At 63.1% G+C, this 56,959-nt stretch carries 50 protein-coding genes and 3 pseudogenes (1 of these 53 cut by a window edge); 33 read left to right on the top strand and 20 right to left on the bottom strand.

All coding sequences use genetic code 11. From position 1 onward, the window contains the following. Positions 1 to 1,131, top strand: partial view of an FAD-dependent monooxygenase gene (locus tag HDG32_RS20685; RefSeq protein ID WP_184070306.1) — the 3' portion only. Its footprint begins 87 nt before the window's first position; the window shows 1,131 of its 1,218 coding nt (coding positions 88-1,218); its start codon lies beyond the left edge, outside the window; it ends in the stop codon at positions 1,129 to 1,131. A 247-nt stretch (positions 1,132 to 1,378) separates the two neighbouring features. Here the strand turns inward: HDG32_RS20685 and HDG32_RS20680 are convergent, their stop codons facing one another. Continuing rightward, positions 1,379 to 1,714: a hypothetical protein gene (locus tag HDG32_RS20680; protein ID WP_184070304.1), complete on the bottom strand. Its 336-nt coding sequence runs from the start codon at positions 1,712 to 1,714 to the stop codon at positions 1,379 to 1,381. A gap of 261 nt (positions 1,715 to 1,975) precedes the next feature. Here HDG32_RS20680 and HDG32_RS20675 point away from each other — a divergent pair, with 261 nt between their 5' ends. Next, positions 1,976 to 3,214, top strand: a complete 1,239-nt coding sequence (locus HDG32_RS20675; RefSeq protein WP_184070302.1) for a TIGR03118 family protein — start codon at positions 1,976 to 1,978, stop codon at positions 3,212 to 3,214. 283 nt (positions 3,215 to 3,497) lie between these two features. Here the strand turns inward: HDG32_RS20675 and HDG32_RS20670 are convergent, their stop codons facing one another. Further along, positions 3,498 to 4,235, bottom strand: coding sequence for a transporter substrate-binding domain-containing protein (locus HDG32_RS20670; protein WP_184070300.1), 738 nt, complete (start codon positions 4,233 to 4,235; stop codon positions 3,498 to 3,500). Between the two features lie 305 nt (positions 4,236 to 4,540). Between HDG32_RS20670 and HDG32_RS20665 the strand changes: the two genes are divergently transcribed. The 4 genes from HDG32_RS20665 (at position 4,541) to HDG32_RS20650 (ending at position 6,533) form a co-directional block, all read left to right on the top strand. Beyond that, complete coding sequence (locus tag HDG32_RS20665) at positions 4,541 to 5,122, top strand: RNA polymerase sigma factor (protein WP_184070298.1); 582 nt, start codon at positions 4,541 to 4,543, stop codon at positions 5,120 to 5,122. Between the two features lie 12 nt (positions 5,123 to 5,134). Beyond that, positions 5,135 to 5,443 carry a hypothetical protein gene (locus HDG32_RS20660; RefSeq protein WP_184070297.1) on the top strand — a complete coding sequence of 103 codons (309 nt, stop codon included), beginning with the start codon at positions 5,135 to 5,137 and terminating at the stop codon, positions 5,441 to 5,443. A gap of 2 nt (positions 5,444 to 5,445) precedes the next feature. Continuing rightward, entirely contained in the window at positions 5,446 to 5,742 is a 297-nt protein-coding gene (locus HDG32_RS20655; RefSeq protein WP_184070294.1) for a 4Fe-4S dicluster domain-containing protein, read from the top strand. A 74-nt stretch (positions 5,743 to 5,816) separates the two neighbouring features. Beyond that, on the top strand, positions 5,817 to 6,533 hold the full coding sequence (locus HDG32_RS20650) for an O-methyltransferase (RefSeq protein ID WP_184070292.1): 717 nt from the start codon (positions 5,817 to 5,819) through the stop codon (positions 6,531 to 6,533). Positions 6,534 to 6,782: 249 nt separating this feature from the next. Here HDG32_RS20650 and HDG32_RS20645 read toward each other — a convergent pair whose 3' ends face one another. After that, positions 6,783 to 7,394, bottom strand: a complete 612-nt coding sequence (locus tag HDG32_RS20645; protein WP_184070492.1) for a TetR/AcrR family transcriptional regulator — start codon at positions 7,392 to 7,394, stop codon at positions 6,783 to 6,785. Positions 7,395 to 7,743: 349 nt separating this feature from the next. Here HDG32_RS20645 and HDG32_RS20640 point away from each other — a divergent pair, with 349 nt between their 5' ends. Beyond that, positions 7,744 to 8,448: an SDR family oxidoreductase gene (locus HDG32_RS20640; protein ID WP_184070290.1), complete on the top strand. Its 705-nt coding sequence runs from the start codon at positions 7,744 to 7,746 to the stop codon at positions 8,446 to 8,448. A gap of 30 nt (positions 8,449 to 8,478) precedes the next feature. Then, positions 8,479 to 8,613 (top strand): annotated as a pseudogene (locus tag HDG32_RS20635) (alkene reductase); the annotation flags it as partial. Positions 8,614 to 8,870: 257 nt separating this feature from the next. On the opposite strand, the gene HDG32_RS20630 reads toward HDG32_RS20635, so the two are convergent. Together HDG32_RS20630 and HDG32_RS20625 are read right to left on the bottom strand one after the other, a co-directional pair. Next, a complete protein-coding gene (locus HDG32_RS20630; protein WP_184070288.1) occupies positions 8,871 to 9,215 on the bottom strand; it encodes a DoxX family protein in 345 nt (114 codons plus the stop codon). 2 nt (positions 9,216 to 9,217) lie between these two features. Continuing rightward, complete coding sequence (locus HDG32_RS20625; protein WP_184070286.1) at positions 9,218 to 10,141, bottom strand: NAD-dependent epimerase/dehydratase family protein; 924 nt, start codon at positions 10,139 to 10,141, stop codon at positions 9,218 to 9,220. Between the two features lie 130 nt (positions 10,142 to 10,271). On the opposite strand from HDG32_RS20625, the gene HDG32_RS20620 reads away from it, so the two are divergent. Then, positions 10,272 to 10,877: a TetR/AcrR family transcriptional regulator gene (locus tag HDG32_RS20620; RefSeq protein WP_184070285.1), complete on the top strand. Its 606-nt coding sequence runs from the start codon at positions 10,272 to 10,274 to the stop codon at positions 10,875 to 10,877. A 137-nt stretch (positions 10,878 to 11,014) separates the two neighbouring features. Here HDG32_RS20620 and HDG32_RS20615 read toward each other — a convergent pair whose 3' ends face one another. Continuing rightward, positions 11,015 to 11,260: a hypothetical protein gene (locus HDG32_RS20615; RefSeq protein WP_184070283.1), complete on the bottom strand. Its 246-nt coding sequence runs from the start codon at positions 11,258 to 11,260 to the stop codon at positions 11,015 to 11,017. Here HDG32_RS20615 and HDG32_RS20610 point away from each other — a divergent pair. Together HDG32_RS20610 and HDG32_RS20605 are read left to right on the top strand one after the other, a co-directional pair. Beyond that, positions 11,252 to 11,569, top strand: coding sequence for a hypothetical protein (locus tag HDG32_RS20610; RefSeq protein ID WP_184070281.1), 318 nt, complete (start codon positions 11,252 to 11,254; stop codon positions 11,567 to 11,569). The genes HDG32_RS20615 and HDG32_RS20610 overlap by 9 nt on opposite strands. A gap of 69 nt (positions 11,570 to 11,638) precedes the next feature. Continuing rightward, the gene (locus HDG32_RS20605) at positions 11,639 to 11,890 is read left to right on the top strand and encodes a DUF1488 domain-containing protein (protein ID WP_018425166.1); all 252 of its coding nucleotides are present in this window, start codon (positions 11,639 to 11,641) and stop codon (positions 11,888 to 11,890) included. A gap of 285 nt (positions 11,891 to 12,175) precedes the next feature. On the opposite strand, the gene HDG32_RS36530 is transcribed toward HDG32_RS20605, so the two are convergent. From HDG32_RS36530 to HDG32_RS20595, 3 genes are all read right to left on the bottom strand, one after another. Then, positions 12,176 to 13,795 (bottom strand): autotransporter outer membrane beta-barrel domain-containing protein, encoded by a 1,620-nt coding sequence (locus HDG32_RS36530; protein WP_311540129.1) that lies wholly within the window; start codon positions 13,793 to 13,795, stop codon positions 12,176 to 12,178. Then, positions 13,726 to 14,904 carry a hypothetical protein gene (locus tag HDG32_RS37055; RefSeq protein ID WP_311540128.1) on the bottom strand — a complete coding sequence of 393 codons (1,179 nt, stop codon included), beginning with the start codon at positions 14,902 to 14,904 and terminating at the stop codon, positions 13,726 to 13,728. Before HDG32_RS37055 ends, HDG32_RS36530 begins: the two co-directional genes overlap by 70 nt. Positions 14,905 to 15,399: 495 nt before the next feature. After that, the gene (locus HDG32_RS20595; protein ID WP_184070279.1) at positions 15,400 to 16,311 is read right to left on the bottom strand and encodes a CHAD domain-containing protein; all 912 of its coding nucleotides are present in this window, start codon (positions 16,309 to 16,311) and stop codon (positions 15,400 to 15,402) included. Positions 16,312 to 16,553: 242 nt separating this feature from the next. On the opposite strand from HDG32_RS20595, the gene HDG32_RS20590 reads away from it, so the two are divergent. Further along, positions 16,554 to 16,922, top strand: coding sequence for an NUDIX hydrolase (locus HDG32_RS20590; RefSeq protein ID WP_184070277.1), 369 nt, complete (start codon positions 16,554 to 16,556; stop codon positions 16,920 to 16,922). 103 nt (positions 16,923 to 17,025) lie between these two features. Here the strand turns inward: HDG32_RS20590 and HDG32_RS20585 are convergent, their stop codons facing one another. Beyond that, complete coding sequence (locus HDG32_RS20585) at positions 17,026 to 18,267, bottom strand: cystathionine gamma-synthase family protein (RefSeq protein ID WP_184030122.1); 1,242 nt, start codon at positions 18,265 to 18,267, stop codon at positions 17,026 to 17,028. Positions 18,268 to 18,469: 202 nt separating this feature from the next. On the opposite strand from HDG32_RS20585, the gene HDG32_RS20580 reads away from it, so the two are divergent. After that, positions 18,470 to 20,110, top strand: coding sequence for an MFS transporter (locus tag HDG32_RS20580; RefSeq protein ID WP_184070275.1), 1,641 nt, complete (start codon positions 18,470 to 18,472; stop codon positions 20,108 to 20,110). Positions 20,111 to 20,120: 10 nt separating this feature from the next. On the opposite strand, the gene HDG32_RS20575 is transcribed toward HDG32_RS20580, so the two are convergent. Both HDG32_RS20575 and HDG32_RS20570 read right to left on the bottom strand, forming a co-directional pair. Then, the gene (locus HDG32_RS20575) at positions 20,121 to 20,519 is read right to left on the bottom strand and encodes a hypothetical protein (protein ID WP_184070273.1); all 399 of its coding nucleotides are present in this window, start codon (positions 20,517 to 20,519) and stop codon (positions 20,121 to 20,123) included. Between the two features lie 93 nt (positions 20,520 to 20,612). Next, complete coding sequence (locus HDG32_RS20570) at positions 20,613 to 21,608, bottom strand: aldo/keto reductase (RefSeq protein ID WP_184070490.1); 996 nt, start codon at positions 21,606 to 21,608, stop codon at positions 20,613 to 20,615. 233 nt (positions 21,609 to 21,841) lie between these two features. Between HDG32_RS20570 and HDG32_RS20565 the strand changes: the two genes are divergently transcribed. Continuing rightward, complete coding sequence (locus HDG32_RS20565) at positions 21,842 to 22,474, top strand: isochorismatase family cysteine hydrolase (RefSeq protein ID WP_184070271.1); 633 nt, start codon at positions 21,842 to 21,844, stop codon at positions 22,472 to 22,474. 67 nt (positions 22,475 to 22,541) lie between these two features. Here HDG32_RS20565 and HDG32_RS20560 read toward each other — a convergent pair whose 3' ends face one another. Further along, positions 22,542 to 23,915, bottom strand: coding sequence for a cytochrome-c peroxidase (locus HDG32_RS20560; protein WP_184070269.1), 1,374 nt, complete (start codon positions 23,913 to 23,915; stop codon positions 22,542 to 22,544). A 66-nt stretch (positions 23,916 to 23,981) separates the two neighbouring features. Then, entirely contained in the window at positions 23,982 to 26,489 is a 2,508-nt protein-coding gene (locus tag HDG32_RS20555; RefSeq protein ID WP_260336538.1) for an alkaline phosphatase family protein, read from the bottom strand. A gap of 677 nt (positions 26,490 to 27,166) precedes the next feature. Here HDG32_RS20555 and HDG32_RS37050 point away from each other — a divergent pair. The 6 genes and pseudogenes from HDG32_RS37050 to HDG32_RS20520 form a co-directional block, all read left to right on the top strand. Beyond that, positions 27,167 to 27,358: pseudogene (locus HDG32_RS37050) on the top strand (helix-turn-helix domain-containing protein); the annotation flags it as partial. Positions 27,359 to 27,405: 47 nt separating this feature from the next. Continuing rightward, complete coding sequence (locus HDG32_RS20540) at positions 27,406 to 27,813, top strand: DUF2000 domain-containing protein (RefSeq protein WP_184070267.1); 408 nt, start codon at positions 27,406 to 27,408, stop codon at positions 27,811 to 27,813. Between the two features lie 551 nt (positions 27,814 to 28,364). Next, a complete protein-coding gene (locus HDG32_RS20535) occupies positions 28,365 to 29,756 on the top strand; it encodes a class I SAM-dependent methyltransferase (RefSeq protein ID WP_184070266.1) in 1,392 nt (463 codons plus the stop codon). Between the two features lie 22 nt (positions 29,757 to 29,778). Next, on the top strand, positions 29,779 to 31,134 hold the full coding sequence (locus tag HDG32_RS20530) for a sensor histidine kinase (protein ID WP_184070264.1): 1,356 nt from the start codon (positions 29,779 to 29,781) through the stop codon (positions 31,132 to 31,134). Between the two features lie 8 nt (positions 31,135 to 31,142). Then, positions 31,143 to 32,267, top strand: coding sequence for a hybrid sensor histidine kinase/response regulator (locus HDG32_RS20525; RefSeq protein ID WP_184070262.1), 1,125 nt, complete (start codon positions 31,143 to 31,145; stop codon positions 32,265 to 32,267). Then, positions 32,267 to 33,274: a response regulator gene (locus HDG32_RS20520; protein WP_184070260.1), complete on the top strand. Its 1,008-nt coding sequence runs from the start codon at positions 32,267 to 32,269 to the stop codon at positions 33,272 to 33,274. The genes HDG32_RS20525 and HDG32_RS20520 overlap by 1 nt, the downstream gene beginning before the upstream one ends. A 188-nt stretch (positions 33,275 to 33,462) precedes the next feature. Here HDG32_RS20520 and HDG32_RS20515 read toward each other — a convergent pair whose 3' ends face one another. After that, positions 33,463 to 34,353, bottom strand: coding sequence for a 2OG-Fe(II) oxygenase (locus HDG32_RS20515; RefSeq protein ID WP_184070258.1), 891 nt, complete (start codon positions 34,351 to 34,353; stop codon positions 33,463 to 33,465). A gap of 441 nt (positions 34,354 to 34,794) precedes the next feature. Between HDG32_RS20515 and HDG32_RS20510 the strand changes: the two genes are divergently transcribed. From HDG32_RS20510 to HDG32_RS20485, 6 genes are read left to right on the top strand one after another with little or no spacing between them, the layout of a single operon-like run. Continuing rightward, entirely contained in the window at positions 34,795 to 36,186 is a 1,392-nt protein-coding gene (locus HDG32_RS20510) for an efflux RND transporter periplasmic adaptor subunit (RefSeq protein WP_184070256.1), read from the top strand. 15 nt (positions 36,187 to 36,201) lie between these two features. After that, on the top strand, positions 36,202 to 39,357 hold the full coding sequence (locus HDG32_RS20505; RefSeq protein ID WP_184070254.1) for an efflux RND transporter permease subunit: 3,156 nt from the start codon (positions 36,202 to 36,204) through the stop codon (positions 39,355 to 39,357). Beyond that, on the top strand, positions 39,354 to 42,677 hold the full coding sequence (locus HDG32_RS20500; protein ID WP_184070252.1) for an efflux RND transporter permease subunit: 3,324 nt from the start codon (positions 39,354 to 39,356) through the stop codon (positions 42,675 to 42,677). The genes HDG32_RS20505 and HDG32_RS20500 overlap by 4 nt, the downstream gene beginning before the upstream one ends. Continuing rightward, a complete protein-coding gene (locus tag HDG32_RS20495; protein WP_184070250.1) occupies positions 42,674 to 44,302 on the top strand; it encodes an efflux transporter outer membrane subunit in 1,629 nt (542 codons plus the stop codon). The genes HDG32_RS20500 and HDG32_RS20495 overlap by 4 nt, the downstream gene beginning before the upstream one ends. Positions 44,303 to 44,311: 9 nt before the next feature. Next, positions 44,312 to 44,938, top strand: coding sequence for a chromate transporter (locus HDG32_RS20490; RefSeq protein ID WP_090807716.1), 627 nt, complete (start codon positions 44,312 to 44,314; stop codon positions 44,936 to 44,938). A 44-nt stretch (positions 44,939 to 44,982) separates the two neighbouring features. After that, positions 44,983 to 45,519 (top strand): chromate transporter, encoded by a 537-nt coding sequence (locus tag HDG32_RS20485; protein WP_184070248.1) that lies wholly within the window; start codon positions 44,983 to 44,985, stop codon positions 45,517 to 45,519. Positions 45,520 to 45,539: 20 nt separating this feature from the next. Here HDG32_RS20485 and HDG32_RS20480 read toward each other — a convergent pair whose 3' ends face one another. Continuing rightward, a complete protein-coding gene (locus tag HDG32_RS20480) occupies positions 45,540 to 46,955 on the bottom strand; it encodes a PQQ-dependent sugar dehydrogenase (protein ID WP_184070246.1) in 1,416 nt (471 codons plus the stop codon). Between the two features lie 404 nt (positions 46,956 to 47,359). Between HDG32_RS20480 and HDG32_RS20475 the strand changes: the two genes are divergently transcribed. The 7 genes from HDG32_RS20475 (at position 47,360) to HDG32_RS20445 (ending at position 55,708) form a co-directional block, all read left to right on the top strand. Then, a complete protein-coding gene (locus HDG32_RS20475) occupies positions 47,360 to 48,757 on the top strand; it encodes a PLP-dependent aminotransferase family protein (protein ID WP_184070244.1) in 1,398 nt (465 codons plus the stop codon). Between the two features lie 181 nt (positions 48,758 to 48,938). After that, positions 48,939 to 49,985, top strand: coding sequence for a hydroxyectoine utilization dehydratase EutB (eutB, locus tag HDG32_RS20470; RefSeq protein ID WP_184070242.1), 1,047 nt, complete (start codon positions 48,939 to 48,941; stop codon positions 49,983 to 49,985). Continuing rightward, positions 49,982 to 50,986 carry a cyclodeaminase gene (locus HDG32_RS20465; RefSeq protein ID WP_184070240.1) on the top strand — a complete coding sequence of 335 codons (1,005 nt, stop codon included), beginning with the start codon at positions 49,982 to 49,984 and terminating at the stop codon, positions 50,984 to 50,986. The genes eutB and HDG32_RS20465 overlap by 4 nt, the downstream gene beginning before the upstream one ends. A 53-nt stretch (positions 50,987 to 51,039) precedes the next feature. Next, positions 51,040 to 52,077, top strand: a complete 1,038-nt coding sequence (gene doeB, locus HDG32_RS20460) for a N(2)-acetyl-L-2,4-diaminobutanoate deacetylase DoeB (RefSeq protein ID WP_184070238.1) — start codon at positions 51,040 to 51,042, stop codon at positions 52,075 to 52,077. Between the two features lie 7 nt (positions 52,078 to 52,084). Beyond that, positions 52,085 to 52,576 (top strand): Lrp/AsnC family transcriptional regulator, encoded by a 492-nt coding sequence (locus tag HDG32_RS20455; RefSeq protein WP_184070236.1) that lies wholly within the window; start codon positions 52,085 to 52,087, stop codon positions 52,574 to 52,576. 166 nt (positions 52,577 to 52,742) lie between these two features. After that, on the top strand, positions 52,743 to 54,266 hold the full coding sequence (locus HDG32_RS20450) for an NAD-dependent succinate-semialdehyde dehydrogenase (RefSeq protein WP_184070234.1): 1,524 nt from the start codon (positions 52,743 to 52,745) through the stop codon (positions 54,264 to 54,266). Positions 54,267 to 54,310: 44 nt separating this feature from the next. Beyond that, positions 54,311 to 55,708, top strand: coding sequence for an aspartate aminotransferase family protein (locus HDG32_RS20445; RefSeq protein ID WP_184070233.1), 1,398 nt, complete (start codon positions 54,311 to 54,313; stop codon positions 55,706 to 55,708). A gap of 63 nt (positions 55,709 to 55,771) precedes the next feature. Here HDG32_RS20445 and HDG32_RS36520 read toward each other — a convergent pair. The 4 genes and pseudogenes from HDG32_RS36520 to HDG32_RS35995 all read right to left on the bottom strand — a co-directional run. Continuing rightward, positions 55,772 to 55,988: pseudogene (locus tag HDG32_RS36520) on the bottom strand (hypothetical protein); the annotation flags it as partial. Next, positions 55,989 to 56,234 (bottom strand): hypothetical protein, encoded by a 246-nt coding sequence (locus HDG32_RS20440; RefSeq protein WP_184070230.1) that lies wholly within the window; start codon positions 56,232 to 56,234, stop codon positions 55,989 to 55,991. Further along, entirely contained in the window at positions 56,234 to 56,755 is a 522-nt protein-coding gene (locus HDG32_RS36515) for a hypothetical protein (protein ID WP_260336537.1), read from the bottom strand. Before HDG32_RS36515 ends, HDG32_RS20440 begins: the two co-directional genes overlap by 1 nt. Before the next feature lie 11 nt (positions 56,756 to 56,766). Next, positions 56,767 to 56,959 (bottom strand): hypothetical protein (locus HDG32_RS35995; protein WP_221307815.1); only part of this gene is annotated, 193 nt, incomplete at its 5' end.

Genomic DNA, 56,959 nt, shown 5'->3' with positions numbered 1-56,959 from the left:
GATGCGCAACTCTACGAGCAGACCGATGAGTTGCGCGAAGTGGGCGCGGCCGTCGCACTGTCGGCCAACGCGACGCGCTTTTACGAGCGCATGGGGCTACGCTCCGCGTTCGAATACGTGTGCGCCGAAGTACCCGGGCTCATTTATCGTGATGGCCGCAGCGGCAGCGTCATTGGACATCATCGCGGCATGCCCAGCTATCGCGAGCAGTTCGGTGGCTCGTACTGGGGCGTTCATCGCGCCGATCTGCAGGCGGTGCTGTCGAAGGCAGTTGGTCTCGAGTACATCGAGCTCAGCCATCGCCTGGTCGATCTCGTGCAGCATCCCGATCGCGTGAGTCTCGCGTTCGACAACGGTCGGCGCATCGATGCCGATCTCGTGATCGGCGCCGACGGCGCACGCTCGATTACGCGACGCTGGATGCTCGGCTACGACGACGTGCTGTATTCCGGTTGCTCGGGCTTTCGTGGCATCGTGCCGGCCGAGCGCATGGACCTGTTGCCCGATCCGGAGACGATCCAGTTCTGGGTCGGGCCCGGCGGCCATCTGCTGCATTATCCGATCGGCGACAAGGGCGATCAGAACTTCCTGCTGGTCGAGCGTCATCCGTCGCCGTGGCCGTCGCGCGACTGGGTCATGCCGTCGACCGAAGGCGAGCAGCTGCGCCTGTTCAAGGACTGGCATCCGGCCGTCGTGCAGATGATCACGGCCGTGCCGATCAGTCAGCGCTGGGGCCTGTTTCACCGTCCGCCGCTTGGCCGCTGGAGCAAGGGCCGCGTGACGCTGATCGGCGATGCCGCGCATGCGCTCGTGCCGCATCACGGCCAGGGCGCCAACCAGTCGATCGAGGATGCCGTGGTGCTGGCCGCGCAACTCGCCAAGGCGGGCCCGGGTAAGTGGCGGGAAGCGCAGGAAGCCTACGAGCGTCTGCGCCGGGGCCGCACGCGCAAGGTGCAGTACGCGTCGATCAGCACCGCGGACGTGTTGCATCTGCCGGACGGCCCCGCCGCGCAGGAACGCAACGCGCGGCTAGGGGCGCGCGACAGCATGCTGCATCACCTCGACTGGATTCACGATTTCGATGCGCTTGCGCAAGAGCCGAGCGCGCGACAAGGCGGCACGTGGCTTTGAGCCTCTCCATGAGGCTTCAATAGGGAGGCGGTGGGCCGCATGCTCATGCCAGGCGCCTCTCTCCAGCCACTACGCGTCACATGCAACCCATTGACCGAGTGGCGCGTCAACCTGATCACGTTACCTATATTGCCGCTCGTCTACTATCCGGGAAACTGCGCGCCGGTCGCAATTGCACCTATGTCGCTGCGATCGCAGCCCTTTGTGCTTGCGCTGATTCGCGGCTGACGGTTATTTCTACCAGCTGTCAATGGCCGGTAGCGGCTGGCGACACCACGCTCGGGGTCGCCAGCGTGTCGTTGCTCTTGGGAGCGGCGGTGGTGTCAGACGTCGAGCTGCTATTGCTGCTCGGCAGGCCCGAGTTCGGTGCCTTGGCGCCCATGCCGCTGTCCGAGTTGGTGGTGCCCGGCATGCCGTAGCCGCCCGTCGTTGCGCCGTTCATCTGGTTCGACGGACTAGCCGTGCTGCCGGCTGTACCGGTCGAACCGCTGCCACTCTGACCTCCGGCCGCCTGCGCATAAGCGCCGCCCGACAGCGAGAGTGCGGCGACGGCCGCGACTAGTGTGATGGTTGCCTTGCTCATGATCCGCCCTTCCTTAATTGGACTGGAAGATAGACGCAGACGGTTCCCGCCCGCGCTACAGCAATGTCGCAAACAGCGTGCCGCGTGCTTTTGTAGGCAGCGAAGCGATCGGCGGCGCACGAAGTGGCGGTCGTGGGGCGACTCCAGCCGTTGGATCGCACGAGATCTGCCGCGAAATAAGCCCCTCTCCGCTGGAATAAACCCCGCGCCGTTCTCGTTCATTGACCGTTAAGTCCTTTGGGCAGAACAAGGAGTGCGGTCATGAAGTCTCTACTCGCTCTATTCGGCGTCGTTGCATGCGGCGCGGCCGTCGCGACTCTGATGTCATGCGGCGGCGGTGGCGGTGGCGGTGGCGGCGGTGGCGGTGGCGCGAGTTCGAGCAGCGCGAGCCCACCCGTCCAGTCGTCATTCGCAGCGACGGCCCTCGTATCCGATGGCGCGGTGCCCGCAGCACACACCGACGCTAATCTGAAAAACCCTTGGGGCGTCGCATTCAATCCCAAAGGTTTCGTCTGGGTCGCGGACAACGGCACCAACGTCGCGACGCTCTATGACGGCAATGGCGTGCCGCAATCGCTGGTCGTCACGATACCCGACGGCAAGAACGGCTCCGCATCGCCCACGGGCATCGTTTTCAATGGAACACAAAGCTTCGGCGTCACGGAAAACGGCAAGTCTGGAGTCGCTGCGTTCATCTTCACGGGCGAAGGCGGCACCATCACCGCGTGGGCGCCCGCCGTAGGGCCGACCAATGCGTTCGTCATGTACGACGACGGTACGGGCGGCGCCGTCTACAAGGGTCTCGCGCTCGCCGCGATGAACAACGGCAACTTCCTTTACGCGACGGACTTCCATAACAACAAGATCGACGTCTTCGATACCTCGTTCACGAAGGTCGCGATGCCCGGCGCCTTCACGGACCCGGCGATTCCAGCCGGCTTCGCGCCGTTCGGCATTCAGGCGATCGGCTCGAATCTGTTCGTCACCTACGCGATGCAAGACGCGGCCAAACACGACGATGTCCCGGGCGCGGGGCTCGGCATGGTCGATGTGTACGATACCGCGGGCAACCTGAAGCAACGCTTCGCGACAGGCGGTCCGTTGAACGCGCCGTGGGGCATTGCGCAAGCGCCCGGTAACTTCGGCTCGATGAGCGGCGCAATTCTGATCGGCAATTTCGGCGATGGCATGATCAATGCCTTCAACGCGTCGAGCGGTCAGTCGATGGGACAGATCAGTGGACCGAACGGCAGTCCGATCGTCGAGCAGGGCGTGTGGGGCATCGCGTTCGGCAACGATCTCAGCAATCAGCCTTCCAGCACGCTCTTCTTCGCGGCGGGGCCGAATGACGAAGCCGATGGCGTCTACGGAAGAATCGATCTGAATACGGCGTCGAGCTCAGGTACGAACACGGGCACGAACACGGGCACGAACACGGGTACGAACACGGGTACGAACACCGGCACAAGCGCGGGCGGCGGGATGAGCATTGGAATGTAGCGCTAAGCGCGCAATTGAGAAGCGCCGCTCTCGATGCGAGAACGGCGGTATTGCTTATGCGAGACGATGTGTGCTTGAGCAGTGCGTGTGATGATCATCACATCCACGCGTGGTTGAGCACCAGCGATGTCAGGTCCTGGCTGCCCTGACTCACATCTGATTCTGACGCCGGCATGTCCGCAATATCTGCAGAACTGCAAATGCCCCTCGCACGGTTTGCACATTCTGCAGCGGGCAATCGTAGCATTTTGCGGTTCGGTGCAGCACTTGGCCGACGCCCGTCTTATACTCGACCCGCGAGAGCGGGATCGATCTCGTTGTTCGTCAGGCCGAATTCCGCCATGCGAGCACGATGATCTGGCGAGCCCAGATATGAACGAAGGGCTGTGTTTACCGCCTGGATCAGATCGCTGTTACTTCTATTGAACGAGAATGCCCCGAGCGGAGGCTTCTGCTGCTTGCCCTTCGTTCCCGGTTCGTGCTCGATAGCCTCGAGCATTGAGCCTCCGATCCGGTTCGCAATGTTCCGATTCCCCAAGGCCGTGCTCGCATACGCATCGACGGCGCCAGAGAGAACCGCTTCGACAGCGTCGGCCTGATGCTCGAAGACGACTATTTGGTCCTCGCTTACGCCAGACGCTTTCGCTGAGTCGTGCTGCACCTGTCCGGCTATGATGCCAAGGCGCGCATCAGCGAGTTTGGCAAGCGACACGTAGCTGTCGAGCGCTTTCGGGTTTCCAGTCCGAACCAGAAAACCGTCTGCGATCCCCCATACCGGGACGCTGAACGCGACCATATTGGTGCGTTCGCGTGTGACGAACAGCGGAACGTTCATATCCCACCTGCCTGCTTCAACGCCGGGCAGGAGTTCACTAAACGACGTCAGATGATGCTCGATCCGGGCTACGCCGATCGCCCGAAGAACCGCGTCGGCCAGATCGATGTCAGCGCCCGTGGGGGTACCATCTGCTTCCGTCCAACCGAACGGGGGTTCTTCGATGTACGCAATCGTTACCTTCATCGCTGTGTCTCGCCAATTGGGAACGGCCATCAAATGCCGGGCCGAATGTTGACGATTCTACTTACATGCGCGGTTGTGGTTGCGGCGGCTCTCTCTGAAACGAACGCGGTTATGCCTGGATCGGGTGTCGGTCTTATGGACGTTGGTTGGATTGCGCGGCATCGCTACGGAAACGCACCCACGTCTTCCGGTCAATCAATGGTCACAACCCTGTCACGCACTGCCTCAAGCGAACCGGCAGTTGCTCAAGGAAAGATTTTTCGCGCTCACCACAATATTCGCGCTCCTGAAACGTCTTCAGGCGCATGGAACCGCCACCCACCTCGCACCCGATGACCGACCGAGACAGCGACATCACCGCGACCGTGGTGCGTGAGCGCACGAGGCTCGTCAATTTTATCCGGCGTCGAATACGCGACCCGGATGATGCCGAGGACATCCTGCAGGATGTGTTCCACGAATTCGTGCAGGCTTACCGGCTTCCCGCTCCGATCGAACAGGCGAGCGCGTGGCTATTTCGTGCGGCGCGCAATCGCATCATCGATCGTTTTCGCAAGAAGAAGGAGCAACCGCTGACCGATCTGTCTGAGGCCGAGGACGACGCCAGCGGTGAGTATCGCCTCGACCTCGCCCTGCCGGCGCACGATGCGGGCCCCGAAGCGCTTTACGCTCGCGCTGTATTGCTCAAGGCCTTGCAGGATGCGCTCGATGAGTTGCCGCCGAATCAACGTGAGGTATTTATCGCGCACGAGCTGGAGGGGCGGTCCTTCAAAGACATGGTGGCGGAAAGCGGTGTCACGCTCAATACGCTGCTCGCGCGCAAACGCTACGCGGTCTTGCATCTGCGCGCCCGACTGCAGGCCATTTATGACGAACTGGATATATAGAGGAGTCGAGGGATGAAGTTTCGAATCAGATGTGTGGGCAAAGCGCTGCTGGTGGTGGTCGCCATAGCCGTGCTCGGATGGGTGGTCATGACGCTATGGAATTGGGTGATTCCGGCGCTATTCGTTGGCGCCCGTGCGATCGACTTCGCGCATGCGTTGGGCTTGCTGGTTTTGAGCCGCATCCTGTTTGGCGGATTCCGCGGACACGGCGGCTGGCGCGAACGGCGTCACTGGCGCAAATGGGAAGCGATGACGCCCGAAGAACGGGAGCATTTCCAGACGGCATGGCGATCGGGCCGCGACCGGCGCGCGGGAGATTGAACATGCGCGAGAAATCAACGTACGACTGCAAACAGAAGCCGGGCGTGATTGCGCCAGTCGTCGACCTGAAACGTTGCGAAGGCAAGGGCGATTGCCTGGAGGTCTGCCCTGAGAATGTGTTTGAGATCCGGCGCATCGATGAGGTCGATTATCTCAGCCTCGATTTGATGCACCGCCTCAAGCTGCGCGTGCATGGAATGAAAGTCGCCTACACACCGAACGCGCACGCCTGCCGGTCGTGCGGTCTTTGTGTGACGGCGTGCCCTGAACGCGCGATCAAGCTCGCCAGAACGGCATAGCGTTACGCGTTTTAAGAACACCGCAGGCCGCCTGGCGCAGTGGTCAGTATTATCGATCTCCTCAAGGAGCGCACATGGCTTCATCAACCACGGATCTTCTGCGACAGCTTCACGAACAGAGCCAGACAGAAGTGATAGCCCGCGCACAGGCGCAATTTCAGGGATCGAGCGAGGAGTTTCTGACTCTCGCGGAGGAATACGAAACGCTCGTACCTCGACTCCGTGGACGGTTTCTCGAAACGCTCGGGCTATCGAGCGAAGATTTCGAATCCTCGCAAGGCACTCCTCTATCGTTAGCCGTGTCAGCGGAAACGGGACGGTTCTTACGCAACATGGTGCTTTCGCACAAGCCGGCTCGAATCCTCGAGCTCGGCAGTTCCTGCGGCGTGTCCACGCTGTATTTCGCCGAGGCCCTTCGCACGTTAGGCAGTGGGACGGTTGTCGCGACTGAACTCGATGCTGTTAAGTGCGCACAACTTCGGGCCCACGTCAGAACGGCGGGCGTAGACGCTTACGTTGACCTGCGGGAGGGCGATGTCTTCCAGACCGTTTCCGAGCTGGACGGCACTTTCGACATGGTGTTTATCGACGTCTGGGCCAACACCTATCTGAATCTGTTCAAGCAGATTGAGCGCCTGCTACGCCCGGGATCTATCGTTCTCGCCGACAACATGTACACCGCCGAGGACGCCGTTCGGCCATACAAGCACTACCTCGACGGCGATCCGCGCTTTTCGACCACGACGCTGGACTTTGAATCAGGGGTCGAATTTACAGTCGTCGTGTCATAGGCTGACGAAGAGTGGACGCCGTCCAGAATCCGGTTCAGGTGCCATTCAAGCTGGAAGGTTCGGCGATGCGATGTCTTGTCGACCATCCGGGGCGGATGCGCCAAATGTCATAGCAACTCCTCGTTAAGTCCGGACAGCACGATGGCGGAATGGCCTGCGCTGCGCCTGTGGACAGACTGCGCGCAAGTCGTGCTGCCCCCGCCGACCTACGCATTCCCACGCAGGGCCCCCGGGGCCGCAGGCGGCGTATCAGCCATCCGACCTGCTGCGGCGCCCGCTGTCCGGCGTGACCGGGTCTTCGAGCGCGTCGACGAGCGTGCGCCGCCCCGCGTCGAGGATTTCGTCGGCGAAGGCCGGATCGGCGCCTGCGATCGCACGCGACAGCACGAGCGCCCCGACCATCTGACTGAACGCTGCAATTGCATCGCGACGGGTTTGTTCCGTCGTCGCGCCTTCCGTGGCGATCATGGCTGCAAGCCGGTCGAGATACGCGGCGAGGCCGCGCGCGTAGGACGCACGCGCCGCGTCGGTCATCCGCGGAGCGTCGCCAGCGAAGCCGGACAGCGGGCACCCTGCTGCGACGTTGTCGCGGTGCGAGGCGGACAGGTAGCGTGCCGCCTGCTTCCCCAGGCTGCCGCCGTTTGGCGAATCCGCGTAGTCTTGCATCGCCTTTTCCATGACCGCGGTGACCAGCGCATCCTTCGACTTGAAGTGGTTGTAGAAGCCGCCCTGGCTAAAACCGGCTTCCTTCATCAACTCCGTCAGCCCCACGGCATCGACTCCGCGTACCCGGAAAAGCCGCTCGGCGGCCGCGACAATCGCGCTGCGGTTCTCGGCGGCCTGCTGTCGTGACACCCCCATCGATTTCTCCCTTATACAAGCGATCGCGTCGATTGAAAAACACAATGTCGATCATCATTGACATGCCGTAATTACGTCGACACAATGCGCCGTAAGACGATGGTGACCGACATTGTCACGAGTGTAGCCGACTTTCGCGCACAACGCGAAGCAACGCCGGCGTGCAACGGATGGCAGTCCAGGTTCATCGCGGTTCTTTGATGCCGGCGGGCGGCGGGCGGCGGGCGACCGACGTTGGCGCCGTTCGGCGGCGCAACGGTTCGGTACGCAAGGGCAGGTTTGTTTTCTCCGGGTTTCACGCGCGCTGCGAACCGGCGCACATGCGATTCATCATGCGAAAGGATGAGATATGAAGATCGAAGGTGCTGTTGTTTTCGTGACGGGTGCGAACCGCGGGCTTGGCCTCGAGTTCGCGAAGCAGGCGCTCGAAAGAGGAGCGCGCAAGGTCTATGCGGGCGCGCGCGATCCGGCCAGCGTAATGCTGCCGGGCGTCGTGCCCGTGAAGCTTGACGTGACCGATCCGGCGGCCGTGGCCGCTGCCGCCGACGCGGCGGGCGACGTCACGCTTCTGATCAACAACGCGGGCATCGCGCGGCTCGGCAGTCTGACGGACGACGGCGCGCTCGACGCGTTACGCGATCACTTCGACACCAACGTGTTCGGGATGCTGTCGATGTCGCGGGCGTTCGCGGGCCACCTTGTCGGCAACGGCGGCGGCGCGATCCTGAACGTTCTGTCTGTTGCGAGCTGGATAAACCGGCCGATCCTCGCGGCTTATGGCGTGTCGAAGTCGGCCGCGTGGGCGGTGACCAACGGCCTGCGTCACTCGCTGCGCGAGCAGCACACGCAGGTGGTCGGGCTGCATGCCGGTTTTATCGATACGGATCTGACGCGCGGGCTGGAAGTGCCGAAGGCGACGCCGGCCGACGTCGTGCGTCAGGCATACGACGCGATCGAGGCAGGGGCGGAGGAAGTGTCCACCGACGAGTTCACGCGGCAGGTGAAGGCCGGGTTGTCGGCAGGCGTCTATCTCGACGCTCCGGCGCCGCACTGAAGGCGCTGGAGCGCCCGCTCGTCGCGCGCGGGCATCTGGACGGAAAAGCAGGTCGCGGGCTGGAAGGAGGTGACCTCTGCGGTTCACGCAGCCGGCGGTCTGATCGTCTCCCAGCTCTGGCACGTCGGGCGAGTCTCCGATCCCATCTTCCACGCCGGCGATATGCGCCACGAATGGCCGGTAGTGGCCGCGCGCTGCCCCATGCATGAGGGACCGTTTCCCGTGGCACGTAAAGCGGCGATCTGCGGCAGGCGACCCGGAGCGCCCAGCCATCGCTACAAAAAGCGGACGCATGACGCACGTGATCAAACTGGAGTTGCTCCAATGCAGCTATCCGTGTGCGTATTTCAAGTACCTGCAACACGGATTGCCCGCACGGCCTGTTAGCGTCCCGGGCTCACTCGCCTGGTGGCAAGGAAGCCTCAACCGCGGACCGCCGCAGTAACCACAATGAGAGCCGAGAAGATCAGCGCCGGGGCGAGATGCCGGAACGGTTCCCGATTTCGTAGCAACGTGAAGAGCGCACCGATCATGATCGCACCGGCCAGCGTTAGGCCTAAGACTCTGGTTTGTCGTCCAGCAAGAAGTGCCGCACTCAACAACTCGAGAGCGCCACAGAGCCACTGAAACCATGCCGGATAACCCCAGCGTGCGAAGTCGCGCTTCACCGCGTCGGGTCTTGCGAGATTGACCACCCCAGCAACCGCGAACAGAACCGCTACGATCGTCGCGAGGATCGATTCTAAAGACGCACTGTTCCACGCCATCGTCATGCTCCGTTGATTTGCTGAAAGTGTTTTTGTGCAGAGAGGTCCGCAATCAGGCCGGGGCCATGGGGCTCCCACGCAAGAACTCGGCGGGCATGCTGGCCGCTTACTGTCTGGTCGAGCGCCAGTGCGTCAGCGAACAGTCCAAGCGATTTGCGAGCATCGTCGAGCGACCAGAGTTCGACGCGATCGGCGCCGACCGAGGCCCGAATCGCTTCACCCATTTCGGCAACGGCAACGGCATCTTCCGCGACCACGTTGAAGATCTGTCCCGTAACCCGACCGTCCCCGCTTGCCGCCTGCTCCACCGCGCTCAGGTAAGCCGTGGCGAGATCGTCGACGTGAACGGCAGGCCAGTGATCGCGACCATCGCCGACGACCCTCACACTGCCGGTCTGACGGACCATCCCGGCAAACATGCCGAAGACGCCACCGCCGTAGCCGTGCACCATCGCCGGCCTGAGAATCACTGCGGCAATCGAGCGGCTCGCCGCTAGCGCCCGCACATGTTGCTCCACTGCGGGCCGCCAGGCGATGAGTGGTGTCGGGTTCAGCGCCGAAGCTTCAGTCGCGGGCTCCCCCTCCGTATTGCCGTAGACCCAGGTGCCCGACGTATAGACAAACGCCGCGCCCGGCTGCAAATGCGAAAGCATCGCTACAGCCGCAGCCTCATCAACGGCACCGGCGGAAGCATCATTGGTCGACGCCATGTGCACCACGCCCTCGGCGGCCCCGGCGGTCGCAGCGAAAGACTGTGGCTCACGCAGGTCGCCGGAATGCAGTTTCACGCCGAGATCTGCTAGCGCGCTGGCAGCAGCCGACCTGTCCTGGCGCACCAGCGCCGTCACCTGATGGCCGCGGCTGATTGCCTTGCGCGCGACCGCTTGCCCGATGTAGCCAGTACCACCTGTCATGAACAGTTCCATAGCGTTCTCCTCGATGATTGCCTGCGAAGTTGATAAGTCACACGAACGAGACTTGCCGGTCTCGTTTTGACAAATCTAAACGAGACTGACCAGTCTTGTCAACTACTCGGCGATCTGTTATTTATCTGGGATGAACACTCCCTCTCTCCCCGACCTGAGCCCGCTGCAACGCCGTAAGCGGTCCGCCATCCTCGAAGGCGCGAGAACCGTTTTTTTAAGCCAAGGTTTCGGCCTGGCAACAATGGACGATGTCGCCGCGGCCGCTGGCGTCGGCAAACAGACGGTCTACCGCCACTTCAAGTCGAAGGAGGCACTCTTCGTTGGTCTGGTGAGCTCGATGTGCGCTCAGGTGGGTGGACTTCTTGCCGGGGATCAGGACGAGCAATCCGATGGATCACCCGAAGCCGAGTTGCACGAGTTGGGGTGGTTGGTGGCACGAAGCCTTATCGTGCCGGATCACCTGCGGCTTTACCGGGCCATCGTCGCTGAGGCCGAGCGTCTTCCGGAACTCGGCCAGGTGTTTTACGAAAATGGCGCAAAGGTCGTGCGTGCCTTCGCGGCAAAAATTCTGCGAAAGCGATTTGACGAATCGACTGCTGTATTGCGGGCAGCGACATTCGTTCAGTTGGTGCTAGGCGACGCGTATCTGGAACTGTCAATTGGCTACACGGTGCCCGATGTTGAAGCGCGCTTTGCGCTGCAGATTGACGAGGCGGTGTCGGCTGCACTTCGCTAAAATGGGCCAACCCTGGCAGTTTTCCGCGTAGCGACACTCCACATCAGTTCATTTTGACGCCGCAACCAGACTAAGCGCGTATGCTGGGAATACCACCTTGTCACGCAACGCATCAGGAGCAACACCATGGCCAAGAGTCAATTGCGCAGCACTCGCGAAGCGAAAAAGCCCAAGCAACCCGCGAAGCCGTCAGTGCCGGCGAAGCCGTTCAGCACGGTTCGTTCGCGGGTTGCGAACGAAGCTGTCGCCAAGAAGAAGACGTAAATCGGTTGGCCGCGGACACGCGGCACAGCGATCACATGCAACTTGTAACGTTCACCGCAGTAAATTGATATCTCCACATTGAAGGCGCAAACCGCTTCGGGAGGCGCATCATGATCCATCACCACTCGGACCCCACTTTTCGTGGGCTTCCGCTCACGGCCGAGCAAGACTCGGAAATTCGTCATTACCTGAACAGGAAGGCCAAGCTCGGCAAGCCATGGAATACTCCCGAGCTGCGCGGGATGCTTGAGGACATGCTGCTGCCGCCAAGTACCGACGACGACAGCGAGAGCGATATCCCGGGCGACGCGTCGAGCGCCGCTGAGCGCGCAGCCGCGTTCGTCGATCAGGACATGGAACCAATCGAGGCGTATGAGGAATTGCATGCCGCGATGGAAGCCGAAAGCATGAAAGGCGATCCGCACTAGCGGGAGCGCGCCGCGCAGGTAGTGAGCGTGCAACCCGGTCCATCTGAGGCGTAGAACGAAGGACGACACATGGCACTCAGTTTTTCCAACCCCAGCCGCAGCTATGATGGGATCAGGCATGGCGTGTGGTTCTGGGGATACGACAAAGCACGCGAGATTACCTTCTTTGTGGAAGACCGCGTACTGAAGCATTTCGACTCCGCCCTCGGTACTGACGAAGCCGAGGTGCTGGCCTCCTTCGACCGGAATCGCAATGAGATCCTGAAGGTCGCCATGACCCTGTATGCCGAGGGGCCGCAGACTCTCTACACGCTGCACTAAAGCTTCATCCGGTCACCCATGCTGAATGAGTTGATCCAGTTCAGGCGATCAACGCGTTTTCATGCAGGCTCGATCCGCTGCTGCCGGTCGACGGCTTCCGCATCCTGAGGCTGTTTTTGATGCACTTCGGCCAGTCGCCGGGGCGATCGCTGACGACTTCTCGACCGAAGTCGACTCTTGATATCAGGACTGGCAAGGCAGTTATAAGTCTCCTTTGCCTGCCTACATTTGTGCATCCACGACCTGGAAGGTCGGGATGCAGGACACCTTGCACGTCTGGAGGCCCTACCATTGATAGCGCACGCCGAGATCGCCCGCGACGCCACTACGGCGGACATTGCTGTCTCCACTCACGGCGAACTGGTAGCCGAGCTGTCCGTAAAGGTTCAGCCGCTCCTTGAGCCTGGCGGTGACACCGCCGGCGAGCTCCAGTCGCGTGGCCTGCACATTCAGCGGCACCCGGTCATTGGCGAAGGTCGTGGTGGCCTGGGCATTGAAATCCCGCCACAGATTGGCACGCACATACGGCTGCCACACCGCTCCCTGGCTGCCTTCGATGGTCCACTTCCCGCGCACGCCGAGGCGGCCACTCGCGCCCGAAGTGGAGCCGAGGGAGACTTCACCCAGACCATCGTTCGCGTCGGAGAACGACACGTGCTGCCAGATGATCTGCGCCTGCGGCTCCAGCTCGAAACCCGGGCCGAGCGGCAGGGGGATCGGATAGCCCCCCTCGAGTGATGTCGCGAAGCCCGTACCCCGGACCGGCAGATTCGCAAACTGAGTGGTCGCGGCGCCGTCGTAGTGCGTACCCTGCACAACCGCATCGACATACCAGCCGCTGGGGCCGTAGTCCGTCCAGTAGCCTCCGCCTGTATATGCATTCAGATGCATTGAGCCGGTGTGCTCCAGCGTGTATCCGGTTGCCGCTGCGTTGGTGACCAGGCCATCGACATCTGCACTGCCGTAGCCGTATGCAAAGTAGACGCCTGCAGCGTCGCGATGACCGGGCCAGACGCTTCCACGCCATAGGTCGAGACCGGTCTGCACGCCTCCGACTCCGCCGCTCACGCGCGGATCGGCGTAAGCCTCGTAGCGGTTGTCGATCTGGCCGCCGAACACGCGTCCCCAGGCGGAGCTTGCCCAGCCCGAGCCGCCCGCGCCGCCGCTCTCCGTCGTGAGCGTGTCGCCGATGCGCTCATGGAGCGTCCCGAGCATCTCGACACCCATCTGCCGGGCGACCGGTTGAACTACGCCATAGGTGGCCAGTTCCGGCCCGATGATCGGGTAGACGCCTGGCGGCAGCGGATCCGGTGGGGGCTCGGTGCCAGGTCCAGTTTCCGGTTCCTCTTCGCTTCCCCCCGGTGGGGGCGGCACGACGAACGACGAGCGCAGAAACCAGTCCTCGGGATTGCTGCTGTTGAGGCCACCGCGAAACAAACGATAGTCTTCGGCGCCACCGCGCGCCTCGCCGACGAGCGAAAAGGCGTCCGACGCCGTGGTGCCACCGTTGGTTGTCTCGACGACGAGAATGCCGTTCCCCGTCGTCAATCCACCGGAGCCGCCCGCGTTCGTGATACGTACGGCTGAAGGGTCGGCGCTGCCGCCGTTGATGATGAGTCTGTCCGACGGCGAGCCATCCAGACCGAGGAACGTGCGCAGCGCGAGCGTGCCGCCGGCACCCACGAAATTTTTGACAGTCATTGCACCGAATTGCCCTGCCGGGAGCCCGAAGCCCGGCTCAACCGTTCCGGCATTGGTGACGGTGTTCAAGTCCGTTCCTGTACCGCCCAGGGTTCCGTTCGCCTCCACATTGACCGGCGACTGCAACGAGCCGGTCAGATTGAGCACGCCATTGCGAACGTTGGTCGGACCAGTAAAGGTGTTCTGGCCGGATAACGTGAGCACGCCGTTGCCGGGGCCTTGGCCAGTGCCCCGCTTCCGGAGAGCACGCCGGACCAAGTCGCGCCCATGCCGTTGGTGTCGATGGTCGACGTCGTGCCTCCGACCAGCGTTGCGTTGACGCCTGCGCTCAGCGCCGAACCCACCACCTGTATCGTTCCTCCACCGAGATTGAATGCATAGGTGCCACCCAGATTGTTGAAGTCGCCGAACAGCGAACTTCCGCCAATCTGCAGTGTGCCGCCCGACAGGTTATACGTGCCGTTGCCGGCCGCCGCGAGGAACAGTCTCGACGCGCTGCCGATTGCAAGGGTACCGCCGGTCTGGTTGATCGTACCGGTGCCCTGGCTACCCGTGGACGTGACGTTCGAGCCGATGAACAGCGTCCCATTAGCCACGTTGAAGGTGCCGCCGCTCAGATTGAGCGTGCCGCTGCTCGGGTTGCCTTGCGTATTGCGGCCGAGCGTCATGAAGTCGGTGGTGCTGTTGCCGAATGTGACCGTTCCGCCCGCCAGGTTGTAGGTGCCCGTACCGCCCTGGTTGCCGATGTTCAGCGACACCGGCGTGCCCGGCATACCGAAGACGACGTTGCCCGCGGTCTGCGTAACCGTGCCCGTGCCGCCGAAGTCGCCGACCTGGAGCGCGGAGTTGAACGTTAGCGTGCCGCCGCTCACGTTCAACGTGCCAGACGACGTCGATCCGGGAAGAGTTGGGGCATTGCCCAGGCCCAGCGAAAGATAGTCGATGGCGGCGTCGCTGCTCGTCGCCGCCAGTCCACCGCCAATCACGAATGCGGAGCCCCCCCGGATCCTTGCGCCGTCGATCGTCAGTGTGCCGCCCCCCGTTTTGACAAACTGGCCTTGTTGCGACGTTGGATCGCTCGCAACGCCAGCATTGTTGATCGTGCCGGAGAAGCTGGTGCTCGTGTTATCGGTGCCAACGAACAGGACGTTGTTGGCGGGGGTGTCGATCGTTTCGCTCCCGGAGAGATTGGGCCGCTCAGTCACCGTCTGCTGCGCCAATGCCGGCACGGGTGACAGGCCCATGAGCCATATGGCATGGAGGATGCAAAAAGGGTTGAGTCGCTGGTGCCGCGTCGTCAGCGGAATCGTCAATCGACCGCGCGCGCCGCCGGCCAACGTGCTTAACGATGCGCGATGAATCGCTCTTGCCGTCACGATGACCCTCCGTTACCTGCCGGTGGAAGTTTGCCAAGTCAAGCGAGCTTGACTTCCGGAGACCGACCCATCGACGTTGACTTTGGAAAGCATCTCCCCGAACAGTCGTTGCCTTACTGGTTGTGCGCACGCGATTGAGTTGTTGCCAAGTTCTGCTAAGAGTAGGTAGGCAGATTGAATTGTCAAGAATTAGCCTGGAAGGCTTCGATTGCGCTCCTGTCATGCGAGTTACCAACGGCTCGCCGCCCGAGAAAAGCGCCTAAGCATATCGTCGTGTCCCGATTGGATCTCCGCTTTCCAGATTGCCACTGACGTTTGACTGTCCCGGCGATGCTTCCGGTGAGCGGCTCCTCGCGGCCGAGCGCAGCCGTTTGCCAACCGCGCAACAACCCGGTGATACTTCGGCGTCCACTCAGTCAGATCGCGCCCGCCTCAGTTAGAGATGCCTCGGACCCGCCGCGATGCCTCCCGCATCCGTTGGGACTTCTGCTTTCCCAACCATTGCAGCGATTCCCGCACGACCTCGGGCGGAACCTCATTGAATGACGCGCTGCGAATCAGCGCCTCGCTTGCGGCAATGTCGTTGAACTGCCCCAGCTTGTTCTGCACGGATGTCAATTCCTTGATGGTGCGACCGTGTCCGCTTTTGATAACGGGTTGAAAAAACTCCAGCAGGTACCTCAGTTTTTTGCCTGCCTTTCGAACGTCGTGAAGATCCTCCTCGTGAGTGTCCTCGCTGCGTGCAGCGCGTCTGCTTCGCTTTTGAAGTGCACGCCGTGCTAGACGGACACGCTTCTCGGCGAACGCCTGAACGGGTAGATTGTCGCAACGCGACAGCAGTGTGGTTTGCGCGCGAAGCAGGACATCGTTCAGAAACGCCTCGACATCGTCGCTTTTGATCATCGTCCGGCTATGCACCACCGCCTGCGCGCGCTTCTCGCGCGCCGCGGCCACCAGCAGTTCGATCGAGGCGCCGGACTCCTGGGCGGCTCTCAGCAGATCGCCTGCTATGTCCCAGTCACGGGTTCCGCCTGCCACGGCCGCAAGACGCTTGAATTCTTCGGTGGCTTGCGCGGTCGATTCCTCTCCGAGGTATGGAGAGTACGCCCAGTACAAAGCCCGAAGCTTTCTGAAAGCCACGCGAAGCTGATGAAACCCTTCTGCATCGCTCTGCGTGGATAGCTCTCTTGCCCTTTGCACGGCTTCGGCCACCACCGGCGCCGCCAGCGACGAGAAGGTACTAGCGATGGAACTCGTTTTTGAAAGTGATGAACCTGCCGTCCGGCGGTTGACTTTGAAGAGAGTGTTTGGCCGTGGCAAGGACCAGTCACCATCCATATTCATTGCAGCCTCGAGTCGAATAGAAAATCCATTTGCCGAGACCTTACCATAGCGACCCTCTAGCGCCGAGATTGTGACGCGTTGATGACGCACTTTAAGCTGCCGCGCGTCCGCTGTCCTCGCTTCGAAACATTACCGGCTTCTGCTGTTCTGTATTAGGATGCTCAACTATGTCTGGCAACGCCCGATACGCCGCCGTGTGGTGCGCGTCTTGAGAGTATCTGGGGCATAAGTGGGAGTTCGGTTTGAAAAAACGCGCCACCGTGATCTGTCGCAGAGGTAAGCGAATCCTTCTGGTCGCACGTAGTCAAGCAAAGTGGGCTTTACCGGGCGGGATCCTCAAGCGTGGAGAACATCGCACGGACGCCGCACTTCGGGAACTCAAGGAAGAAACTCAACTATCCGGCAAGTCGGCCAAGCATCTCTTCGACTTCCGTGGCAAGCAGAAGCACCATCACGTGTTTTCCTGCGAAATCCCGAATCGGGCCAAAGCTCGCCCGAGTAACGAAATAGCCAGGTGTCGCTGGGTTCACATGGACGAGATCCGTCGCCTCATGACCAGCGGGCCGACGACCGATATCGTGAAGCTCATGTATCAGCGGCGCAGGAAGTAGCCCAGACCTTCAACTGATACCCCGGCGTCCGATTGCACGGCCAGGAACTAAACAAGCGAGGCCGGCGCACCAGCCTCGCTCAAAATTTCGAAAGCCCGAAAAACTACGCCGCGAACTTGAGCGCCTGTGCGAAATCCGCAATCAGGTCGTCGATATCCTCGATGCCCGCGGACAGCCGCAGCATGCCGTCGGAAATGCCCATCGCCTTGCGCGTTTCCGGCCCGGCTTCGAAAAAGATCGTCGGCGCGACGGGAATGATCAGCGTGCGCGTGTCGCCGAGACCGGTCGCCTTGACCGGCAGCTTGAGCGCGTTGACGACTTCGACCATGCGATCCACGTTGAGTAATTCGAACGACAACAGCCAGGATGCGCCCTTGAACAGCGTCTGTGCGATCTCGTATTGCGGATGGCTCTTCAGGCCGGGATAGAACACGTTGCCGATCGCTTCGTGCCCTTCGAGAAACTGCGCGAGCGCGAGCGCATTGTCGCTGCTTTGCTTCACGCGCAAGGCGAGCGTTTCCGCGCCCATCGCGATCGAGTGCGCCTGCTCGGACGACAATGCCGCGCCCATGTCTCGCAGGCCTTTCTTGCGGATCTGCAGCAGCCCCTGATCCTTCGCCGCCGAGCGCCGATAGTCGTCGGCGATGTTCGGATACGCGCTCCAGTCGAACAGACCGGTATCCGTCACCGCGCCGCCGAGGGCCGCGCCATGACCCGCGATAGTCTTCGTCAGCGAGTTGATGACGAGGCTCGCGCCGACCGCCTTTGGCTTGAACAATGCGGGCGAGGTAATCGTGTTATCGACGAAGTACACGATGCCGCGCTCACGGCACACGTCACCGATACCTTGCAGGTCGGGAATCTGCGTGCCCGGATTCGCGATGGTTTCGACGAACACCATGCGCGTATTCGGCCGGATTGCGTTCTTCACGTCGTCGACGTTGCACGCGTCGACGGTCGTGACTTCGATGCCGAGCGCCCGCAACGTGCCGAACAGACTGTTGGTGTTGCCGAACACGTAACGGCTCGACACGAGATGATCGCCCGCGCGCAGCAGCGTGAGGAACGTCGCGGTGATGCCGGCCATGCCTGTGCTGAAGCAGATGGTGCCGACGCCTTCTTCGAGGCTGGTGATCTTGCGCTCGAGCGCGGCGGTGGTGGGCGTGCCCTGCCGTGCGTAATTGAAGCCGCCTTTCTTCGTGCCCTGGAACACGCCGATCAGGTCCTCGACGCGCTCGAAACCATATTGCACGGACGTATGAACTGGCTGACGCAAGGCACCGTGCTCGGTGCCCGCAATTCTGTCGCCGTGAACGATGCCAGTGGTGAAACCTTGCTTGTCCATTCCTTCTCCGCTTTTTTAGATCGATTGCTTCCAACCGATTATCGCCTGTAACCGCTCGCCGGCGAAGTCCTTGGCGTCCCGTCCGGCGGCGCGGGACACCCCGAATGGGCAAAACCCGCTCCGCGATGTTGCGCTGCGGGGTTGACTAGCCTCGGTGGCACGAACAGGCTCTAAGTCTTCATCGACCAGCACGGGAGCGAACGTGGCCGACCCTGATCATCCTGCTAGCAAACCGAAGACGGCGCACATCATCGCCGCGCAGGCGAGCCCGTGCGACGAGCTCGTCATCCGCACGCAGCCCATCACGACCGGCCGCCCGTGCCAGCGCAAGCGCCTCGCGCTGGCCGCGACGATCGGCGGTTCGAGCATGGCGTTCATCGATGGCTCCGTCGTCAACGTCGCGCTGCCGGCCATTCAGAGCGAACTCGGCGCGAGCGTCGCGGCGATGCAGTGGGTCGTCAACGCGTATCTGCTGTTTCTCGGCTCCCTCGTGCTGATCGGCGGATCGATGGGCGACAAGCTCGGCCGGCGCACGGTGTTCATCGCGGGCGTCGCGCTTTTCACGCTGGCGTCGGCCGCTTGCGGGTTTGCACCGAATGCGTTTGCGCTGGTCGCCGCGCGCGCGGTTCAAGGCATCGGCGCATCACTGCTCGTACCCAGCAGTCTCGCGATCATCGGCGCGGTGTTCGACGACGCAGCGCGCGGACGGGCAATCGGCACCTGGGCGGGCGTCGGCGCGATCACGTCGGCCGTGGGGCCGGTGGCGGGCGGCTGGCTCGTCGACGCATGGTCGTGGCGCGCGATCTTCTTCCTGAACGTCCCGCTCGCGGCGCTGACGATCGCGCTCGCCATATCGGCGGTGCCCAACAGCCACGGGGCCGATGCGCCTGGACAGCTCGACTGGCCCGGCGCACTAAGCGCGGCCACGGGCCTCGCCGCGCTGACGTTCGGCCTGACCGAAGCATCGGCGCGTGGCTTCGCGCATCCGCTCGTATTCTGTGCGATTGGCGCCGGCGTGCTGATGCTCGCCGCATTCGTGACCATTGAGGCGCGCAGCCCCAACCCGATGATGCCGCTCGACCTGTTTCGCTCGCGCGACTTCGCCGGCGCCAACCTCGTCACACTGCTGCTTTACTTCGGCCTTGGCGGCACGTTCTTCTTCCTGCCGTTCACGTTGATCCGCGCGCATGGCTACACCGCGACCGAAGCGGGGGCGGCGCTGTTGCCGGTGCCTTTCATCATCGGTTTGCTATCGCGCTTCACTGGCGGTCTGACTAGCCGCTTCGGTTCGCGCACGCTGCTGACCGTTGGCCCGGGCGTCGCCGGAGTCGGGTTCACGTTGCTGGCGCTGCCGTTCGTGCGCGGCAGCTATTGGGCTGAATTCTTCCCTGCGCTCGTCGTGCTCGGGCTCGGCATGACGATCACCGTCGCGCCGCTTACCACGACCGTGATGGGCGCGGTGCCGAGCGACCGCACAGGCGTGGCGTCCGGCATCAATAACGCCGTTGCGCGCGTGGCGGGCCTGCTGGCGATTGCGGTGCTCGGCATCGTATTCGTGTGGTCGCACCACGCGGCGCTATCGGCGCGCCTCGACGAACTGCATGTGCCGCAAGATACGCGCCAGAGCGGGCAATTGCTGGCGCCGGTCGAGCAAGCGGGAGGGGCGGCGGGCGACTCGCATACGCCGCGCGAGACATCCGTGGCGCGCGCGCAAGCCGATGCGATGACCGACGCGCTGCGGGCCGTCGCGCTCGTCTGCGCCGCGTGTGCGTTCGCCGGAGCGGGGCTTGCGATGGCCACCATCCAGCCGCTGAAACGGCCGGCGGTGGCGCGCCCGGAGTGAGATACGAAACTCAGTGGTGAACAGGCCGCACCGGGGACCCCGTCGGCCGGATCACCGCGGCCGCTCGCGCCTCGATTCTTGCCGCCGACGAAGTCGGTTGATGTGGAATGGTTGCGCTGTCGTACCCGTTCATTTGTTCATCGATGATGAAATCCGCGACTCTCATCGCGTCCATCGAGTTGCCGTCCACGTCGTTCCACTCGCGAATCGCGCGATTGACCTTGGTTAGCGCGGTGACAGCAAGCAGTATGGCGTCGGTCTCGGTGATCTTGCCTTCGAGATCATCTACGAGGTAGTCCGCAACACGTAGAGCCGCGCCGATCAGATTGCTGTCGTCGCTCAAGTCCGTCAGTACCGCATGAACCACTGCGAGGCAAGCATCTTTGCGTGCAAGTGCGATGTCTGTCATGAGGTTCTCCAGAGTCCAGGTGCAAACACAATTTATTCCGAGTGCTCCCTGCATGTCGAATGCGCCCACCGTGAAGCCGCCACCGCGTTGCCTTTACCAGCGCTGGTGGACGTGCGGCGCGATATGGCGCTGATAGACATCCCGGACCCGTTGCATGACCTCGTCGGACAGCGGCGCGAGGTTCGCGGCCGAGACGTTCGACGCCGCCTGGGCCGCGTTTTTGCTGCCCGGGATGATGACGGAGACGGCATCCTCCATCAGGATCCAGCGCAGAGCCAGCTGCGCCATGGAGGCGTTCACGGGTACCAGGCTGAGCAGTTCGTCGACCGCTTGCAACGCGACGTCGTAGGGCACGCCGGAGAACGTTTCGCCGACGTCGAACGCCTCGCCATGCCGATTGAATGCACGATGGTCGTCTGATGCAAAAGTCGAATCCGCGGACATCTTGCCCGTGAGCATGCCGCTGGCCAGAGGCACTCGCGCGATGACCGCAACGTATTTCTTTTGCGCTTGCCTGAAGAACAGATCGGATGGACGCTGACGGAACATGTTGTAGATGATCTGCACCGAAACCACGTTCGGATATTCGATCGCCTTCAGCGCTTCTTCCACCTTTTCGACCGACACGCCGTAGTAGCGGATCTTGCCGGCGGCGACGAAGTCGTCCATTGCGTCGAACACCTCGGGACGGTAGTAAACCTCCGTCGGCGGGCAATGCAACTGGATCAGGTCGAGCGTGTCGACGCCGAGATTCGAGCGACTCCGGTCGATGAAAGCTTCGAGCTCGCGCTTGTTCAGATAGCCGCTGGTCACATGCGGGTCGAGTCGGCGCCCGAGCTTGGTGGCGACAATCGGACGTTCGCCGCCTCGTTGCCGCAGCACGTCGCGGATGATCCGTTCGGAGCGACCATCGCCGTAGACATCGGCCGTGTCGATGAACGTGACACCGTTGTCGAGCGCGGCATTCAGCGCGGCCTTGGCGTCATCTTCCGCAACACCGCCCCACGAGCCGCCGATCGCCCATGCCCCAAAACCGATTTCCGACACATTCCAGCCGGTACGACCAAATTTTCTCGTCGAAAGCGTCATTTGGATGCTCATCCTCTGTTTTTTTGCGAAGTTGCGTCGCAGGTGGTTCATGACCCTTGCGGGAGCGCCGGCGACCGTTGTACATAGTGTAGCAAGCGGGCAGGACCGTTGAAGTGGGGTATGCGTCCGGACGGAATCGATGATCGCCCGCGCGATGCGATGAAGTATGATTTCCACGGCATCGAAGCGGCTGCTCCGACAACAGGACGTGGAACCCGGAAGAAGGTGGCGTAATGACAACCAACGCAGGTTCTGAAGGCATCGCGAACGACGGGCTCGGCGGCACTCGCACGAGTGCACGGATTCCGGCCATCGCACCATCGCGAACCGCGCTTGTCGTCATGCATTACCAGACCGACATTCTCGGACTCTTTCCATCGGTCGCGCCCGCCTTGCTCGCCAATACGCGCAGCTTGTGCGACGCGGCCCGGGCCAAAGGCGTCAGCGTCTATTTCGCCAACCTCAGGTTCAGTCCGGGCTATCCGGAAGTCAGCCCGTTGAACAGGAACGGGCAGGGAATCAAAAGTCTTGGCCTCTTCCTCGCAGACCGGACCGCGCCGGAGTTGGGCCAGCAGGCCAACGAACCGCTCGTCATCGCGCATCGTGCGAGCGTGTTCTTCGGCACCGATCTGGAGGCGAAGCTTTCGGGGCAAGGTATCGATTCGCTGATCATGGTCGGCATCGCGTCGACCGGAGTCGTGCTCTCCTCGGTCGCGTACGCCAGCGACGCGGACTTCCGCCTGTATACGGTGAAGGATTGCTGTTACGACCCGGACCAGGTGGTCCACGAGCGTCTGTTTTCTACCGCATTCGATTCACGCACAACGGTGCTGTCACTGGCGGATGCGCTACTGCTGCTCGCGTAGACCAATATCGCCAGCTCGATTACGTCTTTCCCCGGCGTTCCGTTGGTTTCGCTACGAACAAACCCCGCTATCGCACCAGCGCTTTCGGGCCGCCCGGCGTGACCGAGTAACCGTCGTTCAACGTCTGCAGGAATGCGATGACGTCGCGAATCTCGGCCTCGTTCAGCGCGGGCTTGCCGCCGAGCTTCCGATCCATCGGCGCATCCGCGAAGTCGACGTTGTTGCGATAGCGGCGCGGCAGATCGTCGAATTTGTCGACCTTGCCGTTGGCCCCCTTCGGATACCACTTTGCCGGATTGGTATCGCGCTCGACATAGAAGCGCATCACGTCCTCGAGCTTATGAAAGCGGCCGTTGTGGAAAAACACCGAGCGCGTCGCAACGTTGCGCAGCGTCGGTGACTTGAACATGCCGCAGAAGCCGGTTTCCTTTGCCAGATCCGAGCGATAGGGGCCGCACAGGCCAAGGTCGAAATACGTCGGATCGCGATTGGCCGGAATTTCCGGGTTGCGCGGCACCCCGAGCGCAATGAACGAAAAGTCGGCGAATTGCGCCGGCCGTCCACCGGGCCCGGGCGCGTCCAGATGGCATTTTGCGCAATTGCCCTTGTCGGGGTTGTTGAACAGCGCGTAGCCGCGCAGTTCCTGCGCCGTGAAGTCCGCATTGCCCGACATCGCCGCATCGAACTTGCTCGTGTACGGCTGGAAGCTCACGTCTTCGGTCTGAAACGCTTCGAGTGCTTCGCCGATGTGCGCGAATGCCTTGTCCGTCTGCGAGAAGACCTGGGCGCCGAAGACCTTTCTGAAGGTGTCGGCATAAGCGCTGCGCCGCAGCTTCGCGACGACTTCGGCCGCGCTGCGGTTGGCCATCTCGTTCGGATTGAGCAGCGGCATCGACGCCTGATCGTGCAACGATGCGGCGGCGCCGTCACGCATGAAGCCGCCCGTCGGTCCTTCGTCCTCGATATCTTCCGAGGCGGGCGTATAGAAGTGCCGGCTGAACAACGGCGTGAAGCTCAGATAGCGCAGCGACGGCACCGAACGCGTACCCGGCTGGCGCATGTCGGCGCCGCCCAGTTGCACGGCAAGGCCGTTCGGTGGACCGTAGGCGTGCTCGGGACTATGGCAGTTCGCGCATGACATCTTTCCCGAGGCCGATAGCGACGCGTCGAAGAATATCTGTTTGCCAAGTTCGGCCCGCTGGCTCAACGCGGCAGGGCTCGCGGGGTAGCGAACCCATCTTTGCACCGAGACTTTGGCGGCCGCCTTGGGCACCGCTTTCGATGCCGCGGCAAAGCCGCCCGCGGCGGCCGTCAGTCCATTGCCCGACGGTGCTTGTGCCGTGGCTGAAAAGCTCGCACCCAGCGTGAAGGCGGCGAACGCGGCAATCGTTACAGCGCCCAATCCACTCGCCACTTTGAAGCAATCTCGAATCATCTGCATGCGTGCGTCGTTTCAACGGAAGACGGTGGAGCGAAGGCCCCACCGTTTTTTCGATGCTCTCGTCGATCAGAAATTGAACATCGCCATCAGGTCGCCGATCGAAGTCGTGTTGATCGGCAGATACGGGCTTTGCGTCGAGGTGACCGGATTCGGCAGACGGTCGCGGCTACGCGTCGACAGCGGCTGCAGGCGCCAGTTGCGTTCGATGAATTTGAGCACCGACGCATGATCGTAGTACGTGTGGTCGACCATCCCCTTGCGGGCATACGGCGACACCACGAGCATCGGAATGCGCGGACCGTCGCCGAAGAAATCGAGGTTCTGGATCGCGCCGGTGTCGAAGTGGCCGCCGCCTTCGTCGGTGGTGATCAGGATCGCCGTATGCGCCCACAGCGCCGGATTGGCCTGAACGTTGGCGATCACGGTCTTCAGGAATGCCTCATAGGTGGCCGGTGCCGAATAGCCGGGGTGACCGCTGTCGAGGTTCTTCGGCACGACGAACGACACCGCGGGCAGCGTGCTGTTCTTGATGTCGTTGGCGAACGTCGTCAGATCGGTCAGGTTCGCCTTCAGCGCGGGCGTGCCCATCACCTTGCTCGACGCGACCAGCGGGTCGCCGATGACGTTGTACTGCGCCGACTGTGCAAGCGCCGCCGCCTGCGCCGCCGGCAACCCGTCCGCGAGTTCCAGCAGCTGGGTTTCAGCTGCAAGGTCGCTGGTGGTGCGCCCGCCCGTATACCACTTCCACGACACGCCCTTGGCGGCCAGCGCCTCGGCGATGGTGGGCACGGTCTGCGGCGGGTAGTTGTAGTTGTTCGGACCGATCGGCTGGACGTTGCCGTTCAGGTCATAACCGGGGTTGTAGTTGTTGACGAGATAGTACTTGCCCGCGTCGCAATTGCTTGCGACCTTCTTCGCGGCGAGGAAATTGAGAATGGCTGACACGCCGGCCTGGCTCGCATCGGAACAGTTCACGTAGGAGCCGCCTTCGTAGCCGTCCTGGGTGTAGAAGTTCGCCGTTTGCGCCATCGGGTCAGGATTTTCGATCTGGTTGGCCGGCGGCGTTGCGACGGTGCCGGCCGTGTTGAAGTACGGCTCGTCGGCCGTCGCGATCGAGAAGAAGTTCGCGCCGGTGCCGCCCATGATCGACTGGTGATAGTTGTCGCTGACCGCGTAGGTTTGCGCGAGTGACTGGAAATACGGCGCATCGCCGGTCGACATGTTCATGAAGCCCATCAGTTCGCCGCCCTGCGACGGATTCTGCGGCGTGATGCCGGTCGTATCGCCGCCCTGGCCGACCGTGGTGGCCACCCACGTGAACATGTCGTGCTTGCTGTTGTCGCCGCCGGTTTGCTGCCACATCTGGAAGAAGCGATGGACCGGGTCGCCGGTCATCGCGTAGAGCGTCAGCAAGGGCGCGACGGCCGTGACCTGCTGCGCGTACGGTACGTACCTGGTGATCTGGAACGGGCCGTTAGGCAGCGTGGCCGGGAAGCGCGTGTCGGCCGTGCCGCCGCCGGTCGTGAAGGTCTGGAGGTTTTCGATGCCGATCTGTTCCGGCTGCGGCAGAGTCGCGTACGCCGCGCCGCGCGTCGGGTTGATCGTGTAGGCCGTTTGCGTCGTGCCCTGGTTCTGGGCAGCCTGCGCGAAGTTTGGACCCGGCGTGCCGTCCGCGTTGATGATGCCTTCCGACAGCAGGTTCTTGACCGTCTGGCCGTCCGGCGCGACGTAGCCGCCGAACAGGCCGTCGAAAGTCTGGTTCTCGCCGACCACGACGATGACGTGCTGAATCGGCGTCGTGGTCGCGCTGTTGCTCAACGCGAGCGCCGAGCTCACGGCGGCGGCCGGCATCGCGCCGGAGACCGCGCCCGTGGGCGGGATCGAAACCTGCGCGCGGCTGGCGTCGACACCGGCGGCGACCGTGCCGGCGTGCACCGTGAAGCGCGCGATATCGAACAGGTTATCGAGCGGGTTACTCGCATTCGCCTGATAGGGCGTGCCGATCGGGTCCGCGACGGTATTGAGCGGCACGTTGAACGCGCTGAACAGTGGCTGCAACGCGCCCGCGACGGCCGCGTCGGCCTGGGCGATGCTGCTCGCGGAGATCTTCGCCGACGCGATCTGCGCGCTGGTCGGCGCGCCATTGGGCACGATCCCCAGCACGCGCTGCGTGAGCAGCGACGTCAGCGGATTCAGATTGGCGACCACGGACACGGTCGCACCCGACGACGCGGGCGCGGGATCGATGACCGCGGACAAGGTGGCCGGCGTGCCGTCCGCATCGTTGAATGGCGCGGTCAGAACGAACGGCGCCTTGCCCGTCATCGACACGGTGAACTTGCCGGTCGCGTCGGTGAGGCTCGACTGCGTGCTCTTTCCGTCGCTGTCCGTCACCGTGACGGTGACGCCGACGATGGGCGCGCCGGCGGCGGCGATGCCCGTCGCGGTGACGCTGGTGCTGGTATTCGCGCTGGCACTCGAGCCGGTGGCGGGCGAGCTGACATTGTCGGGGCCGCAAGCGGCGAGCGAAAGCATGACTCCCAAACCGGCGAGTGTCGAGGCGCTTCTTTTCATGGTCGTTGGGTCGTGGGGGTTGTCGGTCGTCGTTTTTTTTCTGTGCCGCAAGACTCAAGACCGCTCGACGTCGCGGGCCTCACTGGCGCCGCGATCTTCCCAACGCCATATGACAAGGCCGTGATGACGTCCCGCGGCTCGATCGACGGTTCTCTCTAATTTGCTACGACGGCGCGGTCGATATGGCTCGACCGGCGACGCCCTGCTTGTGCAAGCGGGCCGACTTCCTACATGCGAGCATGATTCACGCCTCGCGCATGCCATACTCGGCGATCACGATGAGTTACTCGCCACATCGGCATGTGATTTGCTGGCTGATACTGGAAGAGAAACCAACCGGATGACAAAACGTGGCGTCGAAAACAACGGGCATCGCCCCGCTCCAGATGTTCGAAAGCGTCGTCATCCGGTTGTACGACGGCGGCGTCCTGTCGCCGGCCGTGCTCGAACGTGTGATCGGCGCCTTCGCGCAAGCGGATGTTGACTGGCATGACACGGTGGAGGGCCGCTCCGTCGACGGTCGTTCACTGCACGAAATCGTCGCGCTGACGATGCTGCCGGGACAACCTGTCCGATCGGCATCGGCATCGTTCATGACTGTGATCGAACACATCGCGGGCGTCGCGCCGGATACGGACGAGAAAGCAGCGCAGCCAAAAACCGCGCGACGCAAAAAAACCGCGCCGCATGCGTATCTGGTGCGCTTGCGCCTGCGCGCCGCGCGGCGCCTGCTCGCGACCGGCCGCACGCCAGCGCAGGTCGCCGCCGAAGTCGGCTTCGCGGATCAGAGCCATCTCGGCCGCTGGTTTCGTCGGGCGTACCGCATGACGCCGGCGGCGTACCGGCAGATGTGCACAAACGTTCCAGACCGATCGCGCGGCATCGTCGATCATGAGCGGCTCAACGAGGAGTCATCATGTTCGATACCAAAGTGGCGCTGATCGTGCGCAGCGATCTCGCGGTCTGGCAGAAGCTCAATGTGGTCGCGTTTCTCGCGACCGGTGTCGCGGCCGCGGCGCCCGATGCGCTGGGCGAGCCGTACGAGGATGCCGCCGGGCACCGCTACGGCCGCATGCTCGGCCAGCCGATGATGGTGTTCGCCGCCGACCGGTTCGGTCTGCAGGGCGCGCATCGGCAGGCGCTGTCGCGCGAGCTCGGAATCGTGCCGTATGTGCACGCGATGTTTTCGACGGGGCATGACGCGGCGAATCGCGCAGTCTTTCGCGCCGAGGACGCGGCGAATCTCGATCTCGTCGGTCTCGCACTGCACGGACCGAAGAGAGCCGTCGATAAGGCCGTGAAAGGTTTGGCGTTGCACGAATGAGTCAACGAGTGCGCGAGTCGCTCGATTGTCGACGGTACTCGCGCCGAACTCTAAAAGAAAAACGTTTGCCGCGCCGGACGCGAATTGCGTTAAAACAAAAAAGGCTTATTCGGCGAATGCACGGGGCATATCCAAAGGGCATAGATCAGAAAGGCACAAGTAACGCACCCCCTCAATAGCGGATCGTGCCGCCATCGTGGCAATGCGATTGCAAGTCGTTGTCGAGAAACGAATTGTCGGCGATTGCACCCGCGCGCTCGCCAACTCGTTTCAAATGGTTCTTTGCAAAAACGGCTTTCTACAGCACGGACATGCTCGCAAGAAATCCTTGCATATACGTTTCCTCCTGAATTTGACCTCAGTCAGAATTGAACGTGTTGATGTTACACTGCAAGCCGCTGGAGCCATTCTGGCAAAGGGCTTTGGTGTTTCCAGCTCAAAGTGGTTTGAAACGCGTCCACGACTTGTCGCCGGTGTCGTGCGTGCGGCAGCCATTCACTGGACTTCTCCAACACCCTGCTGCGTTCCCGGATTCCTCAGGTACTAATACCGTGTACTCTCAAACGCAAATCGACCCGGTGATCAGCTTCCGCAACTCGCAGCGCGAGCACGTGCGTGGGACGATCATTAACCTCCAGAGAAAGTCTTTGGTCATGGAGGTCTATAACCCCTATTCCATCGTGCAGGTCAGCGAGGTGTTAAGCGAGCTGAGCGTGCGCATGGGCACCAAGAATGCCTATCTCGGCAAGGCCGTGGTGGTGAGTCTGGTGAACACCGGTCTGACCGCGGTGGTTTCGCTGGCACTCATCGACGAATGGCGCGAGCTTAGCGTTCTGCCCAATGAAGCGAAGTCGGTCGGCCGGGAAGCAGAACTCTTTATTAGCGACTGGGACGCGCGCTTCAATATCCGGCGCGACTATCAGATCGTCGTGAACGAGATGCGCGCGTTCCTGTCGGAAGTGTCGCGCTGGGTCGAGCAGGTCGACCTGACCGAAAGCTTGCCGAAGACCGAAGAAGGCAGGCTGCGCGAGGACCTGTTCTACGAGCTCGCCACGCCGATCATGCTCAAGATCAAGTTCTTCCTCGACCGCCTCGAGGAAGAGGCCGAGCGCGTCGACGCCGAGACCGCACCCGTGCATCGCACGTATGCGCAAGCGGCACTGCATCCGTTGCTGCTGCGCGCGCCATTCGTCTACCGCACGTTCACCAAGCCGCTCGGCTATGCCGGCGACTACGAGATGGTCAACCAGATCCTCAGCGATCCGCAGCAGGGACCGACCACATACTTCCAGATCGTCAATACCGCGTTCCTGCACGCGGCGGTCGCGACTGCGCACCGCAACCGCATCACGCTGCTGATCGACTTTCTGACGCGTCAGGCCGAAGCGGCGCGCGCTGCCGGCAGGCCGTTCCGCATCCTCAACGTCGGTTGCGGGCCCGCTTTCGAGATCCAGCGCTTCGTGCGCGAATATCCGCATCCGGAGCTGCTGTCCTTCGAGCTGGTCGACTTCAGCGAGGAAACGCTGGCGTTTACGAAGGACGCGATCGAAAGCTCGGCGAATGCCGCGGGCCATAAAGCCTCGGTGCAAATGGTGCATCAGTCGGTGCACGATCTGCTCAAGCGTAAAATTTCAACGGACCCCTCCGCGCGCGAATTCGACGCGGTGTACTGCGCGGGTCTGTTCGACTATCTGTCGGACAAGGTCTGCGCGCGTCTCCTCAGTTACTTCGCCGCTCGCACGCGAGCTGGCGGTCAGTTGCTGGTCACCAACGTCCATTCGGCGAATCCGGAGAAGTACGGGATGGAGCATCTGCTCGAGTGGTATCTGATTTATCGGAACGAAAGCGGCATGAGCTCGCTGCTTCCCGCCAACTCCACTGACCAGAAGCTCTACGTCGACAAGACCGGGGTGAATGTGTTCGCGGAAGCCACGATCCTCTGAAACCGTGTCGACATCCCTGTTCATGACTACCAGTCCCCTGCAGAGCGGCTATCAAACCGAGCTGGCCGACTTTCGCGTCACGTTCAGCCGGGGCGGCGCGTGCACAGCGATTGCGCTCGTGCTGCTCGGCGTGGGGCTGGATTACGCGCAGTATCCGCAGTATCAGACGTCGTTCGCGCTCGCGCGCCTGCTCGTGTCGTTGATGATCGGCGGTATCATCGCCTTGCTCGACACCAGCATGGGGCGGCGGCTTACTCCATGGCTGACGCTGTCCTGGCTGCTGCTGCCGCAGGCGATGATTTCATGGATGATCTGGCGCACCGATGGTGTTCTGTCGCCCTACTACATGGGCCTGAATCTGGCCATCTTCGCGTCCGGCATTGCGTTGCCATTCGGTCTGTGGCAAAACCTCGTGTTCGGCGTGCTGTCCTGCTTTCTGTATCTGCTGGCCTGCCTGTTGCCTCCGCATGAGGGCGTGCCGCTCGGCACGATGACCGTCAATGTTCTGCTCCTTCTGTTCGCCGCTGCCGCAAGTGCCGTCTACACGTTTTTCAACGAACGCGTGCGCTTCATGCTGTTTCGCCTGAAGGCCGAGGTGTCCGAGAAAAACGCGGAGGTCTCCGCGAAGAACGCCGAACTCGAAGTGATCAATCGGCAGTTGCTCGACATCAAGGGCCAACTGCTGCAGCAGGAAAAAATGGCGGCGATCGGTACGCTCGCGGCTGGCCTGCTGCATGAAGTGAACAATCCGGTGAACTTCTGTCTGATGGCAATCGAGGTTGCGCTGGAAGAGCCGATCTCGAAGAAGGAGCCGACGCTGCAGGAATGTCTGGTCGATGCGCGGCAGGGCATGCAGCGGATCCAGCACATCGTGTCGGACCTGAAGACGTTCGCGTATCGCAAGCCCGGCGCCGAGGCGGAGCTGGGCACGCCGTTCCTGTTCGAAAAGGCGCTCGATTCGGCGATCCGGCTCGTCGGCCATGAATTGCGGGGCGTCACCGTCACGCGCGAGCTGCCCGCGGATACGCTGGTGCAGGGCGACGAGGCGGCCATCATCGGCGTGCTGATCAACCTGCTGTCGAATGCGGTGCTGGCGATGCGCAAGGCGGCCACGCCCGCGCCGGCGATTCACGTCAACGTCAGATGGACCGAAGACCGCCTGCATGTGACGGTAAAAGACAACGGGCCGGGCATCGCGCCGGAGCATCTCGCGCGCGTGTTCGAGCCATTTTTTACCACCCGCGAAGTGGGACAGGGCCTGGGCCTCGGGCTGTCGATCAGCTATGCGGTGATCGAGCGTCACGGCGGCCTGCTGTTTGCTGAGAGCGAGCAGGGAAGTTGGGCGTCATTCAGTTTCGATCTGTCGCCCGCACCCTGAGAAACACCATGAATGACATCCGACAGACACAGCCCACTCTTCTCTACGTCGATGACGAAGAGTTGGCCTGCAAATACTTCGCGCGCACCGTAGGTGCCGATTACGAGGTCCTGCTCGCGACGAGCAGCGACGAGGCGATCGCTATCCTCGAGCAGGACAACGCCCGCATCGCGGTGCTGGTCACGGACTTCCGCATGCCGGGGCGTGACGGTGGCGACCTGCTGCGCCAGGTGGCGCTGGAATATCCGCACATCGTGCGGATTCTGGTCACGGCTTATGCAGACGTCGAGATGTTATTGCAGACGGTCAACACCGGCGAGGTGTTCCGCATCCTCGAAAAGCCGCTGAAGCCGGCGGCAGTGCGCGATACGCTGCAACTGGCGTTTGATCGTTACCACGAACGCGCGATGCAGAATCAGCGCCTGATCGCCATCGACGAAACCCTGGCGTTCATCGCGCACGAACTGAACACGCCGCTCGCGGCGATCGCGTTGAACGCGCACAGCATCGAAGATCGCATCGACGCGGAGCGCGATGCGGAAGGCGAAATTCTCGGCGCCGCGAAATCGATGCGCGAGAGCGCGCAGTACTGCATGGCGGTGGTGTCGTCCTTCTGGCGCTCGGTGCACAACGGGCGGCGCCGGCAACTGGAGGGCGACGAGGCGCGCATCGAGAGTACCGCGCATGGGCTGATCTCGGCGTTGCTCGATACGTATCCGTTTACGACCGCGCAGCGCTCGTGGGTGCAGGTCGACGTCGACAGCGACTTTGCCGTGCTCACGCAGCCGAATTGCGTGGCGCTCGTGCTGTCGTCGCTGTTGTCCAACGCGTTGCGCGCGCTCGCGGATGTGCCGTCGCCGTCGGTGCGCTTTACCGTGACAACGGAACCCCACCCGAGCATCGGCATCTGCGACAACGGGCCGGGAATTCCGCCCGAGATCAAAGACCGCCTGTTGACGGACCCAATTACAACGCACGCGAAATCCGGGGGGAACGGCTTGGGCCTGATTCTATGCAACCGTGTCATGCAGTCCTGTGGCGGCGGACTCAGGATCGAGTCCACGTCGGAGGGAGGCACCACCGTAGTGCTGGATTTCCCCCATATCAAAGGTCAAACGCACAGGAGCTGTTGATGAACGAAGCAAAAGCCACAGAGGAGTTGGCGCCGGCGATCATCTTCGTCGATGACGAAGCTACCGCCGTAAAGTACTTCCAGCGTGCCATCGGAAGCCTGGCGCCGGTCCTGACTGGCGGCTCGGTGGAAGAGGGCAAGGCGCTGCTCGACGAGCACGGCGACAGGGTGGGGGTGCTGGTCTCCGACCAGCGTATGCCGGGCGAGTTCGGCAACGAGCTGCTGCGCTATGCGAGCGAGCGCTTTCCGCATGTCGTGCGGATTCTGACCACCGCGTATTCGGAAATCGATCAGACCGTCGCGGCCGTCAACCTCGGTCATATCCATCGCTACATCAAGAAGCCTTGGGACATCACGGCGCTGCGCATGGAACTGAAGCAGGCGCTCGAGCTGGCCGAGCTGCGCAAGGAGCGCGACACGCTGGTGCGCGAGAAGCTGGGCGTGCTGCAAAAGCAGGTGGTCGCCACTCGCATCGGTCTGGTGCGTTCGCTGTCGGCCACGCTGATCGGGCCCGAGCGCTTTCAGCCGGTCGAGACGTATCTCGCCGCAGCGGTACTCGCCGACGTGCCGAACTCCGAGCCGGACTGGCTGCTGCAGGACTACTCCGATCTGATCGCGGCCGAGAGTGCCCGCAGCGGCGCGTTCGGTCATACGGTGGCCGCGCACCTCGCCACGCTGCGTAACCGTCACGGCAGCGCGAGCGTGACTGCGAGCGACGCACTGACGACGCTGGCCGGGGTATTTTCCGAGGCTGGCATCAATGTGCGCCGCGAAGGCGATGGTCTCGTGTGCGACCAGCCGGCCACACTCGCGGAGTTTCTCGCGGAGCCGGGCAACAACGCGGTGTCGAGCGGGCACGCGGTATGGCTGGCGAGCCTTCTGTGGCTCGATGGCAATGACGGTGCACTGCAGCCGGCACGAGAAGGCGATGCGATCGCGTTCCGGCCGGCGCAGCGCGGTAGCGAGTTCGCCGCCGATCGCCTCGCCACGTGGATCGAGCAGTTCTGATTACCTTGCTTCGAGGGCGCGGCGTCTGACGCGCCACTACTCGCACTGGCTTCGCGCTGCAACCCGCCTCGGCTAGCAGCGCGAAGCTGCCAACGGCTCGCGCGAGTCGTTCGAATGTTTTTCCACGCGCGCTGACAGACAGCACGCTCTTTTCACCTCGACAAGCGTTGCCTGTCAGGCCTGACTTCTCAAGCCTGAACGCGCGGCGCGAAGCGCCGCGTCCGAATCCACTTGGTCGCCACCCACTTGTCGCCCGTGCGCAGCGGCGTGCTCGCGTGCAGCGAGCTCGGATCGCACAGCCCGTAGCGGTTGCCGTATTCGAAGTAGAGCGCGTGCCCGCGCTGCGGCGCGACCGACCAGCCAAGCTGCGGAAACACCGTCTCACCGCCGCCTTCCACATCTTTCAGATACATCAGCAGCGTGCCCATGCGCTGGCCGCTGCGCGCGATCGACTCGCGATTCGTTTCGTTGCTCGTCATCAGATAGTCGACGTGCGGCGTTGACTCCGCGCCTTCCTCATAGTGCAGCATTTGCAGGCCTTCGCCGTTCTCGACCGGGGTTGCCGTGAGTTCCGCGATGCGCGCCTCGATGCGCGAGATCAACGGCGTCTCGCCCAAACGGAAAAACATCCCGTGACTGCTGCGATGACCGGCGATCACATCGCGGCCGGTCACTGGATCGACGACGGCCGACCGGTCGAGCCGCGGCTGTGCGAGCGCGATCAGCTGCTCGCATTCATCGGCACTCAGGAAATTGGCGATGTGCACGGCGGCCGGTCGTTGCAGCCGCGACAGCACGCGCACCTTGCGCTCGCCGAGTTGGATCAGCGGAGCGTCGGGCACGCGCAGCGGCTCGGGCTGGTAGCTGAGCGGCGCGCTGCTGACTTCGAGCTTGTCGCCGGGCAGCGCCATACCGTACAGGAACGCCGATGCGACCGCATCGACCATCGCCGACGCGAGCTCGGCCGCGTTGTCGCGGCTCACCAGTTCGTTGACGATCGCTTGGGGCGCGACGCCGCGTGAAAGGTTGGCGGCGATCCAGTCGCGGACTTCGGCTGGGAAATTGACGGTGATGGACATCGGGGCGAGGTTGTGGGGTGTCGTGACAGTCGCGGCGCGCGCGACGCTGGCTCGCGATCGTAGCGGACGATTGTGACGATTCTGGACGCACGACCCGGTTGTCAGTTGGCTGTCGTCTGTTACCGCATATTGCGATGTCCCGCCGCGCCCATAACTCGGCCCATGCGGGTGTCCGCCCCCGCGTGCCGCCCGATCGATGCCCCAGACTCTTCCACCGGCCAACATGTTGCACCCCTGTAACTCAAGTCCGGCGCAAGCCGGTTACATTCACGCATGCCCGTATTCAAGCCCTCATTCCAATTTCTTACATCTTCATAACAACACGTCCGGAGGCGTTCGACAGATGACAACGCGCGTGAACCATGGCACTTTTGCGCAGTCCCGTCAGCGGACGAGCTTCCAACCGAGTATCAACACCAATATCCGTTCCCGGAGATCAACATGAGCGAAACCGTGTCCCCGCCGCCAAAGCGCTCCCGACGCGGGCTCATCATCTTCGCGGTTGTCGTGCTCGTGCTGGTCGCGCTCGTCGTGGTTCATCTGCTGACGCGCAAGAAGCCGGTGCGCGAGAACGCGGCGATCGTCGTCACCGTCGCGCAGGCGACGCTCGGTTCGATGCCGGTCACACTGAGCGAGCTCGGCACCGTCACGCCGATCGCAACCGTGACCGTGCTGCCGCAGCTGAGCGGCTATCTGACCGAAGTCGGCTATCACGAAGGCCAGGAGGTGCAAAAAGGCCAGTTCCTCGCGCAGATCGATCCGCGCCAGTATCAGATCAGCAAGCAGCAGGCGGAAGCGACGCTCGCGAAAGACCGCGCGTCGCTCGCGCAGGCGCACGCCGATCTCGAGCGCTATACGCAGTTGAACGAACGCAAGTCGATCGCGCAGCAAACCTTCGCGGATCAGCAATTCCTCGTGCAGCAGGACGAAGCGGCGGTGAAGGTCGACCTCGCCAACATCGCCCAATTCGATCTCGACCTCGTCTATTGCCGCATCACCGCGCCGATCGCGGGCAAGGTCGGCTTGCGGCTCGTCGATCCGGGCAACTACGTGACCGCGTCGTCGTCGACGGGCATCGTCGTCATCACGACCGAGAAGCCGACCACGGTGCAGTTCACGGTGCCGCAGGATTCGCTCGCGTCGATCCTGCAGCGTCTGGCCACCGGCGCGAAGCTGCCGGTCACCGCGTATTCGAGCGATAACTCGCGCGAGATCGCGACCGGCACGCTGTACGCGGTCAGCAACCAGATGGCCACCGCGACCGGCACCGTCACCTTGCGCGCGACCTTCGCGAACGACGACGAAACGCTGTTCCCGAACGAGTTCGTCAACGTGAAGCTGCTCGTCGACACGATGCAGAACGCGGTGCTCGTGCCGACCGCCGCGGTACAGTCCGGCGCGCCGGGCGACTTCGTCTATCTGGTCAATCCAGACAGCACGGTGTCCGTGCACAAGGTCAAGCTCGGACCGGGCGACGGCAAGAACACGGTGATCGTGTCGGGACTCGCGGCCGGCAACCAGGTCGTGACGGACGGCATGGATCGTCTGAACGACGGCGCGAAGATCCAGCCGGCGCATCCGAAGTCCGCCGCCGCGGCGAGCGGCGCGTCCGCCAGCGGCACCTCCGCAACCGGCACGTCCGCAACCGGCACGTCCGCAACCGGCACGTCCGCCACCGGCACGTCCGCAACCGGCACGTCCGCAACCGGCACGTCCGCCACCGGCACGTCCGCCACCGGCCCGAAGGCGCCCGCCGCCGCGTCCGAAGCCGCGCCGGCGTCGAGCGCGGCGGCATCGCCTGCGCCGGCCGCGTCCGAAGCCGCCTCGTCGTAACGGACCCCCGCGCCGATGAACATTTCCCGCCTGTTCATTCTTCGCCCGGTCGCGACGCTGCTGCTGATGATCGCGCTCGTGCTCGTCGGTCTGATCGCGATGCGCGTGCTGCCGGTGTCGTCGCTGCCGAACGTCGACTATCCGACGATTCAGGTGCAGACCTTTTATCCGGGCGGGAGCCCGACGGTGATGGCAACCACCGTGACCGCGCCGCTCGAGGTGCAGCTCGGCGAGATTCCGGGCCTGCAGCAGATGACCTCGTACAGTTCGGACGGGGCGTCGGTGATCACGCTGCAGTTCGATCTTTCGCTGAACCTCGACATCGCCGAGCAGAACGTGCAGCAGGCGATCAACGCGGCGAACAGCTATCTGCCGTCTGGCTTGCCGGCGCCGCCGACCTACGCAAAGGTCAATCCCGCCGACCAGCCCATTCTGACGCTCGCGGTCACCTCGAAGTCGATGTCGCTGACGCAACTGGAGGACGTCGCGAACAACCGCCTCGGCACGAAGATCTCGGAAGTGGCGGGCGTCGGCGTCGTGACGACGAGCGGCGGCAACGTGCCCGCGATCCGCGTCGAAGCCGACCCGCACAAGCTCGCCGCCTACGGTCTGAACATCGACGATCTGCGCACGCTGCTGAGCTATGTGAACGTGAGCCAGCCGAAGGGCAATTTCGACGGCCCCGATCTCGACTACACGATCAACGGCAATGATCAGATCACCGATCCGAAGGACTACCTCGACACCGTAATCGCCTACCAGAACGGCTCCCCCGTATTCATGCGCGACGTCGCGCGCGTGAGCCAGGCCGCCCAGGACGTCGAGCGCGGCGCCTGGTACAACGGCTCGCCCGCGATCGTGCTGAACGTGCAGCGCCAGCCGGGCGCGAACGTGATCCAGACGGTCAACCAGATCATGAAGGAGCTGCCGCAGCTCGAATCGACGCTGCCGGCCGGCATGAAAGTGACCGTGGTGTCGGACAGCACCGGCGTGATCCGCGCGTCGGTCGCGGACGCCGCGTTCGAACTGATTCTCGCGATCGTGCTGGTGGTCGCGGTGATCTTCGTGTTCCTGCGCAACGTGCCCGCCACGCTGATTCCGAGCATCTCGGTGCCGGTCTCGCTGATCGGCACGCTCGCGGTGTTGTACCAGCTCAACTACTCGATCGACAACCTGTCGCTGATGGCGTTGATCATCGCAACCGGCTTCGTGGTCGACGACTCGATCGTGATGATCGAGAACATCGTGCGCTATCTGGAAGAGGGCATGTCGCCGCTCGAAGCCGCCCTCGAAGGCGCGGGGCAGATCGGCTTCACGATCCTGTCGCTGACTATTTCGCTGATCGCGGTGCTGATTCCGCTGCTGTTCATGGGCGGCGTGATCGGGCGGCTGTTCAGCGAGTTCGCGGTGACGCTCGCGGTCACGATCGTGATTTCGGCGGTCGTGTCGCTGACGGTGGTGCCGATGCTGTGCGCGCGGATGCTGCGCGCGCAGGCCGAGCGCCATCCGAGCCGCTTCGAGCGCATCAGCGAGGGCCTGTTCGACAAGACGCTCGCCGCCTACGAGCGCGGCCTGCGCTGGGTGCTCGATCATCAGACGCTGACGCTGATGGTCGCGATCGCCACCGTGGTGCTGACCGGCATCCTGTATGTGGTAATTCCGAAGGGACTGTTTCCGGTGCAGGACGTCGGCGTGATCCAGGGCATCAGCGTCGCCGACAACTCGGTGTCGTACGCGGCGATGGTGCAGCGCCAGAGCGCGCTCGCCGACGCGGTCCTGAAGGACCCGGACGTGGTCTCGCTGACGTCGTACGTGGGCATCGACGGCACCAATGCGACGCTGAACAACGGCCGCTTCCTGATCAATCTGCGCGAGCGCGACAAGCGTTCGGACACCGCCCAGGAAATCGCGCGCCGGCTCGCGCAGGAAGTCGCGCACGTGCCCGGCGTGAAACTGTTCATGCAGCCCGAGCAGGACCTGACGCTCGACACGACCGTGTCGCCGAACCAGTACAGCTTCGTGTTGCGCGGACCGAGCCAGCAGGCGTTCCAGAAGTACGTGCCGGAACTCGTCGCGCGCCTGAAGCAGATTCCGTCGCTGTCGGACGTGCAGAGCGATCTCAATAGCGACGGCCTCAGCGTGAACGTCGAAGTGAACCGGCAACTGGCCGCGCGCTTCGGCATCACGCCCGCGACGATCGACAACGCGTTGTACGACGCGCTCGGCCAGCGCATCGTGTCGACGATCTTCGAGCAGTCGGCCCAGTACCGCGTAATTCTGGTCGCGAAGCCGGAAACGATGCCGACCGTGCAGTCGATCGGCAATCTGTATCTGCCGAGCCAGACCAGCAGCACGGGTCAGGTGCCGCTTTCCGGCATTGCGAAGATCCAGATCGGGAAGGCGCCGCTCGTGATCAGCCATCTCGCGCAGTTTCCGTCGGTGACGGTGTCGTTCAATCTCGCGAAGGGCGCATCGTTGAGCACCGCGGTCAAGGAGATTCACCGGGCCGAGCAGTCGATCGACCTGCCGCCGTCGATCACGTCGTCGCTGCAAGGCGCGACCGCGGCGTTCGAGGATTCGCTCTCCAGCGAGGTCTATCTGCTGATCGCGGCGCTCGTTGCCGTGTATATCGTGCTCGGCGTGCTGTACGAGAGCTTCATCCATCCGGTCACGATCCTGTCGACGCTGCCGTCGGCCGGTATCGGCGCGCTGCTCTCGCTGATGCTCGCGGGTATGGATCTCGACGTGATCGGTATCATCGGCATCGTGCTCCTGATCGGCATCGTCAAGAAGAACGCGATCATGATGGTCGACTTCGCGCTCGATGCCGAACGCAATCATGGCAAGGCGCCGCGCGATGCGATCTTCGAAGCGTCGCTGCTGCGTTTCCGGCCGATCCTGATGACGACGTTCGCCGCGATGCTCGGCGCACTGCCGATGCTGCTCGGCACCGGCACCGGTTCGGAACTGCGCCGGCCGCTCGGTCTCGCGATCATCGGCGGTCTGACGCTGAGCCAGGTGCTGACGCTGTTCACGACGCCGGTGATCTATCTGTTCTTCGACCGTATGGCCACGCGCGTGAACCGCTGGCGCGCCGAGCGCGCCAGGCGCAACGGCGGCGACGAGCCGGGCGGGCGTCCGCCGGAAGGCGGCGCGGAGGGCACGCGGTGAACATCCCGGCGATCTTCATCCGGCGGCCGGTCGCGACGACGCTGCTCGCGATCGCGATCCTGATCTCCGGCACGCTCGCGTATTTCCGCATGCCGGTCGCGCCGCTGCCGAACATCGCGTTTCCGGTGATCGTCGTGCAGGCCAACATGGCCGGCGCGAGCCCGAACATCATGGCGTCGACGGTGGCCGAGCCGCTCGAGCGGCGGCTCGCGACGATCGCCGACGTCGCGGAGCTGACCTCGATCAGCTATGTCGGCTCGTCGTTGATCATCGTCGAGTTCGGCCTGAAGCGCGACATCAACGGCGCCGCGCGCGACGTCGAGGCGGCGATCCAGGCCGCGCGCGCCGATCTGCCCACCACCTTGCGCAGCAATCCGAGCTACCGCCAGTACAACCCGGCCGACGCGCCGATCATGGTGCTGTCGCTGACGTCCGACACGCTGACCAAAGCGCAGCTCTACGACTCCGCCGATTCGGTGATCCAGCAGCAGCTGTCGCAGGTGCAGGGCGTCGGCCAGATCACGCTCGGCGGCGGCGCGTTGCCGAGCGTGCGCGTCGAGTTGCAGCCGGGCAAGCTCAATAGCTACGGGATCGGCATGGAAGACGTGCGCGCGGCGATCAGTGCGGCCAATGCCGACAGCGCGAAGGGGCATATCGACGTCGGCGATCAGCGCTACGTGGTCACGTCGAACGATCAGATCACGCACGCGGCGCCGTATCGCGATCTGGTGGTCGCGTATCGCGACGGCGCGCCGGTGCTGTTGCGCGACGTCGCCCAGGTGCGCGACTCGAACGAAAACATCCGCAACGCGGGGCTCTTCAACGGCAAGTCGGCGATTCTCGTGATCGTCTATCCGATGCCGGGCAGCAATGTGGTCAGCACGGTGCAGCAGATACGCAACGTGCTGCCGGCGATCGAAGCGACGTTGCCGAGCAGCGTGCATGTCGATGTCGCGATCGATCGCTCGCAGTCGGTCACCTCGTCGGTCAGCGATACCGAGCGCACGCTGTTCATCGCGATGCTGCTGGTGGTCGGCGTCGTGTTCATCTTTCTGCAGTCGCCGCGCGCGACGCTCATACCGGCGGTCGCGTTGCCGCTGTCGATCGTCGGTACCTTCGGGCCGATGTATCTGCTCGGCTATAGCATCGACAATCTGTCGCTGATGGCGCTGACCATCGGCACCGGCTTCGTCGTCGACGACGCGGTCGTCGTGCTCGAAAACGTCGTGCGGTACATGGAGCAGGGGTTGGGTCCGAAAGAGGCCGCGCTGAAGGGCGCGGGCGAAGTCGGCTTCACGGTGATCTCGATGAGCCTGTCGCTGATCGCGGTGTTTCTGCCGATCATCCTGTTTCCGGGCATCGTCGGACTGATGTTCCATGAGTTCGCGATCACGCTGTCGATCGCGATCCTGATTTCGCTGGTGATCTCGTTGACGGTCACGCCCGCGATGTGCGCGTACGTGCTGAGCCGCGACAACGCAGGTCATTCGAAAGCGCGCTGGGCACAGTGGATCGAGCGGCAGTTCGATCGCTTCAAGGACGTCTACGCACGCACGCTGACGGCCGTGCTCGATCATTCGCTGCTGGTGATCCTGCTGCTGTTCGCGCTGCTGGTCGGCAACGTGTTCTTGCTGAAGCTGGTGCCGGCCACCTTCTTCCCCGAGCAGGACACCGGCATCGTGATCGGGCAGATCATCGCCGACCAGAGCATTTCGTTCACGGCGATGCAGAAGAAGCTCGCGCAGTTGCAGTCGATCGTGCAAAGGGATCCGGCGGTGCAGTCGGTCGCGGGCTTTACCGGCGGGCGCGCGCTCAATACCGCCAATGTGTTCATCGAGCTGAAGCCGCTGTCGCAGCGGCACGCAACGGCCACCCAGGTCGTCAACCGGCTGCGGCCGAAGCTCGACGAAGTGTCGGGCGCGCGGCTCTTTCTGCAGGCGCAGCAGGATTTGCGCATCGGCGGGCGGCAATCGGCGGCCGAGTACCAGTACACGCTGACGAGCGACGATTCCGCCGCGCTGTTTGCGTGGACGCCGAAGCTCGTCGCCGCGTTGTCGAAGGAGCGCGGGCGGCTGCTCGACGTGAACTCCGACTTGCAGCAAAACGGCCTGCAGACCTACCTGACGATCAATCGCGCGACCGCCGCGCGCTACGGTTTTGCGCCGAATCAGATCGACAACGTGCTGTACGACGCGTTCGGCCAGCGCACCGTGTCGACGATCTACAACCCGCTGAACCAGTACTTCGTCGTGATGGAGGTCGCGCCTGAGTACTGGCAGTATCCAGAGACGCTGAACCGGATCTATCTGAGCACGTCCGCCGGCAATCCGACCGGCACGGCCGCGACACGGATGCCGCGCGGCACGGTGTCGGCGACGACGACTACCGCGACCACGACCACGACCGGCACGTCGTCGAACACGAACTCGCGCAACTCGGACGCGCAGTCGAACGCGACCAACAACAGCATCGCCAACAGCAAGGGCGGCAGTTCGACCGGTAGCGCGGACAGCACGGCTGCCGAAACGATGGTGCCGCTGTCGGTGCTGACCTCGTATAGGAACAGCCATACGTCGACGCAGGTGAACCACCAGAGCGGGCTCGTCGCCGCGACGATCTCGTTCAACCTGCCGGCCGGCGGGTCGCTGAGCCAGGCGGGCGAGGCGATCAACGAAACGATCCGCGAGATCGGCATGCCCGCGAGCATCCACGGCTCGTTCGCGGGCGCGGCGGCGGCCTATTCGCAGTCGATGGGCGTGGTGCCGCTGCTGATTCTCGCGGCGCTCGGCGTCGTCTACATCGTGCTCGGCGTGCTGTACGAGAGCTCGATCCACCCGCTGACGATTCTGTCGACGCTGCCGTCCGCGGGCATCGGCGCGACGCTCGCGCTGCTGATCTTCGGCACGCCGTTCTCGGTGATCGCGATGATCGGCATCATCCTGCTGATCGGTATCGTCAAGAAGAACGGCATCATGATGGTCGACGTCGCGATCCAGTTGCAGCGCCAGCAACAGATGCCCGCGCGCGACGCAATCCACGCGGCCGCGCTGATCCGTCTGCGGCCGATCATGATGACGACGTTCGCGGCCGTGCTCGGCGCGGTGCCGCTCGCGGTCGGCATGGGCCAGGGCGGCTCGCTGCGCCAGCCGCTCGGTATCACGGTGATGGGCGGGCTGATCCTGAGCCAGATGTTTACGCTCTATACGACGCCGGTGATTTATCTGTATCTCGACCGTCTGCGTGCACGGCTGGTCAGATGGTCCGCGGGGCTGCGCTGGAACCGCGACGCGAAGCCGGGACAAGCGGATACGAAGGCATGACGATGAAGATTTCGACTGAACGAATGACAGGGTCTCGCGCCGGGTTGCCGAGCATCGCGACGCTCGCCGTCGCGATGCTGGCGCTGTTCAACGCCGGCTGCATGGTCGGCCCGGACTATCACCGGCCGCAGGTCAGCGTGCCCGCCACGTACTCGGAACTGCCGGGCTGGACCCAGGCCGAGCCGAACGCGACCGGCCCGAAGGGCACATGGTGGAGCGCGTTCAACGATCCGTTGATCGACGAACTCGAACCGCTCGTCGCGGTGTCGAACCAGACCGTGCGCGTGGACTACGCGAACTACCAGCAAGCGCTCGCCGAAGTGCGCGCCGCGCACGCGGCCCTGTTTCCGACCATCGGCGCTACCGGTTCGGCGACGCGCGAACGCGCGAGCAGCGGTTCGGTCAGTGCCTCGGGAAGCTTCGTCAATGGTACGGCGACGCGCATCGTCAATTCGGGTTCGCTGGAAGGCAACGTGAGCTGGGCGCCGGACCTGTGGGGCCAGGTGCGCCGCACCGTCGAGGAAAACGCCGCGAGTGCGCAGTCGAGCGAAGCGACACTCGCGAATGCGACGCTCTCCGAGCAGGTCGCGCTCGCGACCGCGATCATCGAGCTGCGCACCAGCGACGCGAACATCGACCTGCTGCAGCAAACGGTCGTCGCGTATCAGCACTATCTCGACGTCGTCACCGAGCAGGATCGCGCGGGCACGATTCCGCCGAGCGACGTGATCACCGCGCGCAGCCAGTTGAATACCGCGAAGTCCGATCTGATCGCGCTCGGCGTCGCGCGCGCGCAGAACGCGCATGCGATCGCGGTGCTGGTCGGCAAGAACCCGGAAGAGCTGTCGATCACGCATAGCACCGCGATGCCGGCGCTGCCGTCGGCGCCGGTCGGCGTGCCGTCGACGCTGCTCGAACGCCGCCCCGACATCGCCGCCGCCGAGCGCAAGATGGCCGCGCAGAATGCGGCGATCGGCGTCGAGGTGGCCGCGTATTACCCGGACATCTCGCTGTCGGCCGTGGCCGGATTCACGCAGTCGCCGCTGTCCGGTCTGCTGAAGGCCGCGAACTACGTGTGGTCGCTCGGCGGCAGCGCGACCGAGACGCTGTTCGACGGCGGCCTGCGCAGCGCGGATGTCGACGCGGCGAAGGCGGCCTACGACGCGGCCGTTGCCAACTATCGCGGCACGGTGCTGGGCGCGTTCCAGAACGTCGAGGACGATCTGTCCGGCCTGCGCATTCTCGCCGAGCAGGCGCTCGTGCTCGAAACGGCGGTGCGCGACGCGGACCGTGGCGCGGAGATCGCGTTCAACGAATACCAGGCGGGCACCGTCGATTACACGACGGTCGCGATTGCGCAAGCGACGCAATTGACGACGCGGCAGACCGCGCTGAACGTGCAGGAATCGCGCTTGCTGCACGCGGCGTCGTTGTTTGGCGATCTGGGCGGCGGGTGGTCGACCGATGAGCTGCATGATCCGCGGCATCCGGCGGCGGCTTCATCCACGGCACCTTCTTCGGCTTCCTCGCCTTCGGCTGCGTCTGCTTCATCGGCTACGTCATCGGCGACGTCTGCGGCTATCATGCCGGGCGCGCGGCAAGTGCGGCACGATCAAAACGACTAAGGACGAGCATTGGCCAAAGGCATCCACGGGCAGGACGTCAGCGACCCGGTATCGACACCCGAAGACGACGCGCCACACCACGCACCGCCGCCGCGCGAAGTGACCTCGCTCGGCCTCTTTCTGATCTTCGCCCGCATCGGTCTGACGAGTTTCGGCGGCGGACTGAGCGGCTGGTTCATGCGCGAGTTCGTGCACGACCGCCACTGGATGAGCGAAGACGAATTTCTCAACGGCCTCGCGTTGTCGCAGGCGCTGCCCGGTGTCAACGTGAAGAATCTGGCGATCTGGATCGGCTACCGGCTGCTCGGCTGGCGCGGCGCTGTTGCGGGATTCTGCGGCATCATTTTTCCGGCGGCCGTCGTGATCATTCTGCTCGGCGCGTTCTTCTCGGCGATCGCATCGTTTCCGCTCACGCATATCGCGCTCGCTGGCGCCGCGGCCGGCGCGATCGGACTGTCGCTGTCGATGGCGATCACCGCCGCACGCCGGCTGCCGCGCCGCGTGTTTCCGTATCTGGTGCTGCTCGCGACGTTCGCGGCTGCGGCGGTGTTTCGCGTATCGCTGGTGTGGACCGTGCTGATCGCCGGCGCGTTGAGCGTCGGCTATGAATACGTGCGCGAGGCGCGCCAGCCCTGATCGGCTTTTATCGCCGCTAGTCAAACTCCACAAAAGCTTCTGCCGTGTTCAGAACTCTTATCGCCCTGTTTTCGGTGTTCGCGCCGCTGTCGATCGTCACCGTCGGTGGCGGGCAGGGGATCATTCCCGAAGTGCAGCGCCAGGTCGTCGACGTGCATCACTGGATGACCCATGCGCAATTTCTCAGCGACTTCGCGATCGCGCGGCTCGCGCCCGGTCCTGGCTCGCTGCTCGCGACGCTGATTGGCTATCAGGTCGGCGGACTCGGTGGCGCGCTCGTCGCGACCGTCGCGCTATTTGGGCCGACTGCGTTTCTGATGTATGGCGTCGTGCACGTATGGAACCGGCACGAAGGCGCGCGCTGGCTGAATGCGTTGCAGGCCGGGTTGCGGCCGGTGGCTGCCGGGTTGATTCTCGCGGCCGTCTATGTGCTGATCAAGGAGCTCGAAGGCGGGTGGATTGCGTGGCTCACCGCGGCCATCGCGACCGTGCTCGTGATGACGACGCGTATCAATGCATTGGTGCTGATCGCGGGCGGCGCGGTTGTGTTTGTGGTGGCGCATTTTGCGGGGTTGCTGTAGCGCGCCACCGATACTTCTTCCTAGTTGTGTGTAATTCGCCTGATCGTACTGGTCACGAGATCCACGTAGAACAGGTCGCCATTCTGGCCCGCCTTCAGATCCACCGGTCCTCCCTGCAGACCCCTTGCGAAAGTCTGGGGCACATTGTTCGGAGGTTGCATGGTCCAGATGCATTGCCGCAGAAGATCACCAAAGTACAGTGCGTTTTTGAATTGAGCAGGGTAGGTTGTGCTCGTATCGTCGGTAAACCCGATCGCAGAGATGACACTGCCGTTCTGGTCCGGCCCTCCGCCGTTCCGCTTGCCGCCGCAGGTTCTTCCACGACTGTCATCGGCTGAAATGTAGCTCGTGTGAGCGTACGCATAAAACGGCGCCGTGGCACCCACGAACTTTCCGCAGTAGCCCGTATTTTGATAGTCGGGCTCGGGAGCCGCAGCGAAGTTGGCGCCAGGGCTCCATCCTTCGTAGCACGGCCAGCCGAAGTCTTGGCCGTCGACAGTGACATGATCGATTGCCTCCCAACTGTTCCAGCCCACATTGCCGATATACAGCTCGTCCGTACTACCAGGCAGGCGGGCGAACCGGAACGGATTGCGTAAGCCTTGCGCAACCAGGGCAACGCTTTGAGTTGTCGAACCCGGGTTCGTGATCCGGAGAACAGCGCCGTCGCTATATGGAGACACGCCTTGACTGCGAAACGCGCCCTGCGGCAGATTCGTGCCATCGCCGCACGCAGTATCCAACTGTCCGTAGTCCACCTGATCGAAGCTCGCGCCGTCGCCAGCGCTAACGTACAGCGTTCTGTTGTCAACTCCGAAGACTAGTCCGCCAATACTGTGAGACGTGTAGAAAAAACACCACGTTTGATTGCCTGACCCTGCGGGAGGGAGGATCTTCGTTTCGGTCGTGCCCGCTCCCGCCGTTGTCAGCAGCGAAAGCTGGCCGTGAGTCAGAACGTTTCCGCTACAGGCGCCTGTAGCTGGAGGCGTCGTGTAAAGCACGTAAATTTTGCCGTCGTTCCGAGGATCGACCGCAATCCCGAGAAGTCCCCGGTCGACATCGTTGCAGACTTCATTGCTGAGGTCGGCAATCAACGTACAGGTAGGCGTCGCCAGGTCGCAATTCCAAACCCTGCCGCCTTTTTCGGCGATGAAGACCCTGGTCTGGCTTGCGTTGAAACTGATTGCCGTCGGCTGATTGAGACAACCGCTGTATAAAATCCGCTCTGTAAATCCCTTTGGAAGCACCGGCTGCGGCCGGGTCGTGGAGACGGGCTGACATGTGACCGATTGCCCAATGGCGACGGAGGTCGGTACACCAGGGTTCCTGGGAGGATCGGCGTGCGCCGGATCGGCGAAACATGCCAACCCCAGCAGCGCTGCCAGTATGACGATCACGCGGGTCTGAGTTGCTCGCCAGAAAACACGGGGCGACACCTTATCCTCCTGTTCGCGAGTTGAATACAAAAACACCAGCAGACGTAAGACCGGAGCATTGACCGCTGTATGTGCATCGCGATTCGCGAATTGTGAATGGTTGAATGATAGGACTCACACCCGCGAATGGTGGCCAATTCTCTGCCGCCGCACGCCACCTCGCGCAAGCCGCATAACGTCCACTCACGCGTTTTCCATGTTGAACTGGCGACGCTGGAATAGGTGGCCTCGTTCAATCGTCATCCTTGGATGGCGCCGCTTGGCGAGATCCTGCCCCACATTTCTTCGCGTTAAATGCCCTAGGACATTAATTTCCTCCCCCGTTTCTGCCGCACTATGGGAGATCAAGCGAGACGACGCCGACTCCTCACGGAGCCAGCATCCACCACAACATAGGAGCAGCGGTGATCGAGCAGTGGCGCGAGGCCGTGCGCGCGGTGCACGGCGTGGAATCGAAATACAAGCGGCTGGTCAAGGCGATTGCCGGCGACATCGAGAACACGTCGCTGCCGCCGGGCGCGCGCCTGCCGCCGCAGCGCGACGTCGCCGCCGAACTCGCGATCAGCGTGCAGACCGTGACCAACGCGTACAAGGAACTGGAGCGGCAAGGCCTGATCCGCTGCGAGGTCGGGCGCGGCAGCTTCGTCGCGGCTCGCGTCACCGAAACGATGTCGAGCTACATGCTCGATACGGCCGAGCGTTCGGTGGTCGACTTTTCGATCGCGCGCATCATTCACACGTCCGAGCATGACGCGATGTGGCGCAAGGTCTGCGCGACGCTGTCGACGCTCGACGATCAGCCGTGGATTCGCGCGTTCCGGCCGATCGCGGGCTTCGAGCATCATCGCCAGGCGGGTATTGCATGGCTCGCGTCGCTCGGCATGCCGGCTTCGGCCGATACGCTGCTCGTCACGAACGGGGCCGCCCACGGTATTTTTCTCGCGCTCGCTTCGCTGGTGGGGCCGGGCGACACCGTGCTGTGCGAAAGCCTGACGGATCACGGCGTGATAGGTTCGGCCAACGTGCTCGGCTTCACGCTGAAGGGCCTCGAGATCGACGAGTACGGCATTCACCCCGAGCATTTCGAGGAGATGTGCGACAGCGAGCGCATCTCGGCGCTCGTCTGCACACCGACGCTGAACAATCCGACCGTCGCGTTGATGCCCGATTCGCGGCGTCGCGCGATTGCGAAAATCGCCGAACGCTATGGCGTATACGTGATCGAGGACGACGTGTACGGGCCGTTGCCGGCCAAACATTCCACGCCCATTTCGAGCCTGATTCCGGATCTTTCGTTCTACTGCACGAGTTTTACGAAGTCGGTGATGGCCGGCTTGCGCATCGGTTATATGACGACGCCGCGCCGGCTCGCGCTGCGCGCCGAGAGCGTGCTGCGCGTGAGCAGTTGGATGGCGACGCCGCCGATGGCCGAGATCGCCACGCGCTGGATCGTCGACGGCACGGCCGCGCGGCTCGTCGAAATTCAGCGCGAGCGGCTCGGGCGGCGTCAGTCGCAATTGCAGCAGACGCTCGGTAAATATGTCCTGGGCGCGCATCCGCAGGCGCTATCGGCGTGGCTGCGGGTGCCCGATCACTGGCGCACCGATCGGCTGGTGCGCGAACTGCGCAACCGCGACATCGCAGTCACGTCGCCCGATCCGTTTCTCGTGCGCGACGCCGACCGGCCCAACGCGGTGCGGGTTTGCGTCGGCGCCGAGGTCAGCGAAGACGCCTATAAAGCCGCGCTCGAAACGATGCGCGACGTGTTCGAGCAGTACCCGCAGGTGCACGATTTCACCTGATCGCGCCGGTGCGCGAATTGCGTAACGCTGACCGAAATGAACTAGGACAATAAAAATCCTTTTCTAGAACACTAGACTGGGCTGCATGGAAAGCGATGCGGTCGCGAGTCATTGCGTTTATCTGCGATAGCCGTGCCCGCATCGAATAGCGAATCGACCTCTTTGATGCAGGGCCTCGTGCATGTCCGTTCCATCGTCAGCCGTTCCATTGTCAGCCAGTCTTTCGTTAGCCGACATTTACCGCGCGCGCAGCCGTATCGACGCTCGCGTATGCCGTACGCCGCTCGTCGAATCGCCGAGCCTGTCGGCGCACGCGGGCACGCCGGTTTATCTGAAGCTCGAAACCGTGCAGCCGACCGGCAGCTTCAAGCTGCGCGGCGCGACCAATGCGCTCGCGCAGTTGGCCGAGCAGGGCTGCACTCGCGTGGTGACCGCATCGACCGGTAATCATGGCCGCGCGCTCGCGCATGCGGCGCGCGCGCTCGGTATGGACGCGACCGTGTGTCTGTCGCGCCTCGTGCCCGCCAACAAGGTCGACGCGGTACGGGCGCTCGGCGCGCACGTGCGCATTACCGGCCAAAGTCAGGACGAGGCCGAGCACGAAGCATTGCGGCTCGCGCGCGAAGAAGGCTATGCGTACGTGCCGCCATTCGACGATCCGCGCGTGATCGCCGGACAGGGCACGATCGGGCTCGAAATCGTCGAGGCCTTGCCCGATGTCGCGAACATCGTCGTGCCGTTGTCGGGCGGCGGGCTGTTTGCCGGCATCGCGCTCGCGGCGAAAAGCACCAATCCCACGATTGGCTTGACAGGCGTCACGATGGCGCGCGGCGCCGCGATGCATGCGAGTCTCGCGGTCGGACGGCCGGTGCTGGTCGAGGAAGTCGACACGCTCGCCGATTCGCTCGGCGGTGGCATCGGACTCGAAAACCGCTATACGTATGCGTTGACGCGCGATCTGAACGACGAGACCGTGCTGCTCGACGAGGCGTCGATCGCGCGCGGCATCGCGCATGCGTATCGGCAGGAACGGCTCGTCGTCGAAGGCGCGGCGGCGGTGGGGATTGCCGCGGTGCTCGATCACGCGCTGCCCGCTGAACGCATCGCGCGCGGGCCGCTCGTGCTCGTCGTGACGGGCGCGAACATCGATATGAATCTGCATCGGCGGATCATCGGCAACGAAACCTCGCAAGCCGCGCCGTCACCGAACTCACACCCCCCATCATGACCTCGATCACGCTCCTTGGCGAAGCCGAGCTTCGCAATCTCGTGCCGCTCGATCTCGCGGCCATCGATCAGATCGAAGCCGCCTTTGTCGCGCTCGCGACCGAGGCGGTCGCGATGCCGCCGATCCTGCGGCTCGATCTGCCCGCGCATAACGGCGAAGTCGACGTGAAGACCGCGTGGCTGCCGCGCCTCGACAGCTTCGCGATCAAGGTCAGTCCAGGCTTCTTCGACAACCCGTCGCTCGGTCTGCCGAGCCTGAATGGTCTGATGCTGGTGTTGTCGGCGAAGACCGGGCTGACCGAAGCGGTGCTGCTCGACAACGGCTATCTGACCGCGATACGCACGGCGGCCGCCGGCGCGGTCGCGGCGCGCTGGCTCGCGAAAGCGCACACGCCGCAGGTCGCGGTGATCGGCGCGGGCGAGCAGGCGCGTCTGCAACTGCGGGCCTTGATGCTGGTGCGCCGCGTCGAACACGTACGCGTCTGGGCGCGCGACGCGGCGAGCGCGCTGCGTTTCTCCGCGCAAGTGAACGACACGCCCGGCGTGCGATGCGATGTCGCGACCAGCGTTCATGACGCGCTCGCCGAAGCGGACGTCGCGATTACCACCACGCCGAGCCGCACGCCGCTGATCGAAGCCGCCGATCTGCATCCGGGCCTGCACATCACCGCGATGGGTTCCGACGCCGAGCACAAGAACGAAATCGCGCCGGCCGTGCTGGCGGCGGCGCGCTACGTATGCGACCGCGCGCAGCAAACGCGCGTGCTCGGCGAACTGCATCACGCGCTCGCCGCGGGCACGATGCGTGACGATGCGGCGATCGTCGAATTGGGCCAGGTGATCGCGAAACAGGCCGCGGGCCGCACGAGCGACGCCGACGTGACGATCTGCGATCTGACCGGAACCGGCGCGCAGGACACCGCTATCGCCGCGCTCGCATTGCAGCGCGCGCGTGCCGCGAAGGCGGGAACGACATTTGGCAACGACGCGCCGCCTAAATGACGCGCGATGAACGGCAACAGGCCGCGCCAGCGGCTCACGAAGGAGTAGCACAGATGCGGGCATCCCCGATTCAACCGACGGTCGATTTCAACGCCGACGGCGAACAGCATGGTTTCCTGAAGCTGCCTCATTCGCACGACGTCTCCGCATGGGGCGCGGAGATGATCCCCATCACCGTGATCAGCAACGGCGAGGGACCGACCGCGCTGCTAACGGGCGGCAATCACGGTGACGAATACGAAGGGCCGATTGCGCTGTCGAAGCTCGCCGCCACGTTGAAGGCGAGTGACGTACGCGGGCGAGTGATCATCGTGCCGTTCATGAATTTTCCGGCGTTTCGCGCGGGCACGCGCACGTCGCCGATCGATCGCGGCAATCTGAATCGCAGCTTTCCGGGCAAGCCGGACGGCACCGTGACCGAGAAGATCGCCGATTATTTTCAGCGCTATCTGCTGCCGCTCGCCGACTATGTGCTCGATCTGCACGCGGGTGGCCGCACGCTCGACTTCGTGCCGTTCGCCGCGATTCACGTGCTGCCCGACGCGACGCAGCAGGCGCGCTGCGAGGCAGCGATGCGCGCATTCGGCGCGCCGTACTCGATGCGGATGCTCGAACTCGACAGCGTCGGCCTTTACGACACGGCCGTCGAGGAAGCGGGCAAGGTGTTCGTGTCGACCGAACTCGGGGGTGGTGGCACGGCGACCGTGCACAGCGTGGCGATTACGGAGCGCGGTGTGCGCGGCTTTCTGCAGCATGCTGGAATCATCAGGCAAGACGAAGCAATGGGTCACTCAAGGGCGAGCGCGCCGCGCACAACGACGCTGCTCGATATGCCCGACGGCACCTGCTACACGACGAGCGAACACGACGGCCTGCTCGAACTGTGCAAGGACCTCGGCGACATGGTCGACGGCGGCGAGGTGATCGCGCGGATTTACGACGCGAAGCGCACCGGCGCCGCGCCGATCGAATATCGCGCGCGACGCGGCGGCATGCTGGCCGCGCGGCATTTTCCGGGGCTCGTGCGGATTGGCGACACGGTTGCGGTGGTCGCCGACGTGCTCGAACGAGGCATACCGGTAACGGTCTGAACGTGCGATGAAATTCGACCGCTACGATCTCGCGATTTTGCGCATTCTCGCGCGCGATGGACGCATCACGAAGTCGCGCCTCGCCGAAGAAATCAATCTGTCGATTTCGCCGGCATGGGAGCGCGTGAAGCGCCTCGAAGAAGAGGGCGTGATTCGCGGGTATCGCGCGGATATCGATTGGGTGCGCGCGTTCAAAGGCAGCCGCGTGGTGGTCGAGGTCACGCTCGCGCGTCATACGGCGCCGGACATGAGGCGCTTCGAGGAGCGCATCGCGGCCGCGCCCGAAGTCGTGCAATGCCTCGCGACGGGTGGCGGTGTCGACTATGTGATGCAGGTGCTGTCGCGCGATATCGACCACTATCAGCGCTTCATCGATACGTTGCTCACCGACGAATTGGGCATCGAAAAGTACTTCACCTATATCGTCACGAAGGTGGTGAAAAGCGCGGCCGAAGGCTTGCCCGAATGGGCGGAACAATCGTTTGGCGAAAACGGCTGAGTGGCGCGCTACTTGCGATCGACTTACGACGAAAAGCCCCACCCGAAAAAACGATAACCATGTGGCGAATTGCAGAAAAAACGTAGCCTTCGAGAAGCGGCAACAAAAAAAACCGCAGTGCCGCCGGACCTACAGTGATAGCAGACATCGCACACAGGAGGTCGTCATGTTGCTGGGTCATCCGGTCTTATTCAAATCGCTGTGCTACGTGGATGGATGCTGGGTTCATAGCGCGAGCGCCGCGAGCGTCGCGGTGCAGAATCCCGCGAATCAGGAAGTGCTCGGCCATCTGCCGATGCTCGAGGCGGCGCAGATCACCGCCGCGGTCGATGCCGCGCAGCGCGCGTTCGACACGTGGCGCTGGGTGCCGGTCGCCAAACGTTCGGCGCTGCTGTTGCGCTGGCATGAACTGATTCTGCGTCATCAGCAGGATCTCGCCGCGATTCTGTCGCTCGAACAGGGCAAGCCGCTTGCTGAAGCGCGCGGCGAAATTGCGTATGGCGCGAGCTTCGTCGAATGGTTCGCGCATGAGGTGCGCCGCCTGAATGGGCGCACGATTCCGACGCATATCGATGGCGCTCATCTGGGCACGATCATCGAGCCGGTCGGCGTGGCCGCGCTGATCACGCCGTGGAATTTCCCGTGCGCGATGCTCACCCGCAAGGCCGCCGCCGCGCTCGCCGCCGGTTGCACGGTGGTCGCGAAGCCCGCGCACGAGACGCCGTTCTCCGCGCTCGCGCTCGCGCAACTCGCCGAAGAAGCGGGCTTTCCGGCCGGCGTGTTCAACGTCGTGCTCGGCGAGCCGCAAATGGCGATGGAAACGCTGGTTTCAGATAGCCGCGTGCGCTCGGTCAGCTTCACCGGCTCGACGCGTGTCGGCGCGCTAGTGATGCAAACGGCCGCACGGGCAGGCATCAAGAAGACCGCGCTCGAACTGGGCGGCAACGCGCCTTTCATCGTGACCGAAGATGCGGACCTCGAACACGCCGTGCGCGTCGCGGTCGCGGCGAAGTTCCAGACCTCGGGCCAGGACTGCTGCGCGGCAAACCGGATCTTCGTCGCGCGTTCGTTGTATGAAGCGTTCGTCGCGCGATATAGCGATGCCGTGAAGGCGTTGAAAGTGGGCGGCGCCTTCGACCCGAACGTGGACGTCGGCCCGCTGATGCACCAGGCCGCGTTCGACACGACCGTGCAGCGCGTCGCCGACGCGCGTGAGAAGGGTGCGCGCGTCGCGGTAGGCGGCGCGGCGCACGAGCGCGGCGGCTGGTTCTTCGAGCCGACCGTGGTCGCCGATGCGGCGCCCGGCATGCGCATTTACGACGAAGAAAATTTCGCGCCGATCTCGGCGGTCACGCCGTTCGATTCGCTCGACGAAGTGGTCGAACGCGCGAACGACACCGAGTATGGACTCGCCGCCTACGTGTGCGCGAAAGATCTGAACACCGTGTTTCAACTGATCCGCCGACTCGACTTCGCGATGGTGTCCATCAACGGCGCGAAGTTTACCGGCGCACCGATTCCGTTCGGCGGCATCAAGTCGTCGGGGCTTGGACGCGAAGGCGGCGTCGAAGGCTTCGAGCCGTTCGTCGAGACACGTTATTTCTGCCTTGGCCAGCTTGGCTTGCCGGTCAGCGACAGCGCCCCCGCTCGGGCCGCTGCACATGCGATGGCGACGGACGCAACGGCCTGAACCTACCGATTCATTCATCCAGACATCACACGAAGGAGCGACCCATGACTCAATTCGATCAACTACTGAGCGCCGATCGCGCGCATTTCATGCATCCGTCGACGCACGCGCACGATCACGCGAGCGGCGCGCTGCCGGGCCGGATCGTGACCGGCGCGAAAGGCATCCGTATCGAAGACCATCAAGGCAAGTCTTTTATCGATGCATTTGCCGGTCTTTACTGCGTGAACATCGGCTATGGCCGAACCGAAGTGGCCGAGGCGATTTACGAGCAGGCGAAGAAGCTCGCGTATTACCACACGTATGTCGGCCACTCCACCGATACGATCATCGAGCTGTCGTCGCGCATCATCGACTGGTCGCCGCAGGGCATGAAGAAGGTGTACTACGGCATGTCCGGTTCGGATGCGAACGAAACGCAGATCAAGCTCGTCTGGTACTACAACAATGTGAAGGGCCGCCCGAACAAGAAGAAGATTATTTCGCGCGAGCGCGGCTATCACGGCTCGGGCATCGTCACCGGCAGTCTCACGGGATTGCCGAGCTTCCACCAGTTCTTCGATCTGCCGGTCGAGCGCGTCAAGCATACCGTGTGTCCGCACTGGTATCGTCGCGCACCGGCCGGCATGAACGAAACGCAGTTCGTCGCGTACTGCGTCGACGAACTCGAAAAACTGATCGCGCGCGAAGGCGCCGATACGATCGCGGCCTTCATCGGCGAACCGGTGATGGGCACGGGCGGCATCGTACCGCCGCCGGCCGGTTACTGGCCCGCGATCCAGCAGGTACTGAAGAAGCACGACATCCTGTTGATCTGCGACGAAGTGGTGTGCGGTTTCGGCCGGCTCGGCTCGAAGATGGGTGCGCAGCACTACGGCATTCAACCCGATCTGATCACTGTCGCGAAGGGTTTGACGAGTGCTTACGCGCCGCTGTCCGGCGTGATCGTCAGCGAAGGCGTATGGGACGTGATCGATAAGGCATCGCAGGAATCGGGTGCGTTGGGGCATGGCTGGACCTATTCGGGCCATCCGATTTGCGCGGCGGCGGCGCTCGCCAACCTCGAGATTCTCGAACGCGAGAACCTCACGCAGAATGCGGCGCAAACCGGCGCTTATCTGCTGGAGCAATTGCATGCGGCGTTCGACTCGCATCCGCTCGTCGGCGAAGTGCGCGGCGTGGGCATGCTGGCCGCGCTGGAGTTCATGGCCGACAAGGATGTCCGCACGCCGTTCGATGCGGCGCTGAAGGTCGGGCCGCGTGTGTCGGCTGCCGCGATGCAGCGTGGACTGATCGCGCGGGCGATGCCGCACGGCGACATTCTCGGCTTTGCGCCGCCGCTGGTGACGTCGCGCGGCGACGTGGACGAGATCGTGAAGCTGACGCGCGAGGCGGTGGATGAGGTGGCGTCGCAGGTGTTTGCGCCGGCTGCTTCGCTTTGATGAAATGAGGTGAACGAGAGCCCCGGCTGCTGCGATGCGGTTCATGGTCGGGGCTTTTATTTGCTTCGTGCGGTAGTGGCGCCATAGCTTCATGATGGCCACATAGGCAAGCGCTGCCACGATCAATTCAATAGTCACCCACACTACGAAATATAGAATCCGAAGCACGCCACCATGCGAGCGCCTCGCTTTCCGTCCACGGATAGGGGTATGGGTGGACATAATGGATCGACAGAACGAAAAGGCCGAAAAATAGCGCGACCTGAGATCGCAAGAACAGCTACTTTGGCGCTGAAAGATTCAGTCGCGCGGCCAGATCCGGATGCGCTTCGCCTAGACATCGAAGTGCCAGCGCTCCAAGCTTGCGGGCCGATTCGTCATCCAATGGAGTTTCCGGTGTTTCAGGAATATCGAGGAACATCGCCCGATCCAGGGTTGATTGAATAGCACGACGCGACACGTTGCTCATTTTGAGCGTATTCGTGTCGTCGTCGTAGATAAAGACGACAGCAAGGTCTCGGACCATCAATAGCCTCTGCACTGGTTGTATGTTTCAAAAGCACGTTGCTCGCACGCAAAGCGAGTTCTCAAATCGCCCCCGTATGTTTTTGACAGCATCTTGCACGCGATCATATTCCGCTCATATTCCATCTCGCACTCGATCTCTTGCCGTTCGCTCACACCGCGTGCACCAAGGATCGTCACATCTCCGACTGTCGAAGTGTCAGAATACTCGAACGGCTGGGCATTGCCCAGATTCTGCGGCACGCGCGGGCTGCTGCCATATTGCGAGCGTGCCATGCTAACGTCGTCCGCTTGTTGCGCGCGCCCGCGACAATCGCACGCCCATGCGTAACCCAGGGCTTTGGCCATTGCGTAACCGGTCGAATACGACCGAAGCCTATCCTGCGGAAACCATTCGCCGGTTTCGACGTTCAGCGCCATTGCGGATGGCATTGGCGGAAAGTTTGAGTATACCGAATAGATGATACGGCAAAGCAAGCACTCTTCCTTGCCACCGGTGCCGTCCTGTTTCTGTTGTCCCATTTGACCTCTTCTTATTTTGCAGAAAACACCCGACGAATTAACCATCCAAATGAGTCGTCGTCAACAGAATTAATTTGGGATAGAGCCGTTTTGACAAACATTGACAATAAGCGCTGTCCACTGGCTCGTGAGCCTGGGCAACAATAAACCGGTGTCAGGCCGCCGCGTTTCCAACGGCATTTGAGCCCGAGCCCGGCGAGGACG

Origin of the sequence: Paraburkholderia sp. CI2 (assembly GCF_014201055.1) — a bacterium.
GTDB lineage: Bacteria > Pseudomonadota > Gammaproteobacteria > Burkholderiales > Burkholderiaceae > Paraburkholderia > Paraburkholderia tuberum.
The sequence above is the reverse complement of the archived record's forward strand: the minus strand, read 5'-3'. Positions and strand labels throughout refer to the sequence as shown.

Excerpts from the sequence above, each read along its gene's own strand:
- HDG32_RS20540 (WP_184070267.1), top strand. The coding sequence starts at position 27,406 with ATGTTCGATACCAAAGTGGCGCTGATCGTGCGCAGCGATCTCGCGGTC.
- HDG32_RS20565 (WP_184070271.1), top strand. The coding sequence starts at position 21,842 with ATGACAACCAACGCAGGTTCTGAAGGCATCGCGAACGACGGGCTCGGC.
- HDG32_RS20570 (WP_184070490.1), bottom strand. The coding sequence starts at position 21,608 with ATGACGCTTTCGACGAGAAAATTTGGTCGTACCGGCTGGAATGTGTCG.
- eutB (WP_184070242.1), top strand. The coding sequence starts at position 48,939 with ATGTCCGTTCCATCGTCAGCCGTTCCATTGTCAGCCAGTCTTTCGTTA.
- HDG32_RS20675 (WP_184070302.1), top strand. The coding sequence starts at position 1,976 with ATGAAGTCTCTACTCGCTCTATTCGGCGTCGTTGCATGCGGCGCGGCC.
- HDG32_RS36515 (WP_260336537.1), bottom strand. The coding sequence starts at position 56,755 with ATGGGACAACAGAAACAGGACGGCACCGGTGGCAAGGAAGAGTGCTTG.
- HDG32_RS20455 (WP_184070236.1), top strand. The coding sequence starts at position 52,085 with ATGAAATTCGACCGCTACGATCTCGCGATTTTGCGCATTCTCGCGCGC.
- HDG32_RS20495 (WP_184070250.1), top strand. The coding sequence starts at position 42,674 with ATGACGATGAAGATTTCGACTGAACGAATGACAGGGTCTCGCGCCGGG.
- HDG32_RS20670 (WP_184070300.1), bottom strand. The coding sequence starts at position 4,235 with ATGAAGGTAACGATTGCGTACATCGAAGAACCCCCGTTCGGTTGGACG.
- HDG32_RS20575 (WP_184070273.1), bottom strand. The coding sequence starts at position 20,519 with ATGACAGACATCGCACTTGCACGCAAAGATGCTTGCCTCGCAGTGGTT.
- HDG32_RS20605 (WP_018425166.1), top strand. The coding sequence starts at position 11,639 with ATGGCACTCAGTTTTTCCAACCCCAGCCGCAGCTATGATGGGATCAGG.
- HDG32_RS20630 (WP_184070288.1), bottom strand. The coding sequence starts at position 9,215 with ATGGCGTGGAACAGTGCGTCTTTAGAATCGATCCTCGCGACGATCGTA.
- HDG32_RS20660 (WP_184070297.1), top strand. The coding sequence starts at position 5,135 with ATGAAGTTTCGAATCAGATGTGTGGGCAAAGCGCTGCTGGTGGTGGTC.
- HDG32_RS20680 (WP_184070304.1), bottom strand. The coding sequence starts at position 1,714 with ATGAGCAAGGCAACCATCACACTAGTCGCGGCCGTCGCCGCACTCTCG.
- HDG32_RS20555 (WP_260336538.1), bottom strand. The coding sequence starts at position 26,489 with ATGAAAAGAAGCGCCTCGACACTCGCCGGTTTGGGAGTCATGCTTTCG.
- HDG32_RS20655 (WP_184070294.1), top strand. The coding sequence starts at position 5,446 with ATGCGCGAGAAATCAACGTACGACTGCAAACAGAAGCCGGGCGTGATT.
- HDG32_RS20595 (WP_184070279.1), bottom strand. The coding sequence starts at position 16,311 with ATGAATATGGATGGTGACTGGTCCTTGCCACGGCCAAACACTCTCTTC.
- HDG32_RS20650 (WP_184070292.1), top strand. The coding sequence starts at position 5,817 with ATGGCTTCATCAACCACGGATCTTCTGCGACAGCTTCACGAACAGAGC.
- HDG32_RS20465 (WP_184070240.1), top strand. The coding sequence starts at position 49,982 with ATGACCTCGATCACGCTCCTTGGCGAAGCCGAGCTTCGCAATCTCGTG.
- HDG32_RS20645 (WP_184070492.1), bottom strand. The coding sequence starts at position 7,394 with ATGGGGGTGTCACGACAGCAGGCCGCCGAGAACCGCAGCGCGATTGTC.
- HDG32_RS20640 (WP_184070290.1), top strand. The coding sequence starts at position 7,744 with ATGAAGATCGAAGGTGCTGTTGTTTTCGTGACGGGTGCGAACCGCGGG.
- HDG32_RS20625 (WP_184070286.1), bottom strand. The coding sequence starts at position 10,141 with ATGGAACTGTTCATGACAGGTGGTACTGGCTACATCGGGCAAGCGGTC.
- HDG32_RS20450 (WP_184070234.1), top strand. The coding sequence starts at position 52,743 with ATGTTGCTGGGTCATCCGGTCTTATTCAAATCGCTGTGCTACGTGGAT.
- doeB (WP_184070238.1), top strand. The coding sequence starts at position 51,040 with ATGCGGGCATCCCCGATTCAACCGACGGTCGATTTCAACGCCGACGGC.
- HDG32_RS20525 (WP_184070262.1), top strand. The coding sequence starts at position 31,143 with ATGAATGACATCCGACAGACACAGCCCACTCTTCTCTACGTCGATGAC.
- HDG32_RS20445 (WP_184070233.1), top strand. The coding sequence starts at position 54,311 with ATGACTCAATTCGATCAACTACTGAGCGCCGATCGCGCGCATTTCATG.
- HDG32_RS20505 (WP_184070254.1), top strand. The coding sequence starts at position 36,202 with ATGAACATTTCCCGCCTGTTCATTCTTCGCCCGGTCGCGACGCTGCTG.
- HDG32_RS20515 (WP_184070258.1), bottom strand. The coding sequence starts at position 34,353 with ATGTCCATCACCGTCAATTTCCCAGCCGAAGTCCGCGACTGGATCGCC.
- HDG32_RS20560 (WP_184070269.1), bottom strand. The coding sequence starts at position 23,915 with ATGCAGATGATTCGAGATTGCTTCAAAGTGGCGAGTGGATTGGGCGCT.
- HDG32_RS20610 (WP_184070281.1), top strand. The coding sequence starts at position 11,252 with ATGATCCATCACCACTCGGACCCCACTTTTCGTGGGCTTCCGCTCACG.
- HDG32_RS20520 (WP_184070260.1), top strand. The coding sequence starts at position 32,267 with ATGAACGAAGCAAAAGCCACAGAGGAGTTGGCGCCGGCGATCATCTTC.
- HDG32_RS20510 (WP_184070256.1), top strand. The coding sequence starts at position 34,795 with ATGAGCGAAACCGTGTCCCCGCCGCCAAAGCGCTCCCGACGCGGGCTC.
- HDG32_RS20665 (WP_184070298.1), top strand. The coding sequence starts at position 4,541 with ATGGAACCGCCACCCACCTCGCACCCGATGACCGACCGAGACAGCGAC.
- HDG32_RS20615 (WP_184070283.1), bottom strand. The coding sequence starts at position 11,260 with ATGGATCATGATGCGCCTCCCGAAGCGGTTTGCGCCTTCAATGTGGAG.
- HDG32_RS20620 (WP_184070285.1), top strand. The coding sequence starts at position 10,272 with ATGAACACTCCCTCTCTCCCCGACCTGAGCCCGCTGCAACGCCGTAAG.
- HDG32_RS20440 (WP_184070230.1), bottom strand. The coding sequence starts at position 56,234 with ATGGTCCGAGACCTTGCTGTCGTCTTTATCTACGACGACGACACGAAT.
- HDG32_RS20530 (WP_184070264.1), top strand. The coding sequence starts at position 29,779 with ATGACTACCAGTCCCCTGCAGAGCGGCTATCAAACCGAGCTGGCCGAC.
- HDG32_RS20585 (WP_184030122.1), bottom strand. The coding sequence starts at position 18,267 with ATGGACAAGCAAGGTTTCACCACTGGCATCGTTCACGGCGACAGAATT.